Below are 55,125 nucleotides of genomic sequence, written 5' to 3' on the forward strand. Positions count from 1 at the left end.
GCGCGGCTGGCCAAGGCGCAGGCCGACGGCCGGCTCGGCGAGGAGCGGCACCGCCCGGGCGGCTGCCCCCCGGCTGAGCGTCGACCGGCGCGGGCACCGGCGTCGCGGCACCGGGTCGGCGCGGCGGCACGGCCCACGGCGCCGCGACCAGCCGCCGCGTCCGGCACCGCTGATGACGCCGCGCCAGCACTGGTTCAGGCCACGCCCAGCTGCCGCTCGGCCGCCTCGACCGTCTGCTCCAGCAGCGTGGCGATCGTCATCGGGCCGACCCCGCCGGGCACCGGGGTGATCAGCGAGGCCCGCTCGACGGCCGAGTCGAAGTCGACGTCGCCGACGTTGCCCGCGTTGTACCCGGCGTCGACCACCACGGCGCCGGGCTTGACGTCCTGCCCCCGGATCAGCCGCGGGCGGCCCACGGCGGCCACCACGATGTCCGCCTCCCGGACGGCCGCGGACAGGTCCTCGGTGCGCGAGTGGCAGTACGTCACCGTGGCGTCCCGGGCGAGCAGCAGCATGCCGGCCGGCTTGCCGAGGATCGCGCTGCGCCCGACGACCACGGCCCGCTTGCCGGCCGGGTCGACGCCGTAGGCGTCGAGCAACCGCATGATCCCGCCCGGTGTGCAGGACACGAAGCCCGGCAGGCCGAAGCTCATCGCCGCGAAGGAGGCGAAGGTGACGCCGTCGACGTCCTTCTCCGGCGCGATCGCCTCGAACGCGGCCCGCTCGTCGACGTGGTCGCCGACCGGGTGCTGGAGCAGGATGCCGTGCACCCCGGGGTCGGCGGACAGGGCCGCGAGCGTGCCGACGAGGTCCTCGGTGGCCGTGGCGGCGGGCAGCGCCACGTGCCGGGAGGCGATGTTGGCGGTGCGGCAGCGGTTCTGCTTCATCCGGACGTACGTGACGGACGCGGGGTCCTCGCCCACCAGCACCGTCGCCAGGCAGGGGGTGACGCCGGTGCGGTCGGTGAGACGGGCGGCGCGCCGCGCGGTGTCCTCGACGACGCGCCGGGCGAGCGCGGTGCCGTCCATGAGCCGGGCCTGAGACATGGTCCACTCCTGGGTCGATCGACGGATCGCCCAGGCGCGCGGCATCTACTCTGCGTGGACCGCTCCCCGGTGGTACTCCACCTCAGCGCCAGTCACGGCCCCGGATCAGCGTAACCGAAGCGCGCCGGCCCTTCGCCCCCAACGCCGTTATTGCTCGTCCCACGCCTGGATCAGGGTCTGCTCGGTGATCTTGCCGTCACGCAGCCTGATCATCGACTCCGACAGGACCCGGATCCCGTCCGCGTACTCGCAGGACTCGCTGAAGGCCGCGCGGTCGCCCTGGACGACGCAGTCCTCCAGCTTGTGCGTCATGTCCCGGCTGTAGACGTCGTCGAGCATGGCGCTGATCTCGTCGCGGCCGTGCAGCACCCGTGGGTGGCTGGGCTGCGCGTTGTGGTCCACGACGCGCAGTTCGGCGTCGTCGGCGTAGAGCGACAGGAGGGTGTTCGGATTGCCTTCTATGCCCCGGCGCAGCGTCTCGGCGTCGAAGGCGGGACTGGCCGCAGTACCCATCGTGACCTCCTTCGAAGGGCCGCGGCCCACGGGGGACCCGGACCGCGGAGGGCCTCTCCTACGAGATTCCTCCGTCCGGTCGGCCCCGGCAAGCGGGCGGCGACTGCGCCTGACGGGTGAGGGCGCTGGGCCGACCGTGTCCGGCGGGGGGCGGCGCGCGTTGCTGGAGGCATGATCTCAACACGTCGTATCGTCGCCGCCGTTGGTCTCGCGGCAGCCGTCACCGGTCTCGCCGCCCCGTCGGCGGCCGCGGCCGGGGCGGACAGCCGCGGCGCCGGCGGGTTCAGCCCGATGGCCACGCTCGACTCGCTGACCGTGAGCGACATCCCCGAGGAGCACAAGGAGGAGTTCCCGCGGCCGTCCGCCCAGCTGACCCAGCTGAAGCGGCTGAACGACCTCAACCAGCTCAACCAGGTCACCGGCCTCGTCGCCCCGGTCACCGGACTGCTCCCCGCCGTCCACTGAGCCCGCTCGCCGCCGGCCGGGCCCGCCGGACCCGTCAGCCGGCCGCGGCCAGGAACTGGGTGGCCGCCAGCTCCGCGTACAGCGGGTCGGCGGTCACGAGTTCGCGGTGGGTGCCCACCGCGCGGACCTTGCCCGCGTCCATCACCACGATCCGGTCGGCCATCGTCACGGTGGACAGCCGGTGCGCGACGACCAGCACGGTGGTGGCCCGGGCCACGTCGGCGACGGTGTCCCGCAGCGCCGCCTCGTTGACCGCGTCCAGCTGCGAGGTGGCCTCGTCGAGCAGCAGCAGTCTCGGGCGGCGCAGCAGCGCGCGGGCGATGGCCACCCGCTGGCGCTCCCCGCCCGACAGCTTGGTGCCGCGATGCCCCACCAGCGTGTCGAGCCCCTGCGGCAGCCGCGCGACCAGTCCGTCCAGCCGGGTCGTCTTCAGCACCCGCGCCAGCGCGTCGTCGCCCGCCTCCGGATTGCCCAGCAGCAGGTTGTCGCGCAGCGAGCCGGACAGCACCGGCGCGTCCTGCTCGACGTAGCCGATGGCCGAGCGCAGCAGCGGCAGTTCCCACTCGGTGAGCTCCCGGCCGTCCAGCGTGATCACGCCCGACTCGGGGTCGTAGAACCGCTCGATGAGCGAGAAGACGGTCGTCTTGCCCGCGCCGGACGGGCCGACGAACGCCGTCATGCCCTGCGCGGGCACCTCGAAGGTCACGCCGTGGTGGACGTACGGCAGGTCCTCGGCGTAGCGGAAGCGGACGTCCTCGAAGGCGAGCGCCGCGGGGCGGGCGTCGGCCGCCGGCAACGAGGCGGCGGACCCGGCGGGTTCGGCGGGCAGCCGCAGCGCCTCCTGGATCCGGGTCAGGGCCGCGGCCCCCGTCTGGTACTGCGTCACGGCACCGACGACCTGCTGGATCGGTGCCATGAGGTAGAAGACGTACAGCAGGAAGGCGACCAGGGTGCCGACGTCGACGGCGCCGGTCGCGACCCGCGCGCCGCCCACCGCGAGCACCGTGATGAAGGCGATCTGCATCGCCAGCCCGGCCGTGTTGCCCGCGGCCGCCGACCACTTGGCGGCGCGCACGCTCTGCCGCCACGACTCCTCCGCCGCGGCGTGCAGGGTCCGCTCCTCGCGGTGCTCCGCGCCGGACGCCTTCACCGTGCGCAGCGCGCCCAGCACCCGCTCCAGCGAGGCGCCCATCACACCGACCGCGTCCTGCGCCCGCCGGCTGGCCTTGTTGATGCGCGGCACGATGAAACCGAGGACGGTGCCCGCGCCGAGCACCACGGCGAGCGTGACGCCGAGCAGCACCGGATCGACCAGGCCCATCATCACCACGGTCGCGACCAGCGTGAGCCCGCCGGTGCCGAGCCCGACCAGGGAGTCGGTGGTGACCTCGCGCAGCAGGGTGGTGTCCGAGGTGATCCGGGCCATCAGGTCGCCGGGCTCGCTGCGGTCCACCGCGGATATCCGCAGGCGCAGCAGGTACGACGACAGGGTGCGCCGCGCGCCGAGCACCACCGACTCCGCGGTGCGCCGCAGCACGTACGCGCCCAGCGCGCCCAGCGCGGCGTTCGCCACGACCAGGGCCGACATCGCGAGCAACGCGCCCGTGATGGACCGGTCCCGGGCCAGGTCGTCGATCAACTCCCGTGCCACCAGCGGCAGCAGCAGCCCGGTGGCCCCGGTGACCAGCGAGAGCACCGCCCCGGCGAACAGGGCCCAGCGATGGGGGCGTACGTAGCCCAGGAGCATGCGCCACGGGGGCTGGGCGGTCTCCGTCTGTGCGTTGCTCACGCTGCTCCTTCACGAGTCCGGCGGATGGTCAGAGACTACGGGGGAGCACTGACAGCGGGCCCCGGGGTTCCGCCACGGGCCCGGTCCGGCCCGTGCGCGGCCGGGGCCGGTGACCCGGACGACCGGGGCGGGGCGGCGCGGACCTCGTCGTGCGGCGTGCCGCGGGCGCGGCCCCCGCTCGGGGCGGAACACCGGTTTCCGTACGGATGGCGGGCGTCCGAGCCCGTTCGGGAGGGAGCGGATGGCGGGCGTCCGAGCCCGTTCGGGAGGGAGCGGATGGCGGGGCGTCCGAACCCGTCCGCGACGGAGCGGAAGGCGGGCGTCCCAACCCGTCCGGGACGGAAAGGCGGCCGCGCCCACCTCGGACGGCCCCGTGCGCCGTCCCCTTACCGATCAGTCACGCTAGGGTCGGGGGCGGGACGGACACCGGCAGACGGAAGGGTTCAGCACAATGGCGCAGGAAGTACGCGGCGTGATCGCACCGGGGCGCGACGAGCCGGTGCGGGTCGAGACGATCGTCGTGCCGGACCCCGGGCCGGGGGAGGCCGTGGTGCGGGTGCAGGCGTGCGGGGTCTGCCACACCGACCTGCATTACAAGCAGGGCGGCATCAACGACGAGTTCCCCTTCCTGCTCGGCCACGAGGCCGCCGGGGTGGTCGAGACCGTCGGCGACGGCGTCACCGAGGTGGCCCCCGGTGACTTCGTGATCCTCAACTGGCGTGCCGTGTGCGGCCGGTGCCGGGCCTGTCTGCGCGGCCGCCCCTGGTACTGCTTCGACACCCACAACGCCGGGCAGAAGATGACCCTCGCCGGCACCGGCCAGGAGCTGTCCCCGGCGCTGGGCATCGGCGCGTTCGCGGAGAAGACGCTGGTCGCGGCCGGTCAGTGCACCAAGGTGGACCCGGCCGTCTCCCCGGCGGTCGCCGGACTGCTGGGCTGCGGGGTGATGGCCGGCATCGGGGCCGCGATCAACACGGGCGGCGTGGGCCGCGGCGACACCGTCGCCGTGTTCGGCTGCGGCGGCGTCGGTGACGCGGCCGTCGCCGGGTCGAAGCTGGCCGGGGCGGCGCGGATCATCGCGGTCGACATCGACGACCGCAAGCTGGAGACCGCCCGCACGATGGGCGCCACTCACACCGTCAACTCGGCCACGACCGATCCGGTCGCGGCGATCCGCGAACTGACCGGCGGGTTCGGCGCCGACGTCGTCATCGACGCGGTCGGCCGCCCGGCGACCTACGAGCAGGCCTTCTACGCCCGGGACCTGGCCGGCACGGTCGTCCTGGTCGGCGTGCCCACCCCGGAGATGAAGCTCGAACTGCCGCTGCTCGACGTCTTCGGGCGCGGCGGCGCGCTGAAGTCCTCGTGGTACGGCGACTGCCTGCCGTCCCGTGACTTCCCCATGCTGATCGACCTGCACCTGCAGGGGCGGCTGGACCTGGACGCGTTCGTGACCGAGACGATCGAGCTCACCGAGGTGGAGAAGGCGTTCGAGCGGATGCACCGCGGCGACGTGCTGCGTTCGGTGGTGGTGCTGTGATGACCGCCCGCATCGAACGCCTCGTCACCTCCGGCCGGTTCACCCTCGACGGCGGCACCTGGGACGTCGACAACAACGTGTGGCTGGTCGGCGACGACCACGAGGTCGTCGTCATCGACGCCGCCCACGACGCCGACGCGATCATGGCGGCGGTCGGGGACCGCCGGCTGACGGCCATCGTGTGCACGCACGCCCACAACGACCACATCAACGCCGCGCCCGCGCTCGCCGAGCGCACCGGAGCCGTCATCTGGCTGCACCACGACGACCTGCCGCTGTGGAAGCAGACCCACCCGGACCTCGACCCCGGCGCCGGGCTGCTGGACGGCCAGGTCATCGAGGTGGCCGGCGCCGACCTGCGGGTGCTGCACACACCGGGCCACGCCCCCGGCGCGGTCTGCCTGTACGACCCGGGACTCGGCGTGGTCTTCACCGGCGACACCCTCTTCCAGGGCGGTCCCGGCGCGACCGGCCGCTCCTTCTCGCACTTCCCGACGATCATCGACTCCATCCGCGACCGGCTGCTCACCCTCCCGCCGGGGACCAAGGTCCTCACCGGTCACGGCGACCCGACGACCATCGGGGCGGAGGCCCCGCACCTCCAGGAGTGGATCGCGCGAGGCTACTGAGGCCCGGGGCCACTGAAGCCCGTGGGCCGCTGAAACTGGATGCGAACCCCAGTACGATCACTGGGTATGACCTCGAACTCGCTCGTCACCCTGCACGACGTGCCCGTGCTGTACTGCGCCCCCGAGGGGCCGCTGCTCGACGGTGAGGGCGCGGCGCTCGATCTGATCGGCGACGCGCTCGGGCAGGGCGCCGAACTCGTCGCCGTGCCCGTCGAGCGGGTCGCCGATGCCTTCTTCCGGCTGCGCTCGGGCGTCGCCGGCGCCGTGACGCAGAAGTTCGTGAACTACCGGCTGCGCCTCGCGATCGTCGGGGACGTCTCGCACCACGTCGAGAAGAGCACCGCGCTGCGCGACCTCCTGCGTGAGGCGGACCGCGGCGGCTCCCTGTGGTTCGTGCCGGACCGGGACGGACTGGAGGCCAGGCTGGCGCCCGGCCGGTGAGCCGCCCGAACGGCGGAGCGGCCGGCCGGGAAAGGTGACAGAGGATGTCCGGCTTTCGCGGAAGGCTCCTTCCCGGAAGCAGCCACACGGGAGGTCGGACATGTCACAGCCGCTCAAGGGCAAGGTCGCGCTGGTCGCCGGGGCGACGCGCGGAGCGGGCCGCGGGATCGCCGTGGAACTCGGCGCGGCCGGCGCCACCGTCTACGTCACCGGCCGCAGCACCCGCGCCCGCCGCTCCGAGTACGACCGTCCCGAGACGATCGAGGACACCGCCGACCTGGTCGGCGAGGCCGGCGGCCACGGCATCGCCGTACCCACCGATCACCTCGACCCGGCGCAGGTGCGCGCCCTGGTCGACCGCGTCGCCGACGAACAGGGCCGCCTCGACGTGCTGGTCAACGACATCTGGGGCGGCGAGAAGCTGTTCGAGTGGGACACGCCCGTCTGGGAGCACGACCTCGACAACGGCCTGCGGCTGCTGCGCCTCGCGATCGAGACCCACGCCGTCACCAGCCACCACGCCCTGCCCCTGCTGCTGCGCCGCCCCGGCGGCCTGGTCGTGGAGATGACCGACGGCACGGCCGACTACAACCGCGACACCTACCGGGTGAACTTCCTCTACGACCTCGCCAAGGCCGCCGTCCTGCGCATGGCCTTCTCCCTGGGCCACGAACTGGGCCCGCGCGGCGCCACCGCCGTGGCCCTGACGCCCGGCTGGCTGCGCTCGGAGATGATGCTCGAACACTACGGCGTGCGCGAGGACAACTGGCGGGACGCCCTCGGGCAGGTCCCGCACTTCGCCATCTCGGAGACCCCGCGCTACGTCGGCCGCGCCGTCGCGGCCCTCGCCGCCGACCCCGCGGTCCCCCGTTTCAACGGCCGGTCCCTCTCCAGCGGCGGCCTCGCCCGGGAGTACGGCTTCACCGACCTCGACGGCAGCCGGCCCGACGCCTGGCGCTACCTCGTGGAGGTCCAGGATGCGGGCAGGCCGGCCGGCACGACCGGCTACCGGTGACCCTGCGCAGAGTGAATGTCACCGTTCCGTCGCGATCGCACCGCTGCCACAACCGAGCGGCCCCCGCGCCTGTCTAGCTGGCAGAGACCGCGCGGCAGACGCGCATTCCCTGCGAGAGACGAGGCAGTCCATGGGGGAGACACGCAGACGGGCGACCGTCGTCCTGGGAACCGCCGCCCTGGTGGCGCCGCTCACGCTCGCGCTGGGCGCCGGCCCGGCGCAGGCGGCGAGCTGCACCACGCAGACCGGGCCGTACCAGAAGCAGGTGGAGAAGTTTCTGGGCCGCCCGGTCGACGGCCGGCAGTCCGCCACCGACTGCAAGGCGATCCAGGCGTTCCAGACCAAGCACGGCATCACGCCGGCCATCGGGTACGCGGGCCCCGTCACCTGGGGCGTGATGGACCTGATGAACAAGCAGAAGGCCGTTGGCAAGAACCCGAACAAGGCCGGCGCGTGCCCGGTCGACAAGGGCCGTATCGCCTGTGTGAACCTCACGCTCCAGCTGAGCTGGATCCAGGACGGCAAGAAGCTCGTCCACGGCCCCGTCCCGGTCCGCACCGGCAAGAACGGCTACGAGACCCGCACCGGCCTGAAGAAGGTCTACTGGCGCAACATCGACCACGTGTCGACCCTCTACAACGTGCCGATGCCCTACTCCCAGTTCTTCGACGGCGGCCAGGCCTTCCACTCCGTCGGCGTCAGCATGTGGAACCCGCCGGGCTCGCACGGCTGCGTCAACATGACCAGGACCGACGCCAAGAAGTACTGGTCGCTGCTGAAGACCGGCGACGACGTCTACGTCTACGGGCGCAAGCCGGGCACCTGACGGGACCGGCCCGCGGGGAGCGGTCAGCCCTCCGGCGCGTCGTCGAGGTCCGGGATCCCCGTCGTATCCCGCCCTGCCGCGCGGACTCGTGCGCGACGATGCCCGGCAGGGTGCGGCGGGCCGCCACCCAGGCGTTCACGGACGGCGGCGAGCGGGTGACCACCACCGTCCCGAAGTCGTCCGCCGCAATGTGGTGGCTGCCCCCGTGGCCGTTGGGGAGGCGGGCGTCGGGTACGGCAACGGCGGACAGTCCGCGGGCCGCGGGAAGAGGGCCGCGGGACGCCCCCGGCCCCCGTCCGGCGGTGGACCGCCGGACGGGGGCGGGCGCCGGGCGCGGCGGACACCCGAACCGCGCGGCCGGTTCGGCGACGAGGACGTGATCAGGGACACGGACCGATATGCCCGATTGATTCCCGATGGCTCACATCGCCTTCACGTCCGGCGCCGTATGCTTCACGGCATGTCCACCAGTGTTGAAACCGCAACCGAGCGATCGGCCGCGGAGGTCAACGAGGAGATCCGGGCGCTGTGGCGCCGGGCGGGCGGGACACTGAGCACCGAGCAGCGCGAGCGGTACCAGCGCCTCGTCATGGAGTGGGCCGCCGCGACGCCGCATCCGGCGCGGGCCGCCTGACCCGCACACGGCGGGCCCGGTGCCTTCGGCCCCCGGACCTCTCCGTCAACCCCACGTGGCCGAGTAGCGGCGCTGGTAGGCCTTGCGGTCCTGTTCCGTACGGATCCACCGCGTGGCCGCCAGCGCCGTCAGACTGCCTCCGACGACCAGGAGCCCGGGCCCGACGATCCGCGGGTCCGTCAGCCGGGCCAGCAGCCGCCTGCCCGCCTCACCCGGGACCGGGACCGGCGCACCCGGCGCCGCGTCCGGGGGTGCGACCGCGTTCTGGGTGCCCGAGGACGCCGGCGGGACGCCCTGCCCGGTCTGCGGGGCCGACGTGATCAGCTGGACGCCGAGCGCGGACAGCGCCCGCGGCAGCGGCTGGAAGAAGGTCGTCCCGCCCGTGCGGCAGTCGCCGCTGCCGCCCGAGGTCACGCCCAGCGCGATGCCCTCGGAGAACAGCGGACCGCCGCTGTCCCCGGGTTCGGCGCACACGTTCGTCTCGATGAGACCGGAGACCGTGCCCTCCGGGTAGTTCACCGTGGCGTCGAGCGCGGTCACCTCCCCGTCCCGCAGCCCGCTGCTGCTGCCGCTGCGGAACACCCGCTGCCCTACGGCCGCCTCACCGACCCCCGTGATCCGCACCCCCTGCCCGTCACCGATGGCCACCACGTCCGCCCCGTCGCCCGCCCGGCCCGTGGCGTACCGCACCAGCGAGTAGTCGTCGCCGGGGAAGCTGCCGGCCACCGTCCGGCCCACCGGCCGGCCGCCCCGGCCGTCCGCGAACCAGACCGAGCCGTCCGGCCCGCAGTGCCCGGCGGTGAGGATGTAGTCGGCCGTCCCGTCCGTGACGTTGAACCCCGCCGAGCACCGCCCGGCCGTGGAGAGGATGGGCAGGGCGCCGTTGACGCGGGTGGTGAAGGTGCCCTCGGTGCGCTCCGTGCGGACGAAACCGCCGATGCCGTCCGCGAGGTCGGTCAGCTCGGACCAGTCGGCGGCGGAGACGGTGCTGTCCCCGCGGACCACCACCTCGTTCGACCGGTAGTCCACCACCCACGCCGTGCCCGGCACCCGCGGTGCCGCGCGCAGCTGCCGCGTGGCGGAGCCGAGTTCGCGCAGGCTGTGCCGCACCAGCTTCGCCGTCGCGCCCGCCGCGCGGACCTCGGTGGCCGCCTCGGCGTCGGTGACCGCGACGACCGGCCGCCCGTCGTCGTCGATCCAGCTGCCCGCCGTCCGCGCGGCGCCGAGCCGTCCGACCAGGCCCGCGCCGGTGTCCTCGGCGAGCAGGCGCGGAGCGGCGGCGGGGGGTTCGCTCGCGACCGCCTGGGTGACCATGGCCGCCCCGAGGACGATCCCGCCGACCGACGCCAGCCGGGTCACTCGCCGGGCGATCCGTCGTCGTGCGTGCCTCATGCCTGGCTCCCGAACCCCGAACACGCGGCGCGACCGCACGCGGCGGCCGCGGGGCGCCCGGGTCGTCGAGCACCCCCCGTTCATACGTGCCGGGGCCCGGCGGCGTTCATCCCCGGGGGCCGGCTCAGTTCTTGCGGGCCACCCCGCCGAACATGGCGACCTCCTCCGGCTCCGCGTCGCCGGCCTCCTCGGACCGCCAGCGCGAGCACGACACGACACCCGGCTGGAGCAGTTCCAGCCCGTCGAAGAAGCGGCTCACGGCCTCGGGGGTGCGCTGGGTCAGCTTGGGAGTGCCGTGCTCGTTCCAGAACTTCACCGCCTCGTCCACGTCCGGCATCGCCGGCGAGGTGATGGTGTGCGACAGCACCAGGTGGCTGCCCGGCGGGAGGGCGTCCATCAGCCGGCGCACCACGCCGTACGGGTCCTCGTCGTCGTCGAGGAAGATGACGACGCCCAGCAGGATCAGCGCCACGGGCTGCGTGAAGTCCAGGCTCTTCGCGGCGTGTTCGAGGATCGCGTCGACATTGCGCAGGTCCTCGTCCAGGTAGTCGGTGCGGCCCTCCGGCGTGCTGGTCAGCAGCGCGCGGGCGTGCGCGAGGACGAGCGGGTCGTTGTCGACGTACACGATCCGGGCCTCGGGGGCCAGCCGCTGGGCGACCTCGTGCGTGTTGTCGGCGGTGGGCAGGCCGGTGCCGATGTCCAGGAACTGGCGGATGCCGGCGTCGGCGACCAGGTGCCGCACGGCGCGGCCCAGGAACAGGCGGTCGGCGCGGGCGTACTCGCCGATGCCAGGGTGCAGCTGGCGGATCTGGTCGCCGGCCGCCCGGTCGACCTCGTAGTTGTCCTTGCCGCCGAGCCAGTAGTTCCAGATCCGGGCCGTGTGCGGCTGGGACGTGTTGATGCGCTCGCGCAGCGCCTGGGCCACGCCGTCCGCGGCTGGCGGGTTCTCGGTCACGGGATCAGCTCCTGGGGGTGCCTGGTGCCGGGGCGTGAAGAGGCCCCGGCGGTGTCAAGACGCAATCTAGACCGACGAGATGATCTTTGCCGGGCCTTGGGTGTTTTCGGTGTGCGGCCCGTGGCCGTCCCCGGTGCCCGGCCGGTGCGCGGCCGCCTATCGTGTGCCCATGACCAGGAGAACGCACGGCACGGCCGGGGAACCGAACCCGTTGCGCGCACTGGACCTCGACCGGCTGCGGCGCCGTACCAGCATGAAGTGGCGCACCTATCCCGACGACGTGCTGCCGCTGTGGGTGGCGGAGATGGACGTGCCGCTCGCCGAGCCCGTCGTCCGCGCGCTCACCGACGCGCTCGCGCTCGGCGACACCGGCTATCCGGCGGGGACCGCCTATGCCGAGGCGCTGGCCGCCTTCGCCGAGAAGCGGTGGGGCTGGACCGGAGTCGACGTGGGCCGCACCGCGATCGTGCCCGACGTGATGCTCGGCGTGGTCGAGATGCTCCGGCTGGTGACCGGTCCGGGGGACGCGGTGGTGGTCAACCCGCCCGTGTATCCACCGTTCTTCCCGTTCGTCGCGCACCTGGACCGCCGGGTGCTCGGCGCCCCGCTGGGCGCGGCGGGGCGGATCGACCTCGCGGTCCTGGAGGAGTCCTTCCAGCAGGCCGTGGCGGGCGGGCGCCGGGCGGCGTACCTGCTGTGCAGCCCGCACAACCCGACCGGAACCGTGCACACCGCCGAGGAGCTGACGGCGGTCGCCCGCCTCGCCGGGGAGTACGGCGTGCGCGTCGTCGCCGACGAGATCCACGCCCCGCTGGTCGTCGGCGACACGGAGTTCGTGCCGTATCTCAGCGTGCCGGGCGGGGAGGACGGCCTGTCGCTGATGTCGGCCTCCAAGGCCTGGAACCTGGCCGGCCTCAAGGCGGCCCTCGCCGTCGCGGGTCCCGGATCCGCCGCCGACCTGGCCCTGCTGCCGGAGGAGGTCGGCCACGGCCCCAGCCACCTCGGCGCCGTCGCCCACACCGCCGCCCTGCGCGACGGGACCGCCTGGCTGGACGCCCTGCTGGCCGGCCTGGACGACAACCGGCGCCTGCTCGCCCGGCTGCTGGCCGAGCAGCTGCCCGGCGTCCGCTACCGCCCCGGCGACGCCACCTACCTGGCCTGGCTGGACTGCCGCGCGCTGGGCCTCGGCGACGACCCGGCCGACGTCTTCCTGCACCGGGGCCGGGTGGCCCTGAACCGCGGCCTGCCCTTCGGGACCGGCGGCGCGGGGCACGTACGGCTGAACCTGGCCACGTCACCCGAGATCCTCACGGACGGCGTGCGGCGGATGGCCGCCGCGCTGCGGTGAGCCGCCTGCCTACACTTCCCGGCATGGACGCCACCTCGCCGGACCGGCTCGGAGCCGGCAAGTACCTGCTGATCACGAGTTACCGCAAGGACGGCACCCCGGTGCCGACGCCCGTCTGGGTGGTCGCCGACGGGGACGCGCTCGGTGTCTGGACGGCCGCCGACTCCTGGAAGGTCAAGCGCATCCGGCGCCGTCCCGACGTCCTCGTCGGCCCCTGCGACGTGCGCGGCAGGCCGACCGGCGCGCAGGTCCCGGCCACCGCCGAGATCGCCGACGCGGCGACCACGGCACGCTACCGGCGCCTCGTCGCCCGCAAGTACGGCATCACGGGCCGCCTCACCCTGCTCGGCAGCCGGCTGCGGCGCGGCCTGGACGGCACGGTCGGGATCCGGGTGACCCCCGCCGGCTGACGGCGTGGCCCGCCGGGCCGCACCGCTCAGGTCCAGGCGCGGTACGGCTCGTCGAGCAGCTGGAACACCGGCTCGCCGCGCACCGGGTCCTTGGCCGTGGACAGCCGCACCCGGTCGCCGCTGTGGATGCCGATCGGCGGGCCCATCACCCGGCCCCGCACCACGAACCCCTCGGCCATCTCGATCAGGGACACATTGCGCGCGGCGGGCGTGTTGCGGTGCACGACCGTCGTGTGGCGAACGGTGCCGGTGCCCTCGCTGCGCTCCGTGCGCAGGTCGCTGCCCTGGCAGACCGGGCACAGCAGCCGGTGGTACATGGCGGTGCCGCACCAGGTGCAGCGCTGGTAGAGCAGGGCCTCCGGCTCGGCGGGCCGATGGTCCAGGACGCCCGCGGCGGAGCCGGCTGCCCGCTGAGCGACGCTTCCTGAGTAGTGGTACACGCTGGTCAACTCCCTGCACTCGGCCGGAAACCCGCGTGCGCGACACCGGCGCACGCCTGTGCGCGGCTCACCGTGACCGTGCCACCGTGCACGGCCTCAGCGTATGGCACTCAGTGCCGCCAGTAAAGGTACTCCGTACCGCCGGATTCCCGCGGTTCAGTCACGGCCCAGGGTGGTCTCGATCTCCTGCACCACCCGCCACAGCGGGGCGCCGCGCCGGGAGACGACGACCACCACGTCCTCCGGCCGCTCGTCCACCGGGGGGCGGGGCCCGCCGTCGAACGCGGCCCGCACCAGGTCCAGGGCGTGGTCCACCGTCGCGGTCGGCTCGCCCGTGCCGTCCGAGCGCAGCCACGAGCGCAGCGCGTTGTTGTGCGCCGCGACCACGGCGGCCGCGATCACATCGGCCCGCAGGACGCCGTCGCGCCGGCCCGCGAAACGCCCGCGCAGGTACCCGGCGAGGGCGCGCTCGTAGCGCCACACCACCGACAGTTCGTACGCCCGCAGTCCCGGGACCTTCTTGGTGAGCCGGTAGCGCTGCACGGAGAAGCCCGGGTTCTCGGCGTACATCAGCAGCACCAGCCGGGCCGCGTCACAGACCCGCCCGACCGGCTCGTCGTCCCCGTCGCCGGCCGCGAGGAAGGCCGTCATGTCGGCCAGGCACCGCTCGTGGTCGGGGAAGACCACGTCCTCCTTGGACGGGAAGTAGCGGAAGAACGACCGCCGTCCGACCCCCGCGAGGGCCACGATGTCGTCCACGGTGGTCTCTTCGTAGCCCCGTTCCAGGAACAGCCGGAAGGCCGCCGCGACCAGGGCCTCCCGCATGGGCGGTTTCGCGCTCATGCACGGAACGTAACACCTGCGCAGGCCCGATGGCACTCAGTGCTCTGCCCGGAGGGAACTCGGTTCCCTGAGCGGCACAGGGCAGGCCCCATGACGCGGCCGTCCGCGGCTACGCCTCGCCGTCACCCGCCTCGCCGGAGCCCTCGGGCTCCGACAGCCGGGCCACCGCCGTGGCCACCTGGCGCTGCACCGCGTCGGGCAGCGGTTCGCCGCGCACGGCGGTGACCAGGTCCTGGGCGAGGCGGTGGAGCTTGGTGTTGGTGTTCTGCGACACCGCCACCAGAACGTGCCACGCGTCCTGCGGACTCAGTCCGAACGTGGCCATCAGCACCCCGCGGGCCAGGTCGATGGTGGGCCTGGTCTGCATGGCCCGGCGCAGCTGTACGACCTCCACGCCCAGTTCCGGGTCGGCACCGCCGGTCTCGGGGGTGAACAGCGACAGGGTGTCCGTGAGGGTGAGGAGCCGCTCGGTCGCCGGACTGGGGGCCTGGATCGTCACCGTCTTCTCCTCCGTCAGTGCCTCTTCCCGGACGGCGAGCAGGACGTTCAGCACCGAGCAGTCGCAGAAGGTCACGGCCCGCAAGTCGAGGTCGACGCCGTCCGTGGCGGATCTGAGCGCCTGGCGCAGGACGGTGCGCAGGTCGTCGGCGGCCTGCAGATCCACCTCCCCGCCCACGCTCACGACCGGACGCGCGCCGTCGGGCCGCGTGGCGATCGACAGCGACCGCGGCCGTACGGCCGCGGGGGTTGCGGGCTGCGTGGAGTACGCAGGCTCCGGCATGGCCGACACTCCTTCGAAACACCTGCCTGCCGTCTGCACCAGAGTCGTCCTCGCGGCGGGATACGTCAAGGGATACATGAAATGTAGTTCGCGTTTTTGAATGCGGGAAACCCGGGTCCTATGATGGGGGCCATGGGTGGAGTTCCTGAACCGCACACCGGATGGACCTTCCTCACCAATCACGCCCGGGTGCTGGCCGCCATCGCCGATGACCACAACGCCCGCGTACGCGACATCGCGGCGCACTGCCGGCTCACCGAGCGAGCCGTGCAGAAGATCATCGTCGACCTGGAGCAGGCCGGCTATCTCTCCCACCGGCGTGAGGGGCGGGGCAACACGTATCGCATCGAACCGGCGAAGGTGCTGCGGCACCCGGCCGAGGCGGGGCTGACCGTGGCCTCGCTGCTGGCCGTGCTCGCCCGCGACGAGGCGCACCGCGGCCGGGAGACCGCGGAGGCCGGGGCGGCGGCCGGTGAGGCCTGAGACCGGCGTCCGCTGCCGCCGTCGTCCGTCACCCGGTCGCCGCTGACGCGGGATCCGTCGCGTCGTCCGGCACGCGGATGTCCACCACGCAGACGTCGTCCCGCCGTTCCTCCTCCAGCAGGGCCGCGAGCAGCGGCCCCAGTGAGCCGGGTTCGTCGGTGTGGTCGGTGAGCAGGGCCCGGGAGAGCCGTTCCAGGCCGCGGTCGATGCCCTCCGAGGGCCGCTCCACCAGCCCGTCCGTGTAGAGCAGCAGCCGGTCGCCGGGCTCCAGCCGGCACTCCACTTCCTCGAAGACCGGTGTGGTGCTGGCCCCGAGCAGCATCCCGCCGGGCCGGCCGAGCCGCCGCACCTCGCCGGCGCGCAGCAGCAGCGGCGGGAGATGGCCGGCCTGGGCCCACACCAGGCGCCGCTCGTCCGGCCGGTAGTGGGCCAGCACCATGGTCGCCGTGCCGTGCGGGCCGTGGGAGTGCAGCAGCAGCGTGTTGAGCCGGCTGAGGGCGCCGGTGAGCGAGGAGCCCGTGAGGACCATGCCCTTGGCGGAGAACCGCAGCTGGGCCATGGTGGCCACGGCGTCCATGCCGTGACCGGCCACGTCGCCGACCACGAACAGGGCGGTGCCGTCGGGCAGTTCGATGGCGCTGTACCAGTCGCCGCCGACGTGGATCCCGGACTGCGCGGGCAGGTACGCCACCTCCACCCGCAGCCCGGCCAGCCGCAGCGGCTTGTCCGGCAGCGGCAGCAGCGCGTGCTGGAGCCGGGCGGCCAGCGCCCGTTCGTTCCGGAGCGCCCCGCGCTCGGTGAGGACGGCCCGTTCGCTCTCCACCAGGGCGAGCTCGGCGCTGCGCTGGGCCGTGAGGTCCTGCACGACTCCGTGCACCTCGACCGGCCTGCCGTGCAGGTCGGCCACCGCCTCCGCGACGACCCGCAGATGGCGCACCCCGCGCGCGGTGCGGATCCGGAACGGCACGTCGGCCGGCCGCCCCTCGTGCACGAGCGCCTCGACGGCGCGGGTCAGCAGCGGCGCGTCCTCCGGCACGGTGAGGCCGGGCAGCCCGGACAGCCGCACCGGGCCGTGCGCGGGGTCGCGGTCCAGGACGGTGAAGACCTGCGCGGACCAGGTGACGTCGTGGGTGAGCAGGTTCCAGCTGGCCCAGCCGAGGTTGCCCAGCCGCTGCACCTCCGCCAGCCGCTGCTCCTGCCGTTCCGCGGGGTCGTGCCGGACCCAGCTGATGACGAGTCCGTCGCCCAGCCGGGCCACCCGCACCGAGTACGTGGACAGTTCGGTGACCCCGGCCCCCACGTCCTGCTGCGCGAACGGCTCGCCCTCATAGGGCTTCCCGGCGTTCATCACGTCCAGGCACCGCTGCCACAGCGACTCGTCCGCGACCGGCGGCCAGCACTCCAGGATCCGCAGCCCCAGCAGCCGGCGGCCGGTCCGGCCGACGACGTCGGTCGCCTCCGCGGTGGCCGCGTCGATGCGGTAGTCCTCGATCTCCCCGGACGGGGCGCGCACCGGGGTGAGCAGCATCGCCGCGCCGGGCAGCGTGTCGAACACGGCCTGTACGGCGTCGGCGGAGCCGTCGGTGGCGGGCTCCGGCCGGGCGTCGAAGGCGCGCAGCCGGCCCGCGCACAACCGCACCACGGCCCGCAGGTACTCACGGGTGCGCGGCGTGAAGGGGCCGGGGCGGGTCCGCAGGACGCCGATGGAGACCTCGGCGGTGCCGTCGGTCACCACCGGCAGCCACGCGCGCGACCGCCAGCGCTCGGGGGGATCGCCGATGAGCAGGAACCGCTTCCGGTCCGCCGCGAGGTCCTCCAGCCAGCACGCCGTGCGGGTGCGCAGCGACTCCAGCGCGGCGATGCCGCTCAGCGGCGGCACCTGGCGCCACTGGGCGGCCAGGATGGAGCCGACGCCCGCGTGCCCGATCAGTTCCAGGCCGTCGGCCGGGAGCCGGGCGAAGATCAGGACGGCGTCGGCGTCGGCGGTCTCCGCGAGGTGCGCCAGCAGGCAGCCGGCCAGTTCGTGCGGGGTGTGGACGGCGGCGAGCGCCTTGCCCAGCCGCCCCAGGGCGGCGGACGCCTCGTCGGCCGGCTCCCGCGCGGGAGCCGGTACGGCCGCCGGGGCGCTCCGGCCGGGCGCCGGGCCGGCCTCGCCCGGGGAGCCGCCGCCGAGGGTGAGCCGGCACTCCTCGATCAGCGTGCGGTCGCCGGCCCTGGCCCGGCTCAGCAGTTCCTCGTGCGCCGCGTCCGCGGAGCAGCCGGTGAGCGCCATGACCACGCCCTTGGCCCGCTCCAGCACGGCGGAGGCCGCCGCCGGCTCCCGCAGCCGGTCCAGCCCGCCGGATCGCCCGGCCGCGGCTCCGGCCGGTGTGACCGTGCCGGACCCGGTGCCGTTCTCCGCGGGGATCGCGGGGTCGCTCGTCACCCGTCGAGCATCGCACAGGGACCCCCCTGCGGGCGCAAGGTCACCGGGAGCCGATACACCCGAAAGTGCAAGCCGGGGCGCGCCCCGGCCCCGAAGCGGTATAACCCGTCGTGGGCGGCCCGTACGGCTTCCGACTGTGCGTCGCGGGCGGGCCCGTGCGGCTTCCGGCACCCCCGTCACGGCCGGCCCGCACCACTGCCGTCAGCGCCCCGCGCCGTGCTCCGCGAGCGCGTCGGCCACCGCGCGTACGCTGCGCGCGATGTGCTGGAGTTGCAGCACCTCGGCGGCGTACAGCTTGATCGTGTGCTCGATGACCGACTCCGGCATGCCGAGCCGCGGCAGGTCGGCGCGGGCGGTCTGCAGGGCGGTGCGGACGATCCGGATCTCCTGCTGGACCTGGAGCTGCGCGTGCCGGGCGAGCAGCACGGGGTGGCGGATGAACGCCGGGTAGCCGGCGTACCGGGCCGGTACCAGCTCGCGCAGCCACTTGGCCGCCGACCGCTCCCAGTCGTAGCTGCCGGGGGTCTTGACCTGGCACGGCCAGTCCGGGCGGGTGCGCGTGGACGTCAGAGGCATGATCATCGCTTCCGGTGTGCTGCGGTGCGGCGTGGTGCCGCGGTGGCGGGTCCGCGGATGTGGGGCGGCCCCGGCCTAGGGGATGACCGGGACCGCCCCTACCGAACACCGGATCGCCGACGTGGGTAGGGGACATCGGCGTCGGGTGTCCGTGCGGGCGCCCCGGAGAGCAGGCCGGGTACCGAGCGGACGGCCGGCTCTCCTCGGGCGGGTGCGGATCCGCGAGCAGTATTTATATATGCCGATGGCTTTGCAAGACGTATGAAAACATTCATGTGCGCTTTGAAAATGAAAGGTCCTTGCGTAAAGGTCGCCGGGTCAGGAGCGGGGGATCAGCCCCGGAGGAAGAACTGATGCTGGTCGGAGACCTGCTCGTAGGCCTCCAGCCGGGCCTGGGTGCGTTCCGGATCGGCGTCGGTCATGGCCTGGAGCAGCGCGGCCGCCACCAGGCCGGGCGCGGCGTAGGAGTCGAAGACCAGCCGCGAGCCGGTGCCGGTGGCGAAGGTGACGTCGGCCTCGTCGGCGACCGGACCGAGCGCCAGGTCGGTGATGAGGGCCACCCGCAGGCCGGCGCCGCGCGCCAGCCGGACCGCGGCGAGGGTCTCCTGGGCGTGCCGGGGCAGCGAGAACGCCAGCACCCACGTGCCGCCCGCCTCACGGGACTGCAGCAGCGCGTCGTAGGCGACGCTGCCGCCCAGCGTCACCAGCCGGACGTCGGGGTGGATGCGGCGCGCGGCGTACGCGAAGTACTCGGCGAGCGAGGCGGAGATCCGCAGGCCCAGCACGGTCAGCGGGGCGGACGCCGACAGCTGCCGGCCGGTCTCGATGAGCCGGTCGGGATCGGCGAAGTCCCGGCGCAGGTTCTCCAGGTTATCGATCTCGGCGTCCACCGCCGACTGCAACTCGTTGCCGCGGTCCTCCTCCGCGGCCGCGGGGCCGCCGGCCAGCGCGCCGAGGGCGATGGCCTGAAGCCGTTCCCGTAGCGCGGGGTAACCGGTGAAGCCGACCGCGCCGGCGAAACGCGTCACCGACGGCTGGCTGACCCCGACCCGGTCGGCCAGGTCGGTGATCGACAGGAACGCCGCCTCGGTGATGTGTTCGATCAGGTACTGGGCGATGCGCCGCTGCCCCGGTGACAGCCGGGGCTGGTCGAAAAGCGCCCTGAGCTGGGAAGTCGGGGCGGCCTCCGCCTCCGGCACGGTCTTCCCCGAGGTGATCGCGGATGCCTGTGCGCGTGCCTGCTGCGGCGATGGCACCGGTGCGCCTCCTTTGCTTCCCACGGAGCTTCAACATAGCTCACGCAGTGTGGCCGCCCGGGGCGACCGGAGGGCTCGGGGAGACGGGGGAGCGCAGATCCGAGGGCGGGGCGGTGCGGAGGCGGGTGGCGGTGCGGGAACGGGTCGACGGCTTCGTCACCGCGGGGGCGCGCGGCCGGGAGGGGGGCGCTACGCCGCCGCCTCCCCATTCCCGCCGGCCTTCGCGTCCCGCCCGCGCGGCTGACGGTCCGCACCGAGGCCCGCACGACCCTGATCGGCGACGCGGCGGGCGACGCCCACGGCGGACCGGAGCCGACGCTGGAACCGTGCGGCGGACCGGCGCCCGGGGGGTGTCCCGCCCGCTCCACGAGACGCCCCTCGGGGGCTGTCCTAGTCGACGGTCACCACCAGGTCCGCGCGGTCCCGTGTCGCCGCCACCAGTTCGGCGTTGCGCTGGTCCGTCCCCAGCACCCACGCCCTGGCCTCCTCGTGGCCCTTGCCGAACTCCTCGTGCCGGGCCACGAGGCGGCGGACCCGCTCCGGCTCGGGCAGCTCGCAGAACCACACCTCGTCCAGCCGCGGCCGGACGCGCGCCCACGCGCCCGTGTCGAGCAGCAGGTAGTTGCCCTCCGTCACGACCAGCCGGGCGTCCGGCGGGACCGGGATCGCACCCGCGAGCGGCTGCTCCAGGACGCGCTCGAAGCCCGGCGCGTACACCACGTCGTCGCCGTCCTCGCGCAGCCGGCGCAGCAGGGCCGCGTACCCGGCCGCGTCGAAGGTGTCCGGCGCGCCCTTGCGCTCGCGCCGGCCCAGCCGGTCCAGTTCCGCGTCGGCGAGGTGGAAACCGTCCATCGGGACATGCGCCACCCATGGCCGGCCGGTGCCGTTGAGCTCCCGGACCAGGCGCTCGGCGAGGGTCGTCTTGCCCGAGCCGGGGCTTCCGGCGACACCGAGGACGGCCCGGCGGCCGTCCACCGGGAGGGCGCGGGCGCGGGCGAGGAGATCGTCGAAGGTCACCGGCACACCGCAGAGTGTGTCATCCGGGGACGGGCGCCGGAGGACGGGCGCCGGGGGACGGGCGCCCGAAACCGGGCTTCGGAGGTCGGGCGCCGGGGCCGGGTGTCGGGGGCCGGGGCAGGGCGTCGGCCCACGGGCGGTGGGGGCGGGCCGCGCGGCGACGGCCTTACGACAGGTGGCTGCGCGACGGGCCGGCCGACGTCGGTACCGGCCGGGGGGTGGCGGGAAACAGCCGGTGTGGCCTCCGCCACTCACTGGACCCGGCCGGGCGGGGAACCGGACCTGTATGACGGAGCTCGGTCTGCCCGAAGAAATCCTGGCCTGCCTGTTCGACCTCGACGGGGTCGTCACCAAGACAGCCGTGGTCCACGCCGCCGCCTGGAAGGAGACCTTCGACGCCGTCCTGCGCGAGCGCGAGGGCGACGCGTTCCGGCCGTTCGACGCCGTCGCCGACTACGACGAGTACGTCGACGGCCGGCCGCGCGCGGACGGTGTGCGCACCTTCCTCGCCTCCCGCGGCATCCGGCTGCCCGAGGGCACTCCGGAGGACCCGCCCGACGCCCCCACCGTGCACGGCGTCGGCAACCGCAAGAACGACCTCCTGCTGGAGAGGATCCGCACCGGAGGTGTCGAGGCCTACGACGGCACCCTGCGCTACCTCGGGGCGGTCCGCGCCCGGGGCCTGCGCACCGCGATCGTCTCCTCCAGCGCCAACTGCCGTGACGTCCTGCGCGCGATCGGCGCCGAGGACCTGTTCGACGTGCGCGTCGACGGCGTGGTGGCGGCCGAGCGCGGGCTGCCCGGCAAGCCGAAGCCGGACACCTTCCTTGCCGCCGCCCGCGACCTCGGCGTCGAGGCACGCCGGGCGGCCGTGTTCGAGGACGCGCTGGCCGGCATGGACGCGGGACGCGCGGGCGGCTTCGGGTACGTCGTCGGCGTCGACCGCACCGGACAGGCCGAGGCCCTGTACGCGCACGGCGCGGACCGGGTCGTCCGGGACCTCGCCGAACTGGGGGACACGGAGTGATCGCACAGGGGGCGTACGCCGTCGAGCCGTGGACCGTGCGGGAGACCGACCTCAGGCTCGACGTGCTGGCACAGAGCGAGTCCGTGTTCGCGCTGTCCAACGGCCATGTCGGCTGGCGCGGCAACCTCGACGAGGGCGAGCCGCACGGCCTGCCCGGCTCGTACCTCAACGGCGTGCACGAGCTGCACCCGCTGCCGTACGCCGAGGCCGGTTACGGCTATCCGGAGTCCGGCCAGACGGTCATCAACGTCACCAACGGCAAGGTGGTGCGGCTGCTGGTCGACGACGAGCCGTTCGACCTGCGCTACGGGCGGCTCGTCGCGCACGAGCGGACCCTGGACCTGCGCCGCGGTGTCCTGGAGCGGGTCTGCGAGTGGACCTCGCCGGCCGGTTCGACGGTGCGGGTGCGCTCGACCCGGCTGGTGTCGCTCACCCAGCGGGCGATCGCGGCCGTAGCGTACGAGGTGGAGCCCGTCGACAGCCGCACGCGGGTGGTGATCCAGTCGGAGCTGGTGGCCAACGAGAGCCTGCCCGAGCCCAACGGCGACCCGCGGGCCGCGCGGGCACTGAAGTCGCCGCTGGAGCCCGAGGAGGACTTCGCCGACGGGTCCCGGCTGCGGCTCGTGCACCGCACCCGGCGCAGCGGTCTGCGCGTCGCCGTGGCCGCCGACCACGTGGTGAACGGTCCCGGCCGCACCACCACGAGCAGCGAGAGCAACGTGGACGTGTCCCGCCTCACCGTCACCTCCGTGCTGGACCCCGGTGAGCGGCTGCGGGTGGAGAAACTGGTCGCGCACGGCTGGTCCGGCGCCCGCTCCCGGCCCGCGATGAGCGACCAGGTCGAGGCGGCGCTCGCGGCGGCCGCCCACAGCGGCTGGCAGGGGCTGCTCGACGAACAGCGGGCCTACCTGGACGACTTCTGGGCGCGGGCCGACGTGGAGGTGGACGGCGACGAGGAGATCCAGCAGGCGGTCCGCTTCGCCCTCTTCCACGTGCTCCAGGCCGGCGCCCGCGCGGAGGGGCGGGCGATCCCGGCCAAGGGCCTGACCGGCTCCGGCTACGACGGCCACGCCTTCTGGGACACCGAGACGTTCGTGCTGCCCCTGCTGACCTACACCTCGCCCGACGCGGTCGCCGAGGCGCTGGGCTGGCGGCAGGACACCCTGCCCGCGGCCCGGGAACGCGCCGCCCAACTGGGGCTGCGCGGCGCCGCGTTCCCGTGGCGGACGATCGACGGTTCGGAGGGCTCGGCGTACTGGCCCGCCGGAACCGCCGCCTTCCACGTCAACGCCGATATAGCCGACGCCGTGATCCGGTACGTGGCGGCGACCGGCGACCGCGACTTCGAGCGGGACACCGGCGTGGAACTGCTGGTGGAGACCGCCCGGCTGTGGCGCTCGCTCGGCCACCACGACCACCACGGCGCCTTCCACGTCGACGGTGTCACCGGCCCCGACGAGTACAGCGCGATCGCCGACGACAACACGTACACCAACCTCATGGCGCGGGCGAACCTGCTGGCCGCCGCCGAGGCCGTCGAGCGCCACCCCGAACAGGCCGCGCGCCTGGACGTGGACGACGAGGAGAGCGCCGCCTGGCGGGCCGCGGCCGGTGCCATGACCGTCCCGTACAACGACGACCTCGGGGTGCACGAGCAGCACGCGGGCTTCACCCGCTACCAGCGCTGGGACTTCGCGGCCACCGGCCCGGACCGGTTCCCGCTGATGCTGCACTTCCCCTACTTCGACCTGTACCGCAAGCAGGTCGTCAAGCAGGCGGACCTGGTGCTCGCGATGTACACCTGCGGCAGCCACTTCGACGACGAGCAGCTCGCCCGCAACTTCGCCTACTACGAGCCGCTGACGGTCCGGGACTCCTCGCTGTCCGCCTGCGTCCAGGCCGTCGTCGCCGCCCAGGCCGGCCACCTCGGCCTCGCCTACGACTACACCGTCGAGGCGGCCCTGATGGACCTGGCCGACCTGGAGCAGAACACCCGCGACGGCCTGCACATCGCGTCGCTGGCCGGGACGTGGACGGCGCTGGTCGCCGGTTTCGGCGGAATGCGCCGCGACGGCGACACGCTGCGCTTCGCGCCCCGCCTGCCCGAGCAGTTCAGCCGGCTCGCCTTCACCATTCAGCTCCGCGGCCGCCGGCTGCGCGTGGAGATCACCCCGGACAAGGCCACGTACACCCTGCTCAACGGAGCGCCCATGACCATCGGTCACCACGGCGAACCCCTGGAGGTCGGTCCCGACAGCCCCGCCGTGCGCACCGTCCCTCCGGCACCCGTCCGCCCGGCCCCCGAGCAGCCCCCGCACCGCGCCCCCAACGCCCGCTGAGCAGTCGCCCGAGCGGCCGCGCTGCCCGCCCAGCGCCCGGCCGCACCGGGCGCTGCGCATGCCGCACCCATGGGTTGGTTCGTGCGTTTTTCCTGATATGGGTGGAGCCGGGCCCTGGCCGACAGCGTGCGCGTCACCCGTCGTGCCGCGCCATGCCGCACACAGCCGGCCGGCCCGCTTCCTGATGCGCTGCGGACCGACGGCGGCCCGCTCCGGGACCGCGCTCGCCGTCACGGCCACGGCGGGCGCGGTCGTGCACGGCGCGCTGACCGCGGTACGCGCCCTGGCGTGCCCCGGTGTGCTGCGGCTGCCGGACCTCCCCGGCGGCGCGAGGTGCTCTGACCCGGCGGGGACCCGGCACGGCCGGCGCCCCCGTCCGGGGCCGCGGCCTGCGGGAAGCGTGATTGGAGCGCGTGCGACGGGAAACGCGAAGAGGGACCGACGCCGAGATCACATCGGCGCTGTGCGACGAGGAGGCAGCCATGGGCAGCGAAGGGACGCGCCCCGAACCGGTGGCGGACGACGCGATGGCCGACGACGCCTACCAGCCCACCGGGAGCAACGAGGAGCAGGAGGACGCCGCGCCCCTGGACCTGCAGGACGCCGTCGACGAGCGCACGTACGACGACATGCTGGACGAGGGTTACTCGCCGCCGGAGAAGCCCCTCGGCGCCACCAGGTACGGCACCACGGCCGCCGAGCAGCACGAGGGCGAGACCCTCGACCAGCGGCTCGCCCAGGAGCAGCCCGACGTGACCGGGGCCGCCGGGGACGGTGTCGGCGACCTGCCCGGCGGCGAGGGCGAGCCGGTCGACCCGGAGGCGGGCACCGAGCGCGCCGGACGCCTGGTGGCGCCGGACGAGGGGGCGCACCCGGACACCACCAAGGAGGCCGTCGCCGAGGACAAGGGCGTCGACGCGGGAGCCGCGGGCGCCGAGGAGGCGGCCGTGCACATCGTGGACGAGGACCGGCTCTGAGCGACCGGCTCCGAACGGGCGTCTCCGAGCTTGTGCTGCAGCTATCCTCCGGGCGCGCCGGATGGTTTTGAGGGTCTGGGGGCGTTCGACGGTCCTGCCGACGTCGTAGCGGGGTGCCCGGTGCTTGTTCTTGGCACCGGGTGGCCGTCCAGGGCCGGCTCCTCGGGGTGGGGGAACACGGGCCGGGCAGGCGAGCCGAGCGCTGATGTCCCTGAACCCCCGGCGGATCCGGGGCGCGGCCTGAGAAGTGGGGTACGGGTTCCCACCTGGTCCGGGCGTTCGTCCCGGCGTCGGAGTGAGTGTCCGACAGTGGCCGAGCATCCCGTCCCTTCGACGGGTGCTCGACCGTCAGCCGCGTCGACGTGCCGCCGACCAGGGGTGGTTCGCCGCCGTGGTCGAGCCATGGGGAGCGGTGGGTGAGCCGGGGGTGGACCCGGTCCCATGCCTGGGTCTCGGCCTTGCCGTAGTCGGTGGTGCCGGTGACGCGCGGCCGGGTGGGCGGGCCGCGACAACGCCGCCGCCCGGGGCGACGGCGTTGTCGGCCACGTTACTGGCGCCTGCCCGCCCTCCGGCTCGGCGGGCGGGGCGGGATCAGTGGGCGCCGGGCTCGGCCGCGATGCGCTCCAGGACGGCGTCGAGGTCGGCGCGGGGCCACCAGGCGCCCTCGCGCATCACCCCGGCGATCTTGTGCAGGGCGGCGTGGTCCGCGACGGGGTCCTCGTCCAGGAGCACCAGGTCGGCGGGCAGTCCGGCGGCGACCCGGCCGGACTCGCCCTCCCGGCCCAGGAAGCGGGCCGGTTCGGTGGTCGTCATCCGCAGAATGGTCAGCGGGTCCAGGCCCGCCTCGGCGAGGTAGTCGAACTCGTCGTGCAGGGCGAAACCGGGAACGATGCCGGCGGCTCCGCACGCGTCGGTGCCCGCGATCATCGGCACCCCCGCGTCGGCGAAGGTCTTGGTCATCCGCAGCTGGGCGTCCCAGTGGCCGCGCAAGGCGTTGCGGGTGACGTCGGGAAGCTCGGCGAACTTCGCGGCCGCCCCGTCCCAGGCGTGCAGCTCCTCGGGAGCCATGTAGCGGCGCCGGGGGTCCTCGGTGTGCTCGGGGGAATCGCCGAACTGCTGGGTGTGGACGCGGATCAGGGTCGGGCACTGCCAGGTGTCGTGCTCGACGAAGAGGGCCGCCAGCTCCTCGGCCTTGCCCTGGTCGTAGGAGCCGTCGGCCAGTTCGTAGGCGTGCGCCTCGGCCTCGGAGGTGCCCGTGGCGGGATTCAGCGCCAGCTGCTTGATCATCTTCGCCTGTGCCCGAAGGGCGCCGGGGGTCTGGGTGACGGGCAGCGGCGGCAGTTCCCGCGTGGCCTTCATGGCCCGCACCTCGTCCTCCTGCGTGGAGGCCGCGGCGAACACGGTGACGCCGGGGCCGAGGTGCTCGATCGACCACACGCCGCCGCGCGCCGCCTCCCGCGGGTCGAGGTCGTGGGCGAGGTGGCCGCCGAGCCGGATGCCGATCCGGTTGGCCTCCTCCAGGGCGGCCATGAAGGTCTCGCGGGTGGTGACGCCGGCCTTGACGAAGTCGGCGCCGTCCGCGTGCTGCTCGCGCACCGCCGCCACCACGGCCTCGACCGTGCTCGCGTTCAGCGGCGTCAGCAGTTCCCCGGCGGTCGCCAGGAGGGCCGGGGCCCCGGTCGGCGCGGGCAGGGTGCCCTCACGGCGGGCGGCCAGCAGCGCCCGGCTGCCGGACATCTGGCGGAACCCGGCGATGCCTTTGGCGAGCATCAGCGCGTAGGTGCCGTCGATGTCGTCGGGGATCTCGGGCGCATGGGTGTGCATGTCCATGAAGGCGGGCACCAGGAAGCGGCCCCGTCCCTCGACGACGTGCGCACCGTCGACCGGCGCGCCGGTCGCCGTCACCGACGTGATCCGGCCCCCCTCGACCACCACGTCCTGGCCCGGAGTGCGGCTCCCGTCCAGCGGGTCGACCACGGTGACGTTCCGCACCACCACGTGACCGGTGACCGAGGATGGCTGGACGTACCTGCTCATGGAAGCTCCTGGAAAAGATCTCGCGGTGTACCGCCCCCCTGAGCGCCGCGCGGCGTACTTCCAGCTTGTGTCGTGCAGAGCGCCAGATCAAGCGGCATCCGCCGACAGTGATGTTTGGTCAGGCCGAAGGATCGGACGTGGGGAAGGCCGCGAACCTCACCCACCTGGAGTGCTTTCTCCCGTGGCCGGGGAGCTTCACCTCGGTCGAGCGGCCGGGCGCCTCCCTCGCCGTCCCGCTTCCGCCGGCGGGGCCGTCACAGTGCTGGAGCACGGCGTCGGCGGAGCGCTCTGCACCCGCACCAGTCGGCTCGTGCAGCTCACCGATCGCGGACGCTGGTTCCTGGGCGAGGTCGAGGAACCGTACCGCCGGCTCGCCCAGACGTGCCGCACGGCGCTCGAGCGGGCGGCAACGAAGGCCGGGCCCGGGCCACGACACGGCCGGGACCCGGACAGCTCCCGTCTACTAGGCTGCGGCGGGGACGTTCTCGGTCACGGCATCCGGGTCGCTGACTTCGTCGGACGTGAACACGATCATGATCACCGCACCCAGAACGGCGAAGGCGGCGAACGCGGCGAAGCTGACCAAGGCGGGCCGTCCGATGAGGAAGCCCCCGATCAGCGGACCAAGGATCCCAGCGATACGGCCGACACCGCTCACCACCCCCACTGCGCCCGCCCGCAGAGCGGAGGGGAAGCACATCGCTGTGAATCCGTAGATCACGGGCTGGACACCTATCCCGGCGCCGGCGATGAAGAGAAGCACGTACAGCGCCGGAAGCGGAAGGTGGACGGACAGCGCCAGGATGGCGCCGGCGGTGAGCAGCAGCCCGAACGCGGCGGCCCTTCGGGCACCGATGCGGTCCGCTGTCCAGGCGCCGCCATAAGCTCCCGCCAGGCCGCCGAAGGTGTAGACGAGCATGAACAGCAGGGCCGAGTCCAGGGAGTAGCCGCTCGTCCGCATGATCACCGGCAGCCAGGTCAGGAGCCCGAGGGAGAGAATCTGACAACAGGCCGTGATGAGCGTGAGCACGATCAGCAGACGCCACCTCCCCTGACTGACCAGTTGTGCGAGCTGGGGTGGGGTCTTGGCCTTCGTCGGGCCGGCATCCAGCGGCCCGGGCGCCCACGTGCCGAGCTTCATGGCCGCGACCGGGAGGATGGTGACCAGCGGGACGAGGCCGCCCAGCAGGAAGACGCCTCTCCACCCCCAGTCGTCCAGGAACGCCAAGGCGCTCAGGGTGGCGAAGATGCCCCCGATACCCAGCCCCGAAAGGGCCACTCCGTTCAGGAAGTGCCGGCGGCCTGGCGGGGCGGTGGACACCGTCAGTGCCACTGCCGTAGGCACGACTCCGCCCAGGCCCAGGCCTGCGACGAACCGGGCGATTCCCAGCGTGGTGGGGGTGGGGGCGACGGCACTCACGATCATGGCGACGGAGAACCAGGCGATGCAGGCCATGAACATGCGGCGTACGCCGATACGGTCGGCCAGAACTCCGGCTGTGACGGCTCCGAAGCACATGCCGAGCACCGTTGCGCTGGCTATCGCGCCCACCTGGGACGGGTTCAGCGCCCAGTCCGAGTACTGCAGGAGATCGGGTGCGGCGGCACCGTAGATGCCCAGGTCGTACCCGTCAGCAGCGATCGCGGCGCACGCCAGGGCGGCGACCCCGACGTAGCTGGGAAAGGCTTTCTTGAAGGTCACGAACATTCCTCACAGAGGTTGATTGCGCAGAAGTGGGCCGACGGTGCGCGCCGGCGCTGTGCCGCGAAGCGGACGCGGTTCGAGCACGGGCAGGGCATCGGCGGGTTTCGCCGAGACAGCCGGCTCGTGCAGAACGCCGTTCTTTGAGCGCCGCAGCGCCGTGGGTCAACGATCGACGTGAGTCATGACGGCCCGACCGGCCCGGCGGACGCGTCGGTGTCGCCGCGGATGCCTGCACGCACCGGGTGCGTAGCCCCGGGCCGGCAACACCGGGCAGATCTTTCGTTCGCTCCCATGCGGGGTGGCCATGGGGCGTAATGATCTTCGTCGTTCAACCGGCTGCGGCCGGGCGGGGCACTTCCCTTCCCGCACACGCTCGTGGCGCCGCGCCAGTGCCTTCCCGTGCCACATAGGACGGCTTATTTCGAGCCAATTAAATGGACGCCGCCGCCTGGCCACTACGGGCTGTGCAACCAACCCATCCGCTCCACACTGCGCCCGGAGCGCAAGTACGCCGTCCGAGCAGACTCAGGGCTCGGCCCGCGACGACAAGCGTGCCCGTGGCACGCAGACGGTTCCCATCTCGCAGGCCAGCACCTTCGTCGTCACGGGCAGTGATGATCGGTGCGCGTGTGAGACCTTGTCTCCGGTCTCCGAAGCCCGTCCCCCGCAGCGCTGGAACGGGATGAAGCCATGTACCTCGGCGGCGCCGACCCTCACGAGCCCCTGCTCAGCCAGGCGGCTCTGGCCGACCTGACCGGCTTCCCCTCGATCCTGATCCATGTGGGCATCGACAAGGGGCCCGCTCGGCTCCACCTTGAGGTCCGAGCCTCGGGCCTTGCCGGCCCTCCTCGGTGACGCGGTGGCCACCCAGGACACCGTCACCCAGACACAACCGACGAGGCGGTTCCTGAAACCCGGGATGCCGCCGCAGTCAGGCATCAACGGGGAAACACGCGGGCACTTCCAGCTCGGCCCAGATCGTTTTGCCCAACTGACCGTATCTGCTTCCCCAGCGCTTACTCAGCTGCGCAACGAGGAACAGACCGCGGCCTCCCTCGTCGCCGGGAGCGGCGCGCCGCAGCCGGGGCTGGGTGTTGCTCGGGTCGGTGACCTCACAGAACAGGAACATGTCGTGGATGAGCCGTAGCCCGACGGGACCGCCCGCGTATCGAACCGCGTTGGTCACCAGCTCACTGACGATCAACTCGACCGCGAAGTCGAGAGGCTCCAGACCCCACTCGGCGAGCTTGGCGGAAGAGGCGGCTCTGGCCTCGGCGACCGCAGCGGGGTCGGCTGGAAACTCCCACTCCGCGACGGCGTGGGGACGCAGCGGCCGGGCGCGGGCGAGGAGCAGAGCGGTGTCGTCAGCCGCGTGATGCTGCGCCGGCTCACTGGTCAGGGCGCGGGTTGCCTCCGCCAGAGGGCTGGCAGACCGGTGAAGTCCGTCGATGTGCAGGGCGAGCCGGTCAACCGCGGTGTCGATGTCGTTGGCATTCCGGGCGAGCAGACCATCGGTATACAGGGCGAGCCAGCTGTCCGGAGCCAGTCGAAACGTGGTCGTCTCGAAGGGCAGGCCGCCGACGCCGAGCGGCGGGCCGGGGTGTACCGCAATGGGGCAGGCGGTACTGCCGGACTCGGCCATGATGGGTGGCGGGTGCCCGGCACTGGCGACGGTGCACTGCTGTGTGACCGGGTCGTACAGGGCGACCAGGCAGGTGGCACCCACTACATCTCGCTCTGCCGGGTGCGCCTCAGCCGCGAGTCGGCCTACCAGTTCGTCCAGCCGAGTGAGGAGCTCATCGGGGGGTAGTTCGAGGTCGGCCAGGGTCTGCACGGCAGTGCGCAGCCGCCCCATTGTGGCGGCTGCGTGCAACCCGTGGCCGATCACATCGCCGACGACCATGGCTACCCGGAGAGAGGGAAGCGGGATCACGTCGAACCAGTCGCCGCCGATCTCCGCGCCCCCTGCCGCAGGCAGGTACCGGCCTACGGCCTCGACTGCCGGGGTTTGCGTGGTGGCGGCCGGCAGAAGCCGTTGCTGGAGGGCGACGGCCGCGTTGTGTTCGCGGGTGTATCGGCGCGCGTTGTCGATGCTGAGCGCGGCGTGCGCGGCGATCTCCGTCAGCAGATCCGCGTCCTGCTCGTCAAAGGGCTGTTCACGGTCCGTGCGCCATGCGCCGATGACTCCAAGGATCAGACCGCGCGCGAACAGGGGGGCGACAGCCAGACAGCGTCCGTCCTCAGGGATGAGCAGCTTTCTCAGCTCCTCCGATCCAAGCGTCTGCTCCACCGTGTCCCGGTCGGAGACGACTGTGCGCCCTTCCTGGAGGCTGCGAAGCCTGGGCAGGTCCGGCATGGCCGGGAACGCCTCCCCGGGGCTCAGCAGCCCCGCGGGCCAGCCGTGGGATCCCTTTACTCCCATACGGCGCAGATACGGATCACCTCCGCCGATTGTTTTGTGGGGCTCATTCCCGGCCAGAACGGCTTCGGCGAGGTCGACGGCGACAAGACCTGCGAAGTCGGGCACCAGCACATCAGCAATGTCCTGGGCGGTTCGGCTGACGTCCAGGGAAGACCCGATGCTGATCGCAGCCTGATGCCGCAACCTTAGCCGCTGGTCCGCACGCCACCGCGTCGTAGCGTCCGTGAGCAGGACGGTGACCCCGGTCGGCTGTCCGCGGCGGTCCGTAGTGCGCACGGCCGCTACCGAGAACGAGTACTCCTGTCCGGGTTCATGCAGGACACGTATGCGCTGAGCGGGATCCACCAGCGGTGTGCCCGTCTCGAGTACCCCGCGAAGCTCTGCCTCGGCCTTGGCGGCATCGGAACCTACCACCACGTCGGCCAACCGGCTGCCGGACGGCAGAGGCACCAAGCCCGCCTCGGTGAAGTTGCTGCGCACTACGGAAAGGCGGGTGTCGCGCAGAACGACCCCGATTCGCTTCTGCGTAAGCAGCGCGCGCATCAGTGCTGCCCCCCGCTCGGACTCCTCCGCGCGATCGGCGGGCACGGCGAGCAGCAACCGGTACGCGGTGGGCCCAAGGGGCAGCACACGGCAGCGGACGGCTACACCGTGTCCGCGGGCATGGCGCAGCAACGCTGTCGCTCCGTGATCAGGAAGACCGTCGCTGCGACGGTGCGCGTCCGCGAACAGCGAGGTCACGGGCCGGCCGCAGACGGCATCAGCGGGAGTCTCGAGCAGATCGGCGGCGGTGCTGGACCACTGTTGCACGGTCCCCCGCTGATCGATCAGGGCGGCCACCACGCCGGTGAGGAAGTCGGCGAACATGCGCTCGTCGGCGTTGTCGTGTGCACTGCGACTATTCACACTGACCCTCATCAGCCGGTCGACACTCCAAGCACTCTCATTATGCGCAGATGTACTCTTTCACGACGTGATGGAATATTTATTCCATCTGCTCCAAAGGGCAGTGCTCCGGGAATGATCGCTTTGCTGTGCCGGCGCATTGCGCCGGCACGAAGACAGCCTTTTGGCTGCGCAACGCCCGGTGTTATACGCGACGCGACTGCACGAACGCCGCCCGAGCCGCACTCGCCGAGACCCACCGCGTCTACGACGATCTCGCATCACAGGTGGACGGCGTAGGAGATGCCCGTGGGGAAGAGGTCTACGCCGAGCTGGACCCAATGCCGTGCAGTCAGGGTGCTGGGCTGTTTTTCAAGCAGCCTGATGTGGCGACGAAGCTCCTGCTGAACCGTGTCGACCCAAATCACTGTTCAGCGAGGGCTTTCGCTCCCGGTCATTCAGTCGGGCACCGGCCACGTCCCGGGCCCCCGTCGAACGGGGCAGCGTGCGCGAGCGCCCGCGGGCCACCGGTGCCGGGCCCGCGGGCGCTCACCGGCGCCGGGTCACGGCAGCAGCTTGTCCAGCGCGGCGTCGCCCTCCTGTGCCAGCTTGCGCCGCGCCCACTCCAGGTTCTTCGGCGTGAGGTCCTTGCCGGAAGCGAGCACCACGTCCTCCGGCGACACGTCCGTGCCGGTACGGGTGTGGAGCAGGGCGTCCGGGGTGACGCGGTCCGCGTGCTGCCGGGACGCGTCGGGCTCTGGCGTCGACATGATCTGCTCCTCCGGTCCGGTGATCCGCTGCGGACCCGTCGCGGTCAACGGGTCCACTTACACCATTCAACGCCTCGGCACGCCCTGCATCCGGAAGCCGGAACCCCGGCGTCAGCGCCGCGGTGCCCCGGGTACCAGAACCAGCATCGTGACGTCGTCGTGGATGCTCCGGGTGTGCCGCAGCAGGTCCTGCCACACGCGGTCGGGCAACGCGGTGGCGGGACCGTCCCCGTTCAGCAGCGCCAGGCGCTCGGCCACCGGGTAGAAGGCGCCGGCCGGGTCACGGGCCTCGAAGACGCCGTCCGAGGCCAGGAAGAGCCGGTCGCCCGGCTCCAGCGGCACGGTCAGCGCCCGGTGCGGGGCGGCGTCGGCGAGGCCCAGCCCCAGCGGCGTGCACGCCTCGACCCCGAGGTCCGTGGCCCGGCCCGCGCGCAGCAGCACCGGCGGCGGATGCCCGCAGGCCACCACCCGGGCGGACCGCACGTCGCGGGCGAACTCCAGCAGCACGGCGGTGGCGAACAGTTCGGCGCGCCGGGCCTGCGCCGAGTCCACCGTCAGCCGGCGGTCCAGCCGGCCGGCCACCGACTCCAGGTCCGGATCGTCCAGCACCGCCTCCCGGAAGGCGCCGAGCAGCGAGGCCACGGTGCCGACGGCCGCCAGCCCGTGCCCCTGCACGTCGCCCAGCACCGCCCGCACCCCGTACGGGCCGTCGCGCACGTCGAAGAAGTCACCGCCGACCAGCGTCCCGCGCTGCGCGGCCCGGTACAGGCCGGAGCAGCGCACCGGCCCGACCACCTCGGGCAGCGGCGGCAGCAGGGCGCGCTGCGCGGCCTCCGCGATGGCGCGTTCCAGGTCCAGCTGGGCGTCGCGGTGGCTGCGGACGAAGGACACGAAGACGCTCAGCACGGCCACGAAGCCGATCGTCCACAGGTCGGTGTCGCCGGGCCGGTTGATCTGGAGCGCCGGCACGTGCAGCAGGACGATCGCCGCCCCGCCCAGCAGCGCCGTCGCCAGCGGCCCGTACGACAGGACGGCCAGCGGCGGGATGGCGCCCAGCAGGAAGCCGATGTCGAGGGGTTGGTGGCTGACCGCCGTGGCCACGGCCACGCCCGCGATCAGGGCGACCGGCAGCACCCGCACCCAGCGCGGCGGCGGCGCGCCCCGCAGCCAGCCCCGCAGGTCACGCTGCCGGAGCGGTGACGGGACGTGCGCCGTACCCACACCCCCACGCTGCTACGCCGGGCGGCGCGTCGCACGTCGGGCGCCGGTGCCGGCGGCACCGGTGGCCGTGAACGGGCGCGGGAGTCGGCCTGATTCTGGTTTGACAATCGCATCTCGGCGCATTCGGAAGGGGAACGCAGTTGCGACCGAGGTGTGGAGGAAATGTGGGCATCATCGCCTGGATCCTGATCGGGCTTCTGGCCGGCGCCATCGCCAAGCTGCTGCTGCCGGGCAAGGACCCGGGCGGGATCATCATCACGATGCTGATCGGTGTCGCCGGTGGTCTGCTCGGCGGCTGGCTGGGGAAGGTCATCTTCGGCGTCGACTCGATCGACGGGTTCTTCGACCTGTCGACGTGGGTCGCCGCGATCGTCGGCTCGCTGATCCTGCTCGTGCTGTACCGGGCCGTCACCGGTGGCCGGCGTTCGCACCGGCACGCCTGAGGCGCGGCCTCCCGAGCAGGGCGGGCCGCGGCCCGGGAGCCCCTGGGCGCGGGGGCACGGAACGGACATCCGTTCCGTGCCCCCGCACCGCTGTGCCGGGCCCGGCCCGGCGCCCCGGCGGCTCAGCCGACGGGCCGGTCCAGCACCTCCTGCACCGCCGCCAGGATCTCGGTGACCCGCAGCCCGAACGCCGCGTCACACGCGTGCGGGCGGCCGGTGCGGGCGGCTGTGAGCAGCGCGTCGGCCGCCCGGGAGAACGCGGGCAGCGCGCCCTCGGAACTCGCCGGGAGGGACGTCACCCCGCTCGCGCCACGCAGTTCGACCGCGGCGCCCGCCGCCGCGGGCGGGGCCGTCAGGCTCAGCGTCAGGGTGCTGGCGGCGCCGGTGACATGGTCGAGGACGGCGTGCACGGTGTCCTGCGGACCGTGCGCCGCGGCGGACACGCCGGTGACGTCCCCGAGCACCGGCAGCAGCACGGACAGCGCGTGCGGGCCAACGTCCCACAGGGCGCCCTTCTCCCGCCGCCACGGTGAGGCGGCGAACGGGCTGTCGCCGCCGGTGAACACCGCGCCCAGCCACTCGGCGCGCCCGACGAACCAGCCGTCGTCACCCGCCCGTTCGCTGATCCACGCCTGCGGCTCGCGCTGGAACCGGGTGGTGAAGAAGACGACCGAGGCGACCCCGGCCCGGCGCGCCGCGTCGGCCACGGCCCGTCCCTCGGCGACCGTCGGGGCGAGCGGCTTGTCGAGCAGCAGATGGCACTCCGCCCGCGCGGCGCGCACCGCGTACTGCGCCTGTACCGCCGGGGGCAGCGCGACCGCCACCGCGTCCACCTCGGCGAGCAGGGCGTCCACGTCGTCGTAGGCGCGCGTGCCGTGCCGGCTCGCGAGTTCCTCCGCGGCGGCCGGGCGGCGCCCCCACACGCCCACGAAGTCGAGTCCGTCGTGCCCGTCGAGGGCGGGGGCGTGCACCATCTGCGCCCAGGGGCCGGTGCCGAGCAGTCCGATACGCATGCGTCGCCTCTCCCGTGGTGCGGAACCTCGCGCCGACCGGCGCCGAGGCGCCGGTCGAGGTGAGCGTGCCACACGAACGGGGGGTGGGGTACCGCGTGCTGACGTGAGCGACGGGTGCGGAAGCGCCGGGAGGTCGCACCGGGGCGGAAGCGGCGCGCCCATTCAGCACTCCCGGCACTGAATCCGTTCTCGATCCGCTATTGGACCTCCGGCCGTGCGGGCAGCACTCTGGTGCGGTCCGGGGTCCCGCCGGGAACCCGGACCCCCTCGGTACCGTGCGACAGCCGAAAGAGGTCACGAACCCATGCACACTCGCCGCATCGGTGACGTAGAGGTCAGCGCGATCGGCCTGGGCGCGATGCCCATGTCGATCGAGGGGCGGCCCGACGAGGCGCGCTCCCTGGCCACCGTGCACGCCGCTCTGGACGCGGGCGTCACGCTGATCGACATGGCCGACGCCTATCACCAGCACGCCGACGAGGTGGGCCACAACGAGGCCCTGGTCGCCAAGGCCCTCGCGTCCCACGACCGGGGCGGCGACGTCCTGGTCGCCACCAAGGGCGGTCACCTGCGCCCCGGTGACGGCAGCTGGACCCTGGACGGCAGCCCGGCGCACCTCAAGGCGGCCTGCGAGGCCTCGCTGCGCCGGCTCGGCGTGGAGGCGATCGGCCTCTACCAGTTCCACCGCCCCGACCCCCGGGTGCCGTACGAGGAGTCCGTCGGCGCGCTCCGCGAACTGCTGGACGAGGGCAAGATCCGCATGGCCGGCGTCTCCAACGCGAACCCGGAGCAGATCCGGCTGGCCGACGACATCCTCGGCGGCCGCCTGGTCTCCGTGCAGAACCAGTTCTCCCCGGCGTTCCGCTCCAGCGAGCCGGAGCTGCGCCTGTGCGACGAGCTCGGTATCGCCTTCCTGCCCTGGAGCCCCCTCGGCGGTATCTCCCGGGCCGGCGCGCTGGGTTCCGCGCACGCCCCGTTCGCCCGGATCGCGCAGGCCCGCGGGGTGAGCCCGCAGCGGGTCTGCCTGGCCTGGATGCTCGCCAAGTCGCCGGTCGTCGTCCCCATCCCGGGCGCCAGCCGCCCGGAGACCGTCCGCGACTCCGCCGCCGCCGCGGACCTCGTCCTGACCCCCGGGGAACTGGCCGAGCTGGACGCCGGCTGAGCCGGCGGGCGCGGGCGTCCCCGACGGCCCCCCACGCCCGCCGCCACCGTTTCGCGCACGGGCTGGCACGGTCCGTGAGCGCGTCCCTGGTGCCGCGGCGGGCGACGTTCGCCCCGTCGCGACGCCCGGCACGCACTCCCGCCGCACCGGACGCAAGCCCGAGTACGTCCCGTACGAGGGCTTCCGGCCGGCACGCCGAGAGCAGGCACCGGACGCCGCTCCTTCACGGGCGACCGTTGCCTGCCGCGGCACTAGGATGTACTCCCGCTCAGGCCAGTCGAGTTGGCGCTCGGCGTGAAACAGGGGGTTCGATGCACACCGACAAGCCGCTGTCCAAGGAGATCCACGCCACCGTCCCGACGGCCGCCCGGATGTACGACCACTACCTCGGCGGCAAGGACAACTACGCCGCGGACCGCGCGGCCTGCGACGAGCTGGACAAGGTCGTCCCCAGCACCCGGCGGCTGGCCGTCAACAACCGACGTTTCCTGCAGCGCGTCGTGCGGATCCTCGCGGCCGAGCACGGCGTCCGCCAGTTCCTCGACCACGGCTCCGGCCTGCCCACCCAGGACAACGTCCACCAGGTCGCCCAGCGCCACGACCCCACCGCGCACGTCGTCTACGTCGACAACGACCCGATGGTGCTGGTGCACGGCCGCGCGCTGCTGGAGCAGGACGAGCGCACCTGTGTGATCCACGCCGACATGCGGGACACGGACGCGATCCTCTCGCACCCCGACACACAGCGCCTGATCGACTTGTCCCAGCCGGTCGCGGTGCTGTTCAACTCGGTCTTCCACTGCATACCGGACAGCGACACCGACGGCCCGCAGGCCGTGGTGCGGCGGGTGCGCGAGCGGCTCGCCCCGGGCAGCTTCCTGCTGATGTGCCAGCTGGTCAGCGAGGACCCCGAGGTCCGTGCCTTCGTCACCGACTTCATGGACCAGGCGACGCAGGGGCAGTGGGGCAGGGTCCGCCAGGAGAAGGACGTCACCGCCCTCTTCGACGGCCTGGAGATCCTCGAACCGGGCCTGGTGGAGGTCTCCACCTGGCGCCCGGACACCGACGTGGCGCCCCGCCAGCTCACCCACGAGTGGATCGAGTTCGGCGGCGTGGGCCGGATCCCCCCGGCGTAGTCACTCCTGCGGGTAGCGCTGCTCCATCGTCCGCCGGAGCAGCGCCAGCGACTCGCGCGGCGTCAGCGCCTCGTCCGCGAGCCGGTCCAGGACGACCCGGTACTCCTCCGTCTCGTCCCGGTCCTCCAGGAAGTTGGCGCTCCTGATGTGCTCCAGGTAGACGACGTCCGGCAGGTCGAGGCCGTCGAAGCGGAGATAGGTGATCGGGATGGACGGAGCCGAAGCGTTGGTCACGTCCAGCGGTACGACCTGCACGCTGACGTGCGGCCGCCGGGCCATCTCGATCAGGTGAGCGAGCTGCGCCCGCATCACCGCCCGGCTGCCGAGCACCCGCAGCAGCACGGACTCGTCGATCACGGCCCACAGCCGGGGCGCGTCCGGACGCAGCAGCAACTCGGTCCGCCGGGCGCGCAGTTCCACCCGGCGCCGTACCTCGTGCGGCGGCGCGACGGGCAGCCCGCGCTCGACCACCGCCCGGGCGTAGTCTGGGGTCTGGAGCAGCCCGGGCACGTACTGGATCTCGAAGGTACGGATCGAGGCGGCCGCCTCCTGGAGGCCCACCAGCCGCTCGAACCACTCGGGCATCAGCCGCTTGTCGTACCGCTGCCACCAGCCGGGCTCCCCGGCCCGCCGCAGCAGCTGGAGCAGCATCGACGCCTCGTACTCGTCGGCGCCGTACAGCGTCAGCAGCGCCCGCACGTCGGCCTCGGCGGGCGGCCTGCGGCCCTTGCCCGATTCGATGCGCGACAGCTTGGCCGGGCTGAACCCCAAGGCGCGCGCGGCCTGGTCCTGGGCGTACCCGGCGTCCTCGCGGAAGCCCGCCAACTGCACACCGACCAGCATCTTCAACAGAGTCGGAGCCGGTTCCGCCCGGTCGAGATAGGGTCGGAGGCGGGAGACGCGCGGTGACTGGGCGGACATCCTGGCTCCCTGGGACTGACTCCCTGCGGACTGACTCCCTGCGGACCGGCAGAAGTATCCATCAAATTAGCGCACTTCGCCGATCCGCAGCAGGCGGAGCTCAGACCAGGTGGTCGAACTCGCCGTCCCTGGCGCCCGCCAGGAACGCCGCCATCTCGGCCGCCGTGTACACGAGCGCCGGCCCGTCGGGGTCGCGGGAGTTGCGCATCGCGATGCCGCCGTCCCCCAGCGCGGCCACCTCCACGCAGTTGCCCTCGGCGTTGCTGTGCCGGCTCTTGATCCAGCGGGTGTCCAGCGAACTGGCCCGCACTCCGTTCGGCGTCATTGGCATCGCGTCCTCCCTCGGTTCACGGTGCTCGATCCTCATCGATTCTGCGCAATTTCTCGTGCAATTGCACGCGAGCGCCGACAGCGTGGATACTAGCCGTGGCGTCAATGCCCGTGCTCGCGACCAACTGTGACGCTGCATCAGCAAGAGGAGCAGGTCGCCATGCCTGCCCCCCGTCCGACATGACCGCCGTGGAAAGGGCCCGACGCCATGCGCACCGCTTCGACGGGACAGCCGAGCCACGAGCGCACCGACCGCGCGGCGCGGCCGGGCGGCGGAGCGACGCCGCTGCGGGCGCTGGGCGAGGTGCCGTGGCGGGACCTCCGGGACTCCACCGGATCCGCGGCCGCGATCCCGCTGCTGCTCACCACCATCGCCTGGGGCGGTCCCGAGGCCGCGAGCGGCGCGCTGGACGAACTGCGCAACCGCGTCTGCCAGTACGGCTTCGTGGTGGAGCAGGCCACGGCCGCGACCGTGCCGTTCCTGTGGGAGCTCGCGCAGCTGCCCCGGGTGACGTGCCGGGCCCGGATCCTCCAGCTGCTCAAGAGCATCGCCGACGCCCGTCAGTGGGAGCACACCGCCTCGGCCTACCCCAAGCTGCTCAACCACCGGGAGAACCCCGTGGCCTGGGAGCGCGCCGCCCGCCGCGCCGTCCACGCCCGCAAGGGCGCGCTGCGGCAGCTGATGGCCGAGGAGGACGCGGAGGTCGCCCGGGCGTCCACGGCGCTCGCCCGGGCCCTCGGCGCGTAGCCTCCCCTCCGGATGTCATCCGCTCCTGGCATATCCCTGGCCGAAGAAGGGGAGTAAGCGCTTCCACGCGCTGCACCCACCCCCCGCCCACTCGGCCAACGGAGAGGACCACCGCGGATGGCGTCGTCGCTGGAGCGACCGCTCGACCACCGTTACCGGGGCGAACACCCGATACGCACCCTCGCCTACCTGTTCCGCGCCGACCGCCGCCGCCTGGCCGCGGCCGTCGTCGTCTTCACGGTCAAGCACAGTCCGATCTGGCTGCTGCCCCTGATCACCGCGTCCATCATCGACACCGTCGTCCAGCACGGGCCGATCGGCCGGCTCTGGACCAGCACCGCGATCATCCTGTTCATCCTGGTGGTCAACTACCCCCTGCACCTGCTCTACGTCCGCCTCCTCTACGGCAGCGTCCGCCGCATGGGCACCACCCTGCGCTCCGCCCTGTGCACCCGTATGCAGCAGCTGTCGATCGGCTACCACTCCCGGGTCAGCGCGGGCGTGCTGCAGGCCAAGGTGGTGCGGGACGTGGAGACCGTCGAGCAGATGGTGCAGCAGACCGCCGAGAACGGTCTCGGCGCGACCACCGTCCTCGTCGGCGGACTGGTCATCATCGCCGTCCGCACCCCGGAGTTCCTGCCGGTCTTCCTCGTCGTCGTGCCCGCCGCCGCCCTCCTCGTCGCCCGGCTGCGGGCCCGGCTGCGCACCCACAACGAGCACTTCCGGCACGAGGTCGAGACCCTGTCGTCCCGGGTCACCGAGATGACCCGGCTCATCCCGGTGACCCGCGCGCACGGCCTGGAGGGCAAGGCCCTGCGCCGCATGGACGGCACCCTGCACCGCCTGCTCACCTCCGGCATGCGCCTTGACCTCGTCAACGGCCGGTTCGGCTCGCTCGCCTGGGTGGTCCTGAACGTGGTCGGGGTGCTCGTCCTGACCGGCGCCGCGCTGGTGTCGTACTACGACGTCTGGGGCGTCACCCCCGGCGACGTCGTCATGCTCAGCGCCTTCCTGACGACCCTGACCAACTCGGTCACCACCCTGGCCGGCCTCGCCCCGGTCGTCACCAAGGGACTCGAATCGGTCCGCTCGGTCGGCGAGGTGCTCCAGGCGCCCGAACTGGAGGACAACGAGGGCAAGGCCGAGCTGACCGAACTGCGCGGGCACGTCACCTTCCAGAACGTGTGCCACGCCTACGACGACGGCGGCCGGGCGGCGGTGCGCGACTTCACGCTCTCGGTCCGCCCCGGCGAGACCGTCGCCCTGGTCGGCGCCTCGGGCGCCGGCAAGTCCACCGTGCTCAACCTCGTCATCGGCTTCATCCGCCCCACCGCGGGCCGGCTGCTGCTCGACGGCACCGACATGGCCGCCCTCGACCTGCGCACCTACCGGCGGTTCGTGTCGGTGGTGCCGCAGGAGTCGATCCTGTTCGACGGCACGGTCCGCGACAACGTCGCCTACGGCATGGACGAAGCCGACGAGGCGACGGTCCGCGCGGCGCTGCGGGACGCCAACGCGCTGGAGTTCGTCGACGCCCTGCCGCAGGGCCTGGACACCCTGGTCGGTGAGCGCGGAGCGCGGCTGTCCGGCGGTCAGCGGCAGCGGCTGGCCATCGCCCGCGCGCTGATCCGCGACCCGAAGGTGCTGGTCCTGGACGAGGCGACCTCCGCGCTGGACACCCGCTCCGAGGCCCTGGTGCAGCAGGCGCTGGCCCGGCTGCTGCGGGGCCGCACCACGTTCGTGGTGGCGCACCGGCTGTCCACCGTGCGGGGCGCGGACCGGATCGTGGTCATGGCGGACGGCCGGATCCAGGAGGTCGGCGGCCACGAGGAGCTGCTGCGCCGGGGCGGCGCCTACGCGGCGCTGCACAGCGGTCAAGTGGCCTGACATGTGAACGGCGGACGACCGGGGATGCTCGTCGGGCAACGGTATTGCGTCGATTGGGTGCCACGGGCCCGAAGAGGTGAATGGTCCGGCTCGGTCCGGGCATACGGAGCGCAAAAGTCGAGAGAGGGGCGCCCCGTGCTTGTTCCGGACCCGAAGGTCGTCAGGAAGCTGCTGACCAGGTACGCATCGCTGCGCATCGCTCAGGCGGAGAGTGAGACGTCGACGACTGCTCGGGAGTTGGATGACGTCAGTTACACGCTGTGCGTGATGATGGGCACGACCAGCATTCATGACGCGATCGCCAAGGCGGACGCCCTGCTGATGGACGGACGCGCCGCCGACCCGGACGGGGAGAGCGGACTGTCGCTGGCCGTCTGAGGCGCCGGACGGCCCAGGGCCGTCACGGCACCGACGCCGTGGTGCCGTCGACCCGCCGCCGCTCGGCGGCGGCGGGTCTCGCCAGCCACTCGGCGATGGTCCGGGCGATCGGCTGGCCGGTGTCGGCCTCGACGAAGCCGAACTGCCCGGACTGGTTGCACTCCAGGAACCACCACGTGCCGTCCGCGTCCTCGGCGAAGTCGAAGGCACCGTAGGCCAGTTCCGCCTCCCGCAGATAGGCCCGCACGCCCTCCGCGACCCGCGGCGGCACCTCGGTGCCGCGCCAGGGTGAGGGGTCCGCGGTGAAGCGGACGTCCACCTCGTCGGGGTCGGCGTCGGACGCGGCCGCCTTGCGGGCGGCGAGCAGCCCCTCGCCGACCGCGGTGAGCCGGATGTCGGCCCGCTTGGCGATGCGCCGCTGGAGCAGCGTCGGCCCGAAGGCCACCGCGGCGAAGTCCGCGTCCGGCGGCACCCGGCTGGTCGGCACCGCCCTCGGCGGCTCCTGCGGGTGGGCGCCCGAGACGGGTTTGACCACCAGGTCCGGGAACCGCCGCGCGAAGTCCCGGGCGGCCTGCGGGAACATCGTGATCAGGGTGGCCGGGACGGGCAGCCCGCAGCGCTGGGCCAGGCGCAGCTGCCAGGGTTTGTGCCGGGCCCGGCGGGCGGCGTCCGGATGGTTCATCCAGCGCGCGCCGGAGCCGCGCAGCATGCCGTACAGCGCCTGCGAGGACTCCTCGGTCAGCCACGCGGACGGCTCGGCCACCCGGGCGGCCGGGGTGCCCGGCCGGCGGACCCACACGGACCGCAGTCCGTCCATGCTCACCAGCCGGCCCGCGGAGCACAGGTGCCCGCGGAACGCGCCGTGCGCGTACTCGCCCGAGAGGGCGACCCCGCCGACCAGGTCGGCGGGGTCGAGGCGGACCACCGGGACCCCGGACGCGTTCAGCCGGACCACCACCATGTCCGCCGTGACGTCCTCGTCGTTGGTCAGGATCAGTACGGTCATCGTCGACGGTCCGGGGTCAGTCGTCGAAGTGGGTCTTGGAGCCCGCGGTCGAGGTCGTCGTCGCCAGCTCCCTGAGCAGGGCGAGGTCCGTGGCGGCGATCCGCCCGTCGAACAGCACGTTCACCTGCAGGCCGGGGTCGTACGCGTACGGCGTGGCGACGTCCAACTCCGCCGCCGGACGTGCGTAGTTGAGCGCGAACGGTTGCATCGTCTCTTCCTCTCGGTGCTGCCCCGGCCAGGCCGTCGGCCCGCCGTGTGCGGTGGCATCGTCCGTTCGGTGTCCCGGACTTCCAAGGACTTATACGAATCGAACGGGTGGTTGGTTTCCTTACGCTCCGTGATCACGGGGCGAGGTGGTCGCTCTGAACCTGAGACGGCCGACGGGGTCGGTCGGTTGACCGGTCGTGGGGGCGGGAGCCGCGCACGCGGAGCGGCGGTGGGGCGCGTCAGGGCGGTCGTGGGGGCGCGCGGCGCGGGCGGCGGCCGCGGGCCGTGGTGCGGAGTGCGGTGGTCCGTCCGGAAACGTCAGGCGGTTCGGCCGGGCCGGCCGGCCTCGGCCGGGGTGCGGTGCGCCCGTGCGGCGAGGGGGGCGCGCAGGGTGCGCAGGGCGAGCAGGAGGACGCCGACGTCGTCCAGGTACACCGGATCGGGTACCAGGTCGGCCGGCAGGACGAAGTACAGGACGGCGCCCCAGAACACCCAGCGTGGTCCGGTCGGCAGCCCGGCCCGCCGCAGTCCGCGCCGGGCCCGGATCAGCCGTCCCAGCAGCCCCACGGCCGCGGCGAGCACGAGCGCCGCGAGCACGGCGACGACGGCGAGCACTGCTGTGGTGGAATCCACGGGCCCTCCTCAATCCGGTGCACCGCTCCGCGCGTGCCCTTGTTGGATTCCCTGATACGGCCCATGTATCGCCTCCGTTGGGGCGTTTGTGCCCCTCGGCACAGCCGGCCCGGTACGGCTGTGCCTGGGCGGACACCGGTGAACGGACTGCCGGTGAACGCGGACTGCCGGTGAACGGACCGCCGGCGAACGACCGCCGGAGCACGCGACGGGCGCGGTGTCCCCCGGTCCGCGCCGGTCAGCCGGCCGGGCCGCCGTCCCCCTGCTCTCCGCCCGCCGGGCGCCGGGCCTTCCCGCCGCCGGTGAGGCGTTCCAGGGTGCGGGTCAGCTGCTGGAGCGGGGACGCGGCGGGCGGGTCCTGCGGCTGTTCGCGCGCGGGCGGCGCGGGCAGCGCGGGAACCGACTCGCGGTAGATCGCGAGGGCCTCGTGGGCGCGCTCGGCGGCCTCCCGGTACAGGTCCCGGGACCTGGTCATGGCCTCCAGCGCCTCGGCGTACATCTTCACCAGCGCCCGCTCGCGCGCCAGTTCCTCCTCCAGGGTCAGCAGGTGCCAGTCCTCCCGCAGCGCGGTCAGCACCTCCTGCGCCCCGTCCGGCAGCGGCCGCGGCGAGGCGGCGAACCGGCTCAGCGCCTCGATCAGCTCGGCCGGTGCCGAGCCGTCCAGGAAGACACTGCGCACGGCGAAGGCGTCGGCGTCGAAGTCCTCCGGGGCCGGCGCGCCGGGCAGCACCACGGCACCGCCGCGCGGCACCTGCACCCCGCAGTCCCGCAGCGCCCAGTTCACGGCCCGCAACTGGTGCGGCGCGGCCCGGTGCTCCACCACCCGGTGCCGCAGCCCCGGCGGCAGCAGCCGGGCGAGCGGCAGACGGCCGCGCGCGTCGGGCGTCATGGCCTCGTGGACGACGAAGTGGATCGCCCACCCGGCGCGTGCCGCGTCCTTGAGGAGGCGGCGCATCTCCTTGTCGTCCGGGGGGAGCGGGTTGACGTCCCTCAGGCGCAGCAGCGCGCCCGTCTCCGCCTCGTGGTCCCAGGCCGCGTCGGGATCGTCCGGCCAGAACATCTCCGCCGGCGACGGCCAGCGCGGATCCCACGGGGCCTCGGCCTCCGCCGCCAGCACCCACTCCCGCCCTCCGGCCGGGCCGTGCGCCAGCGACAGCCTGGCCCGCACGGTCACCCCGTCGCCGGTCTCCCAGCGCGCCTCGACCACCCGCTCCGGCACGGCCTCGATCTCGGGCAGCTCCAGCCAGTCGCGGACCACCCCGCTCTCCTTGAGCTGCTGCGCGTGCCGCCGCAGGACGTCTTCCGCGGCGGGACCGGTATGGCGGCCGCGGGCCAGCCACACGGTGGGGGGAGTGATCGGGCGGACGGAGGTGGAGGTCGACATGAGTCCATCTGTGAACGGGGGCGACGAGCGACTGCCAGTATCGTCGCCGCGGACGGTCCGGGATCACCGGGGGGCACCCGGCGACGTGTCCGCCCGCGGTCGGGTGCGAGGCCGGCGATGGTGGGCAGGAGGACATCGGCCGACCCTAACGGCGGAAAGGACCGACCCGTGAACGTGGACCTCGGCGGGCGTACCGCGCTGGTGACAGGCTCTTCCCAGGGCATCGGAGCGGCGATCGCGGTGGGCCTGGCCCGCGCGGGCGCCCGCGTCGGCGTCAACGGACGTGACGCGGAACGCCTCGAAAGGAGCGTGGAGAAACTGCGGTCGGAGGTGCCGGACGGCGTGTTCGTGCCCGTCGCCGCCGATGTGGGCACCGAGGAGGGTGCCGCCCGTGCCGTGGAGGCCCTGCCCGACGCCGACATCCTGGTCAACAACCTCGGCATCTTCGGACCCGCCCCCGCGCTGGACATCACCGACGACGAGTGGCGCCGCTACTTCGAGATCAACGTCCTGTCGGCGGTCCGGCTGATCCGCGCGTACCTCCCCCGGATGACCGGCCGGGGGTGGGGCCGGGTGCTCAACATCGCGAGCGACTCCGCCGTCGTCATCCCGGCCGAGATGATCCACTACGGCATGTCGAAGACCGCGCTGCTGGCGGTGAGCCGCGGGTTCGCCAAGGAGGCGGCCGCCAGCGGGGTCACCGTCAACTCCGTCATCGCCGGTCCCACCCACACCGAGGGCGTCGAGGAGTTCGTCCACCGGCTGGTCGGCCGCGACCTGCCCTGGGACGAGGCCCAGCGGGTCTTCATGCGGGAGCACCGCCCGCAGTCGCTGCTCCAGCGCCTGATCGAACCGGAGGAGATCGCTCACCTCGTCGTCTACCTGAGCTCCCCGCTGGCGTCCGCCACGACGGGCGCGGCCGTACGGGTCGACGGGGGGTACGTGGACTCGATCCTGCCGTAGTGCCCGGCGGACGGAGGCTCGTCCGCCGGACGTGCGGGAGGGGCCCGGCGGACGGTCGCCGGGCCCCTCGCCGTCAGGTGCGCCGCACGCTCACGCGCCGCTCTCCCGGAGCATGTCCTCGCGCTCGACGATCTTCACGCGCTCGCGGCCCTGCGGCTGGCCCAGGGCCTTCTCGGCGGCGTCCAGCCGGTACCAGCCCTCCCACGTGGTGAAGCGGACGTTCCGCTCGGCGAGGAAGGCGTCGACGGCCTCGGGGCCCGGCGCCGACGGGGTGTGCAGCCGGCTGTGGGCGAAGTCGTCCAGCAGGTTGGCCACCGTCTCGTTCGCGTCGCCCTTGGTGTGGCCGATCAGACCGACCGGGCCGCGCCGGATCCAGCCGGTGACGTACACCGACTGGAGGTGGCTGCCGCTCTCCTCGATGACCCGGCCGCCCTCGTCCGGGACCGTGCCCGAGTCGATGTCCCAGGGCAGCTTGGGCAGCTTGTCGGAGAGGTAGCCGACGGCGCGGTAGACCGCCGTGACGTCCCAGTCGGTGAAGGCGCCGGTGCCCTTGACGTTGCCGGTGCCGTCCAGCTCGGTGCGCTCGGTGCGCAGGCCGACGACCTTGCCGTCCTCGCCCAGGATCTCGGTCGGGGACTCGAAGAAGTGCAGGAACAGCTTGTGCGGCCGGTCGCCGACGTCGCGGATCGCCCAGTTCTCCAGCGTCTTGGCGACCATGTCGGCCTGCTTGTTGCCGCGCCGGGTCTCGATGGAGCCCTCGTCGTAGTCGATGTCCTCGGGGTCGACGATGACCTCGATGGTGGGGGAGTGGTCCAGCTCGCGCAGCTCCATCGGGCTGAACTTCGCCTGCGCCGGGCCGCGCCGGCCGAAGACGTGGATCTCCTTGGCCCGGTTGGCCCTGAGCCCGTCGTGGACGTTCGGCGGGATCTCCGTGGGGAGCAGCTCGTCCGCGGTCTTGGCCAGGACGCGCGCCACGTCGAGCGCCACGTTGCCGACGCCGAGGACGGCGACCTTCTCCGCCTCCAGCGGCCAGGTGCGCGGCACGTCCGGGTGGCCGTCGTACCAGGAGACGAAGTCGGCGGCGCCGTAGGAGCCGTCGAGGTCGATGCCCGGGATCGGCAGCGCGCGGTCGGCGGTCGCGCCGGTGGAGAAGATCACCGCGTCGTAGAACGAGCGGAGGTCGTCCAGGCTGATGTCGGTGGGGTAGTCGACGTTGCCGAACAGCCGGATCTGCGGCTTGTCGAGGACCTGGTGGAGGGCCGTGATGATGCCCTTGATCCGGGGGTGGTCGGGGGCGACGCCGTAGCGGATCAGTCCGAACGGCGCCGGCATCCGCTCGAAGAGGTCGATGGACACGCCGGGTTCGGCGGCCACGTCGGACTTGAGCAGGGCGTCGGCGGCGTAGATCCCGGCCGGACCGGCTCCGACGATGGCTACCCGCAGCGGGCGCGGCATGATCAGGTTCCCTTCGAGCGGTGACATGCGACTCGACGGGAAGCCTAAGCTAAGGCAATCCTAACCTGGTACGCGGGTCCGGTCTATGAGCTCATAAGCGCGCCTTATGGGATGCACCAGCCGGTGCGAAGGGGCTCCGAGTACGGTACAGGCCGCGGTGCTCTCCTTCTGTCTGCGGTGCTCTCCTTCTGTCTGAGGTCCGGCACGACACCCGCGGCGGCCTGCCGCCCCTCGACCTGCTGCCGACGTTTCCGGAGATCCGCCGCGCGGGCCCGCTGTCCGCCGCGGCCCGGCGGCCCGGCCTCCCGGAGCGGGAGGACCCGGTCGCTCCGGGCCTCGATGGCGCCGGACCGCGGCAGGCCGAAGGCCTGCGTGCGGTCCTTGCGCAGCTCCGCCCGGTACCCGCTCCGGGCGGAGCGCCCCGCCCGCCCACAGATTCCGCCCGGCCGGGGCCGTCGACGGGTGTCCGTCAGCCCGGGGCCGTCAGGGCGGCCAGCCCGTGGCGCAGGCACGCGGTCAGGCCGGCGGCGATGCTCCCGTCGGGGTCCAGACGGGGATTGAAGACGGTGACGTCCAGGCCGACGGCCCGCGGGTCGGCCAGGGCCGTGCTCAGCACGTCCTCCAGCTCCAGCCAGGTCAGTCCGCCGGGCTGGCGGTAGTCGACCGCCGGCATCACGGCGTCGTCCAGGACGTCGACGTCGAGGTGCACCCAGTAGCCGCCGGGGACCCGGGCCAGCCGCTCGACCGCGTGGCGTGCGGCCGCGGCGGCCCCGGCGGCGCGCACCCCGGCGAGGTCCCGCGCGTACAGCCCGGGCGGCAGCGGCTCCATCCCCAGCTGGGCGGACTCCGCGGCGTCCCGGTGGCCGAGGACGGCCACGTCCTCGTCGCGCACCAGGGGCCCGCGGCCTTCTAGGTCGGTGAGCAGGCGGGGGCCGCGGCCCGTGACCAGGGCCAGTTCCATCGAGGCCGCCTCACCCGCCGGTTCCGCCGCCGGCTGGTAGAAGTCGGTGTGGCCGTCCTAGAACAGCAGGCCGTACCGGCCGCCCCGCCTCAGGGCGAGCAGGTTGCCGAGCAGGATGCTGCAGTCGCCGCCGAGCACGACGGGGAAGCGGCCGGTGCCCAGGACACCGCCGAGCGCGTCGGCGAGCCGGACGGAGTACTGCGCGATGCCGGTGCCGTTGAGGACGCCGGTGCCGGGGTCGCGCCGCGGGTCGTAGGCGGGCGGTGCCACCCGGCCCGCCCGGACCGCGCCCGGGACGTCCAGCAGCCCGGCGGCGAACAGCGCCGCCGGCAGGTCCTCCACGCCGGTCGGACGCAGCCCCAGGACGGACGGCGCCTCGATGATCGCCAGTTCCCGCACGTCGCCGTCCCTTCACCGGTGGCCGCCCACCGGTTCATCGTCGCGCACGGAGGCGGACACCGCCCGGCGCGGCCGGTCAGCCGGCCGGGTCCCCGTCCCGCCGGCAGTGCAGGAACAGGTGCGGTTCGGGGACCGCCTCCGGGTGCGCCGGGGTGAAGACCGCACGGTCCTGCCGGAGCACCGTGAGTCCCGCCCGGCCCGCCAGCGCGGCGAACTCCTCCGCACCGAAGCTGGTCACCCGTACCGGCTGCCCCATGAAGACGGCCTCGACGTCCTCCACGTCCAGCGGCACCGTGGCGAGCACCAGGTACCCGCCGGGCCGCACGGCCCGCGCCAGCCGCCCTACCAGGGCGGACTGCTCCGGGCGGGCCATCTGGAGCAGGGAGAAGTAGACGCACACCGCGTCGAACGAGCCGTCGGCGAGCGGCAGGGTGCGGATGTCGGCGCACCGGAACGCGGCGCCCGGCACCTGCCGGGCCGCGAGGTCCGCCATCACGGGCGAGACGTCCACGCCGAGGACGTCGTGGCCCGCCCCGGCGAGCGTCTGCGCGGTGGGGCGCCCGGTCCCGCTGCCCACGTCCAGCACCCGGCTGCCGGGTGCCAGCCGGCCGAGCAGCCACTCCAGCGACGCGCGGTGCGCCTCGGACCCGGCGAACGCCGTCTCGTACGCCGTCCCGATCGCGTCGAACACGGCTGCGGCGGGCGGCCGGTGATCTTCCTCGGTCACGGTGCTCCCCTTCGTCGTGGTCGTGCCGGGCATGATCGCACCCGGCGGCCGGGGCCACAACGGCGGGCACGGGACGCCCCGGCGGGGGAGCGCCGACGGACCGGGCGCGGGGGACCTCGGCCGGGCGGGGCGTCCGGGCCCGCCGCGGCCGGGCGGGAGCGGGCGGCAGCGGGCTCGGAGCGGGAACGCGGGGGCGGAGCCCGGTCGCCGGTTGCGGCGGGGCGTCACGGGAGGGTGCGGGCGTGACCACCTTGCTGATCGTCCACCACACGCCCTCGCCCCACTGCCAGGCCATGCTGGAGGCGGTGATCTCCGGTGCCACCACGCCGGAGATCGAGAACGTCCGGGTCGAGCGGCGCGCCGCGCTGTCCGCCACGGCGTCCGACGTACTGGCCGCCGACGGCTACCTGCTGGGCACCCCGGCGAACCTCGGCTACATGTCCGGCGCCCTCAAGCACTTCTTCGACCAGGTCTACTACCCGTGCCTGGACCAGACGCGCGGCCGCCCCTTCGGCTACTACGTGCACGGCGGCAACGACGTCACCGGCGCGGTGCGCGGCATCGAGGCGGTCACGACCGGCCTGGGCTGGCGGCGCGCGGCCGAGGCGGTCACCGTGACCGGTGAGCCGGACCGGGCCGGCATCGAGCGGTGCTGGGAACTGGGCGCGGCGGTCGCGGCCGGGCTGACGGAGGGGTAGCGGCCGGGGCCGCCGCCGTCCGCCCGGCCCCGGCCGGCGGCCCGGTCATTCCGCCGCCCGGCTCGCCCCGGCCGTCGGACCCGGTGCCGGATACCGGTCCGCCACCTGGACCATCAGCAGCAGGAGCAGGGCCGCCAGCGAGGCCAGTGACGCGCACGCCGCCGTCAGGCCGGCGCTCCACGGCGGGGCCACCGTGAGTTGCATGGCCCGCGACAGTCCCGGCGAGCCGACCCGGCTCTCCAGCAGCCCGGCGCCCGCCAGCCCGGCGGGCAGCAGCATGCCCGCCAGCAACGCCGGGACGCTGGTCCGCAGCGCCAGCACGACGGCGAGCGTCAGGCACACCCCCGACATGCCGAGCGTCAGCCCGACGGCGCTGAGCGGCGCGCCGTCCCGGCGCAGCGGGAAGTACGCCGCGCCGCACACGACGAGCGCGGCGGCGGCGAGCCAGCTCGGCCAGAACACCGGCTTCCTGGGCTCCGCCGGCCGGCGCGCACGCCGTACCCGCAGCGACCGCCGGGCGCGCGGACGCGCCGCCTCGCAGTCCGGCGCCGGGGCCTTCGCCCGGTCCGGCCCGGCGGCGGCCGGGGCGGGCGGCCGCGCGGCCACCTCGCTCCGCCGCTCCTGGGCCAGCCGTCCGATCAGTTCCACGAGTTCCTCTATGGGCCGCCCGGTGGCGGCCGCGCGGACCGCCTCCTGGCCGCAGTGCGGTTGCAGCGCGGCCTGGTGCAGCAGCGCCATCAGCCGGGACACGTCCTCGACGCACCGCCGCTCGACCGCCATGCGGATCGTCTCGTCGGCGCTGTCCGCCTCGCGCGGCGGCCGGGTCAGTTCGACGACCAGACGGGCCACGTCCTCTACGGAACGGTCCACCGCGACCGCCCGCAGCACGGCGACGACGGTCTGGGCGTACTCGGGCGACTGCTCCATCAGCGTGACCAGCCGGACGATCTCCTCCAGCGGCCGGTCGCTGACGGCGGCGTGGACGAGCTCGCCGACCGGGTCCAGCGCCTCCGGGAAAGGTGCCGCCGGGCCGGTCCCGGCGCCGCCGGGTGCCGCGGGGGGCTGCGGGGCCGTGTCGTCCAGCGGGCCCGCGGGCGTGTCGGTGCCGGGCAGCGCGCCGACGGCGTGGACCGCGTCGGCGGCCGGCGCGATGCCGGCCGGTGGTCCGCCGGCGGGGGCGGCCACCCGCGGCGGTTCGCCCACGGGGAAGATGTCGGACGGCGGTCCGCCGAGCGGGACCGTGTCGGACGGCGGTCCGCCGAGCGGGACCGCCACGGACGACGGTCCTTCGGCGGCGATGACGGGCGGCGGCCCACCGGCGGGCGCGGCGACGGCCGGCGGTCCGCCGGCCGCGGCGGACTCGCCGGCGCATATGGCGGACGGGTTCGACTGCTGTGGTGATGAGCGCGTGGTCATCCTGGGCTCCAAGGGAGTCGTGCGGCCGCTCCTGCGCTGCCGAAACGCGACACGCTGTGTCCGTGACCATTACTAGGACCGGCCCCGCCGCCTCGCCACCCGGGTGACGCGGCCGTGTGACGTCCCGGCCGACGCCCTGCGCCGCCCTGTCCGTCCGCCGGCGTGTGGCCGAAGCCACGCGATGGATGCGGCCCGGGCCATGTCGTCCCGGCGGGGTCGCGGGCTACCGTTTTGGCCCTGACCCCTTCCCCTCGTACGAGGCGCGGACGGCTCCCGCGCCAGGACCCGGACGGCCCGGCAGTGCTCGCAGACCTCTCCCCGCTCATCGCGGCGACCGCCCAGTGGCTCACGCGCGCGTACCCGGCGTCCGGCGGCGCCCTGGCCTCCGCGCTGTGCGAGGCGCAGGCGCGGCAGGCCGTGACGGTCGCGGCGTGGCTGCGGTATCCGACGTCGATGGACGCCGCGCTGGTCGGGATGGCCGGCCCCGGAGGCTCCGGCCGGCTCGACTGGATCACCGGCGCGGACGCGGGCACCGAGGCCCACGACCCCGCTCACGCCTGGCGGACCTGGGTGGACGAGGTCGTGGCGAGCTGGGCCGCGTGCCTGCTCACCGACCCCGAGCTGGCCCGCCTGGCGGTCGCCGCGCTGGCCGAGGGCGCGCACACGACCGGCACGCCGGCGGAGTTCGGCCGCCTGGTCGCGCCCGGCAGCCACGACCGCGAGGCGGCGGCACTGCTGCGCCACCCGCAGCTCGTGGCCCCGATCGCCGAGCTGCACCAGGACGGCCTGCTGGACCGCCTGGGGCCGGGCCGGGCACTGATCGCCTGAGACGGCGACCGGCGGGCGAGGTCCCCCGCCGCGGCGGCCCGAGGGGACGGGGGCCCAGGGACGAGGCCGTGCGAGACGGCGACCGGCGGACGCGCACGCCGTGAGACCACGGGCGGGGGCGCTCGGAAGCCGATGCGTGGGCCTGCCCGCCCGGAAAGCTCAGCCCGTCCGAAGCCGCCCGCCCGGGGAGGCCGGCCCGGGGAAGTCAGTCAGCCCTGTCCGAGGCCCCGCGGGACATGCCCGTGGATGTCGGCCTCGCCGGGGCTGTCCTGGATGTCGGCCCGCCCGCGGCTGTGCGCGGGTGCAGGGACGCCGAACGGCCGAGGCCGCGGCCGGCGGACGCGAGGAGGCGTCCGCCGGCCGCGGCCTCGGTGGTCTCACCGGATGCCGGTCACCTCATGCGTGCTTCCCACGGCCCGACAACGCGTCCCGCACCCGGTCCACGAGCCCCGCGCCCGGGGCCAGCAGCTTGTTCAGCGGCGGTGTGTCCGGGGCCGACGGGTGCGGACGGGTCGGTGCCGTCTTCTTCGCCCGGCGGACCTTGTCGCCCAGCTCGTCCAGGGCCTCCGGTGGGCACGCGGCCCGCAGCGCGGGGAAGAGGTTCTCCTCCTCGTCGGCCACGTGCGAACGGATCTCGGTCATCAGCATGCCGATGAGGCGGTCGAACTCCGGGTCGTCCGCGTCGCAGCCCTCCAGGTCCTTCATGATCTGCTCGGCCTTGGCGTGGTCCTCGAGCTCCTCGTCGGCCAGGGCGTCGCCGTTCGGCACGTGTTCGCGTACCGCGGGGTAGAGGTAGGCCTCCTCGGCCACCGAGTGCCGGACCAGCTCCATCGTGACCTGGTCGGCGTGGAGCTTCCGGTCCTTGTCGCCGGGCGGCAGCGCCTCAATGCGACCGAAGAGCTCCTCGACCTCACGGTGATCGGTCACCAGCTCGTCGATGACGTTTCCACCATGTCCCATGATGCTTGCCTCCTGCGTGCGCACGGCGGGCTCCGGGCGGAGCCGCCACCGCGCCCGAGTGCCCTGCCCCGACGGACTCACACCGGCGTGACCGCACCTCACCCGCCCGGCCGCACCGCCGCTCCGGCCGCGGGCACCGGCGCGGACACACCACCGGAAGGGCTGGACCGGCGTACGGTCCAGCCCTCCGGAGGGACGCGCGGCGGTCAGACCTCGCCGCGCCAGGCGCCCGTCTCCGCGCCGCGCTCCTCGATGAACTCCTTGAACCGCTTCAAATCCCCGGTGACCTGCCGCTTCACCACACCCAGCTTGTCGCCGACGGTCTCCGTCAGGCCCTCGGGGTCGTACTCCATCTGGAGCATGACCTTGGTCGTGCCGTCGTCGATGCGGTGGAAGGTGACCACTCCGGCCTGCTCGGCCTCGCCGCCGACCGTCGTCCAGGCGACCCGCTCGTCGGGGATCTGCTCGGTGATCTGCGCGTCGAACTCCCGTCGCACGCCGCCGACCTTCGTCACCCAGTGCGTGAGCGTGTCGGTGCGCTGCTCGATCCGCTCGACACCGCCCATGAACGCGGGGAAGGACTCGAACTGCGTCCACTGGTTGTAGGCGGTGTGCACCGGGACGTCGACCTTGATGGATTCCTCTACCTTCGACATGCAGCTCCCTCGCTCGGTGTCCCTGCGGAACACGTCGTGTCATGGATAGGACGTCGAGTACCAGGCTGGGCGGCCGGTATGCCTGGTGATCCTCGACGGACGTGCCGGACCTGTCAGACGTGCCGGACGTGTGCTCAGGGCGCGCCGTCCTCGACCCGCCGCCGGTCCTGCTCGTCCCAGGCGCGGGTGTCCCGCGGCTCGGTGTACGGCTCGGCCTCGGGCGGATGGCCACCGGCGATGGCCCGCTGCCGTGCGGTCTCGGCGTCGAACTCCAGGCCGAGCAGGATGGCCAGGTTGGTCACCCACAGCCAGACGAGGAAGACGATGACGCCCGCCATGGTGCCGTACGTCTTGTTGTACGAGGCGAAGTTGGCGACGTAGAAGGCGAAGCCCGCGGAGGCTGCCATCCAGATCAGCAGCGCCAGGAAGCTGCCCGGCGTGATCCACCGCCAGCCCTTGACCTTGGCGTTCGGGCTGGCCCAGTACAGCAGCGCGATCATGAGCGTCACCAGCAGGACCAGGACCGGCCACTTGGCGATCGACCAGACCGTCACCACGGCGTCGCCCAGCCCCAGCGCGTTCCCGGCCCGGCTGGCCAGACCGCCGG

General features: G+C 73.5%; 53 protein-coding genes, 3 pseudogenes and 1 riboswitch (1 of these 57 only partly in view). Of the genes and pseudogenes, 22 read left to right on the forward strand and 34 right to left on the reverse strand.

All coding sequences use genetic code 11. The annotated features are described in order from the left end of the window. Positions 1-194: 194 nt before the first annotated feature. Both ACFF45_RS21200 and ACFF45_RS21205 read right to left on the reverse strand, forming a co-directional pair. Positions 195-1,046: a bifunctional 5,10-methylenetetrahydrofolate dehydrogenase/5,10-methenyltetrahydrofolate cyclohydrolase gene (locus ACFF45_RS21200; RefSeq protein ID WP_381347997.1), complete on the reverse strand. Its 852-nt coding sequence runs from the start codon at positions 1,044-1,046 to the stop codon at positions 195-197. 21 nt (positions 1,047-1,067) lie between these two features. Beyond that, positions 1,068-1,152, reverse strand: a riboswitch (ZMP/ZTP riboswitch). A 41-nt stretch (positions 1,153-1,193) separates the two neighbouring features. Continuing rightward, entirely contained in the window at positions 1,194-1,559 is a 366-nt protein-coding gene (locus ACFF45_RS21205; RefSeq protein WP_381347998.1) for a nuclear transport factor 2 family protein, read from the reverse strand. 171 nt (positions 1,560-1,730) lie between these two features. Here ACFF45_RS21205 and ACFF45_RS21210 point away from each other — a divergent pair, with 171 nt between their 5' ends. Next, positions 1,731-2,024 (forward strand): hypothetical protein, encoded by a 294-nt coding sequence (locus ACFF45_RS21210; RefSeq protein WP_381347999.1) that lies wholly within the window; start codon positions 1,731-1,733, stop codon positions 2,022-2,024. A gap of 34 nt (positions 2,025-2,058) precedes the next feature. On the opposite strand, the gene ACFF45_RS21215 is transcribed toward ACFF45_RS21210, so the two are convergent. Then, positions 2,059-3,771, reverse strand: a complete 1,713-nt coding sequence (locus ACFF45_RS21215; protein ID WP_381348050.1) for an ABC transporter ATP-binding protein — start codon at positions 3,769-3,771, stop codon at positions 2,059-2,061. Positions 3,772-4,264: 493 nt separating this feature from the next. On the opposite strand from ACFF45_RS21215, the gene ACFF45_RS21220 reads away from it, so the two are divergent. The 5 genes from ACFF45_RS21220 (at position 4,265) to ACFF45_RS21240 (ending at position 8,264) form a co-directional block, all read left to right on the forward strand. Next, a complete protein-coding gene (locus ACFF45_RS21220) occupies positions 4,265-5,353 on the forward strand; it encodes an S-(hydroxymethyl)mycothiol dehydrogenase (RefSeq protein ID WP_381348000.1) in 1,089 nt (362 codons plus the stop codon). After that, positions 5,353-5,982: an MBL fold metallo-hydrolase gene (locus tag ACFF45_RS21225; RefSeq protein ID WP_381348001.1), complete on the forward strand. Its 630-nt coding sequence runs from the start codon at positions 5,353-5,355 to the stop codon at positions 5,980-5,982. Before ACFF45_RS21220 ends, ACFF45_RS21225 begins: the two co-directional genes overlap by 1 nt. Before the next feature lie 66 nt (positions 5,983-6,048). Then, complete coding sequence (locus tag ACFF45_RS21230; protein WP_381348002.1) at positions 6,049-6,423, forward strand: DUF4180 domain-containing protein; 375 nt, start codon at positions 6,049-6,051, stop codon at positions 6,421-6,423. Positions 6,424-6,523: 100 nt separating this feature from the next. Then, the gene (locus tag ACFF45_RS21235) at positions 6,524-7,438 is read left to right on the forward strand and encodes an SDR family oxidoreductase (protein ID WP_381348003.1); all 915 of its coding nucleotides are present in this window, start codon (positions 6,524-6,526) and stop codon (positions 7,436-7,438) included. 130 nt (positions 7,439-7,568) lie between these two features. Next, positions 7,569-8,264: a L,D-transpeptidase gene (locus ACFF45_RS21240; protein ID WP_381348004.1), complete on the forward strand. Its 696-nt coding sequence runs from the start codon at positions 7,569-7,571 to the stop codon at positions 8,262-8,264. 23 nt (positions 8,265-8,287) lie between these two features. Here the strand turns inward: ACFF45_RS21240 and ACFF45_RS21245 are convergent. Then, positions 8,288-8,484: pseudogene (locus tag ACFF45_RS21245) on the reverse strand (gfo/Idh/MocA family oxidoreductase); the annotation flags it as partial. Between the two features lie 228 nt (positions 8,485-8,712). On the opposite strand from ACFF45_RS21245, the gene ACFF45_RS21250 reads away from it, so the two are divergent. Further along, positions 8,713-8,898, forward strand: coding sequence for a hypothetical protein (locus ACFF45_RS21250; RefSeq protein WP_381348005.1), 186 nt, complete (start codon positions 8,713-8,715; stop codon positions 8,896-8,898). A gap of 45 nt (positions 8,899-8,943) precedes the next feature. Here ACFF45_RS21250 and ACFF45_RS21255 read toward each other — a convergent pair whose 3' ends face one another. Both ACFF45_RS21255 and ACFF45_RS21260 read right to left on the reverse strand, forming a co-directional pair. After that, positions 8,944-10,290: a S1 family peptidase gene (locus ACFF45_RS21255; RefSeq protein ID WP_381348006.1), complete on the reverse strand. Its 1,347-nt coding sequence runs from the start codon at positions 10,288-10,290 to the stop codon at positions 8,944-8,946. Positions 10,291-10,414: 124 nt separating this feature from the next. Continuing rightward, positions 10,415-11,245 (reverse strand): SAM-dependent methyltransferase, encoded by an 831-nt coding sequence (locus ACFF45_RS21260; RefSeq protein ID WP_381348007.1) that lies wholly within the window; start codon positions 11,243-11,245, stop codon positions 10,415-10,417. 169 nt (positions 11,246-11,414) lie between these two features. Here ACFF45_RS21260 and ACFF45_RS21265 point away from each other — a divergent pair, with 169 nt between their 5' ends. Both ACFF45_RS21265 and ACFF45_RS21270 read left to right on the forward strand, forming a co-directional pair. After that, positions 11,415-12,593 (forward strand): MalY/PatB family protein, encoded by a 1,179-nt coding sequence (locus ACFF45_RS21265; protein WP_381348008.1) that lies wholly within the window; start codon positions 11,415-11,417, stop codon positions 12,591-12,593. A gap of 23 nt (positions 12,594-12,616) precedes the next feature. Then, entirely contained in the window at positions 12,617-13,003 is a 387-nt protein-coding gene (locus ACFF45_RS21270) for a PPOX class F420-dependent oxidoreductase (protein WP_381348009.1), read from the forward strand. Positions 13,004-13,029: 26 nt separating this feature from the next. Here the strand turns inward: ACFF45_RS21270 and ACFF45_RS21275 are convergent, their stop codons facing one another. The 3 genes from ACFF45_RS21275 to ACFF45_RS21285 all read right to left on the reverse strand — a co-directional run bounded on the left by ACFF45_RS21275 (position 13,030) and on the right by ACFF45_RS21285 (position 15,067). Then, entirely contained in the window at positions 13,030-13,443 is a 414-nt protein-coding gene (locus tag ACFF45_RS21275) for a Zn-ribbon domain-containing OB-fold protein (protein ID WP_381348051.1), read from the reverse strand. 156 nt (positions 13,444-13,599) lie between these two features. Next, positions 13,600-14,268: a TetR family transcriptional regulator gene (locus tag ACFF45_RS21280; RefSeq protein ID WP_381348052.1), complete on the reverse strand. Its 669-nt coding sequence runs from the start codon at positions 14,266-14,268 to the stop codon at positions 13,600-13,602. 127 nt (positions 14,269-14,395) lie between these two features. Then, positions 14,396-15,067 carry an ANTAR domain-containing protein gene (locus tag ACFF45_RS21285; protein WP_381348010.1) on the reverse strand — a complete coding sequence of 224 codons (672 nt, stop codon included), beginning with the start codon at positions 15,065-15,067 and terminating at the stop codon, positions 14,396-14,398. A gap of 132 nt (positions 15,068-15,199) precedes the next feature. On the opposite strand from ACFF45_RS21285, the gene ACFF45_RS21290 reads away from it, so the two are divergent. Beyond that, positions 15,200-15,550 (forward strand): MarR family transcriptional regulator, encoded by a 351-nt coding sequence (locus ACFF45_RS21290; RefSeq protein WP_381348011.1) that lies wholly within the window; start codon positions 15,200-15,202, stop codon positions 15,548-15,550. Positions 15,551-15,578: 28 nt separating this feature from the next. On the opposite strand, the gene ACFF45_RS21295 is transcribed toward ACFF45_RS21290, so the two are convergent. The 4 genes from ACFF45_RS21295 to ACFF45_RS21310 all read right to left on the reverse strand — a co-directional run bounded on the left by ACFF45_RS21295 (position 15,579) and on the right by ACFF45_RS21310 (position 20,830). Further along, entirely contained in the window at positions 15,579-17,975 is a 2,397-nt protein-coding gene (locus ACFF45_RS21295) for a SpoIIE family protein phosphatase (protein WP_381348012.1), read from the reverse strand. Between the two features lie 201 nt (positions 17,976-18,176). Continuing rightward, positions 18,177-18,557: a hypothetical protein gene (locus tag ACFF45_RS21300; RefSeq protein WP_381348013.1), complete on the reverse strand. Its 381-nt coding sequence runs from the start codon at positions 18,555-18,557 to the stop codon at positions 18,177-18,179. 326 nt (positions 18,558-18,883) lie between these two features. Next, positions 18,884-19,807, reverse strand: a complete 924-nt coding sequence (locus ACFF45_RS21305; protein ID WP_381348014.1) for a MurR/RpiR family transcriptional regulator — start codon at positions 19,805-19,807, stop codon at positions 18,884-18,886. A gap of 390 nt (positions 19,808-20,197) precedes the next feature. Continuing rightward, entirely contained in the window at positions 20,198-20,830 is a 633-nt protein-coding gene (locus tag ACFF45_RS21310) for a nucleoside/nucleotide kinase family protein (protein WP_381348015.1), read from the reverse strand. A 280-nt stretch (positions 20,831-21,110) separates the two neighbouring features. Between ACFF45_RS21310 and ACFF45_RS21315 the strand changes: the two genes are divergently transcribed. The 3 genes from ACFF45_RS21315 to ACFF45_RS21325 all read left to right on the forward strand — a co-directional run bounded on the left by ACFF45_RS21315 (position 21,111) and on the right by ACFF45_RS21325 (position 25,167). After that, positions 21,111-21,851 carry an HAD family hydrolase gene (locus ACFF45_RS21315; protein ID WP_381348016.1) on the forward strand — a complete coding sequence of 247 codons (741 nt, stop codon included), beginning with the start codon at positions 21,111-21,113 and terminating at the stop codon, positions 21,849-21,851. After that, a complete protein-coding gene (locus tag ACFF45_RS21320) occupies positions 21,848-24,190 on the forward strand; it encodes a glycoside hydrolase family 65 protein (RefSeq protein WP_381348017.1) in 2,343 nt (780 codons plus the stop codon). The genes ACFF45_RS21315 and ACFF45_RS21320 overlap by 4 nt, the downstream gene beginning before the upstream one ends. Positions 24,191-24,672: 482 nt before the next feature. Next, entirely contained in the window at positions 24,673-25,167 is a 495-nt protein-coding gene (locus tag ACFF45_RS21325; RefSeq protein WP_381348018.1) for a DUF5709 domain-containing protein, read from the forward strand. Positions 25,168-25,212: 45 nt separating this feature from the next. On the opposite strand, the pseudogene ACFF45_RS35665 reads toward ACFF45_RS21325, so the two are convergent. The 6 genes and pseudogenes from ACFF45_RS35665 to ACFF45_RS21350 all read right to left on the reverse strand — a co-directional run. Then, a pseudogene (locus tag ACFF45_RS35665) lies at positions 25,213-25,651 on the reverse strand (NF041680 family putative transposase); the annotation flags it as partial. Between the two features lie 107 nt (positions 25,652-25,758). Beyond that, positions 25,759-27,204 (reverse strand): amidohydrolase family protein, encoded by a 1,446-nt coding sequence (locus tag ACFF45_RS21330; protein ID WP_381348019.1) that lies wholly within the window; start codon positions 27,202-27,204, stop codon positions 25,759-25,761. 463 nt (positions 27,205-27,667) lie between these two features. Beyond that, positions 27,668-28,906 (reverse strand): MFS transporter, encoded by a 1,239-nt coding sequence (locus ACFF45_RS21335; RefSeq protein WP_381348020.1) that lies wholly within the window; start codon positions 28,904-28,906, stop codon positions 27,668-27,670. A 934-nt stretch (positions 28,907-29,840) separates the two neighbouring features. Next, positions 29,841-32,198, reverse strand: coding sequence for a SpoIIE family protein phosphatase (locus tag ACFF45_RS21340; protein WP_446697137.1), 2,358 nt, complete (start codon positions 32,196-32,198; stop codon positions 29,841-29,843). Between the two features lie 581 nt (positions 32,199-32,779). Further along, positions 32,780-32,986, reverse strand: coding sequence for a hypothetical protein (locus ACFF45_RS21345; RefSeq protein ID WP_381348022.1), 207 nt, complete (start codon positions 32,984-32,986; stop codon positions 32,780-32,782). A 111-nt stretch (positions 32,987-33,097) separates the two neighbouring features. Beyond that, complete coding sequence (locus ACFF45_RS21350) at positions 33,098-34,207, reverse strand: PP2C family protein-serine/threonine phosphatase (protein WP_381348023.1); 1,110 nt, start codon at positions 34,205-34,207, stop codon at positions 33,098-33,100. A 164-nt stretch (positions 34,208-34,371) separates the two neighbouring features. Here ACFF45_RS21350 and ACFF45_RS21355 point away from each other — a divergent pair, with 164 nt between their 5' ends. Beyond that, a complete protein-coding gene (locus tag ACFF45_RS21355; protein ID WP_381348024.1) occupies positions 34,372-34,650 on the forward strand; it encodes a GlsB/YeaQ/YmgE family stress response membrane protein in 279 nt (92 codons plus the stop codon). 122 nt (positions 34,651-34,772) lie between these two features. Here the strand turns inward: ACFF45_RS21355 and ACFF45_RS21360 are convergent, their stop codons facing one another. Further along, complete coding sequence (locus tag ACFF45_RS21360; RefSeq protein WP_381348025.1) at positions 34,773-35,663, reverse strand: Gfo/Idh/MocA family protein; 891 nt, start codon at positions 35,661-35,663, stop codon at positions 34,773-34,775. Positions 35,664-35,967: 304 nt separating this feature from the next. Between ACFF45_RS21360 and ACFF45_RS21365 the strand changes: the two genes are divergently transcribed. Both ACFF45_RS21365 and ACFF45_RS21370 read left to right on the forward strand, forming a co-directional pair. Continuing rightward, the gene (locus ACFF45_RS21365) at positions 35,968-36,825 is read left to right on the forward strand and encodes an aldo/keto reductase (RefSeq protein ID WP_381348026.1); all 858 of its coding nucleotides are present in this window, start codon (positions 35,968-35,970) and stop codon (positions 36,823-36,825) included. A gap of 311 nt (positions 36,826-37,136) precedes the next feature. Beyond that, on the forward strand, positions 37,137-37,961 hold the full coding sequence (locus tag ACFF45_RS21370) for an SAM-dependent methyltransferase (RefSeq protein ID WP_381348027.1): 825 nt from the start codon (positions 37,137-37,139) through the stop codon (positions 37,959-37,961). Here the strand turns inward: ACFF45_RS21370 and ACFF45_RS21375 are convergent, their stop codons facing one another. Together ACFF45_RS21375 and ACFF45_RS21380 are read right to left on the reverse strand one after the other, a co-directional pair. Then, the gene (locus ACFF45_RS21375) at positions 37,962-38,882 is read right to left on the reverse strand and encodes a helix-turn-helix domain-containing protein (RefSeq protein WP_381348028.1); all 921 of its coding nucleotides are present in this window, start codon (positions 38,880-38,882) and stop codon (positions 37,962-37,964) included. Between the two features lie 100 nt (positions 38,883-38,982). Further along, positions 38,983-39,213: a DUF397 domain-containing protein gene (locus ACFF45_RS21380; RefSeq protein WP_381348029.1), complete on the reverse strand. Its 231-nt coding sequence runs from the start codon at positions 39,211-39,213 to the stop codon at positions 38,983-38,985. A 207-nt stretch (positions 39,214-39,420) separates the two neighbouring features. Between ACFF45_RS21380 and ACFF45_RS21385 the strand changes: the two genes are divergently transcribed. The 3 genes from ACFF45_RS21385 to ACFF45_RS21395 all read left to right on the forward strand — a co-directional run bounded on the left by ACFF45_RS21385 (position 39,421) and on the right by ACFF45_RS21395 (position 42,225). Then, positions 39,421-39,960 carry a hypothetical protein gene (locus ACFF45_RS21385; protein WP_381348030.1) on the forward strand — a complete coding sequence of 180 codons (540 nt, stop codon included), beginning with the start codon at positions 39,421-39,423 and terminating at the stop codon, positions 39,958-39,960. 117 nt (positions 39,961-40,077) lie between these two features. Further along, a complete protein-coding gene (locus ACFF45_RS21390) occupies positions 40,078-41,847 on the forward strand; it encodes an ABC transporter ATP-binding protein (RefSeq protein WP_381348031.1) in 1,770 nt (589 codons plus the stop codon). A 135-nt stretch (positions 41,848-41,982) separates the two neighbouring features. Then, complete coding sequence (locus ACFF45_RS21395) at positions 41,983-42,225, forward strand: DUF5133 domain-containing protein (RefSeq protein ID WP_381348032.1); 243 nt, start codon at positions 41,983-41,985, stop codon at positions 42,223-42,225. Between the two features lie 22 nt (positions 42,226-42,247). Here ACFF45_RS21395 and tgmB read toward each other — a convergent pair whose 3' ends face one another. The 4 genes from tgmB to ACFF45_RS21415 all read right to left on the reverse strand — a co-directional run bounded on the left by tgmB (position 42,248) and on the right by ACFF45_RS21415 (position 45,455). Beyond that, positions 42,248-43,231, reverse strand: coding sequence for an ATP-grasp ribosomal peptide maturase (gene tgmB / locus ACFF45_RS21400; protein WP_381348033.1), 984 nt, complete (start codon positions 43,229-43,231; stop codon positions 42,248-42,250). A 16-nt stretch (positions 43,232-43,247) separates the two neighbouring features. After that, on the reverse strand, positions 43,248-43,439 hold the full coding sequence (gene tgmA, locus ACFF45_RS21405; protein WP_218512650.1) for a putative ATP-grasp-modified RiPP: 192 nt from the start codon (positions 43,437-43,439) through the stop codon (positions 43,248-43,250). Between the two features lie 317 nt (positions 43,440-43,756). Then, positions 43,757-44,071, reverse strand: coding sequence for a DUF1232 domain-containing protein (locus ACFF45_RS21410; protein WP_381348034.1), 315 nt, complete (start codon positions 44,069-44,071; stop codon positions 43,757-43,759). Between the two features lie 238 nt (positions 44,072-44,309). Next, entirely contained in the window at positions 44,310-45,455 is a 1,146-nt protein-coding gene (locus ACFF45_RS21415; RefSeq protein ID WP_381348035.1) for a hypothetical protein, read from the reverse strand. A 168-nt stretch (positions 45,456-45,623) separates the two neighbouring features. Between ACFF45_RS21415 and ACFF45_RS21420 the strand changes: the two genes are divergently transcribed. Beyond that, positions 45,624-46,418, forward strand: a complete 795-nt coding sequence (locus ACFF45_RS21420) for an SDR family NAD(P)-dependent oxidoreductase (protein ID WP_381348036.1) — start codon at positions 45,624-45,626, stop codon at positions 46,416-46,418. A gap of 90 nt (positions 46,419-46,508) precedes the next feature. On the opposite strand, the gene ACFF45_RS21425 is transcribed toward ACFF45_RS21420, so the two are convergent. The 4 genes and pseudogenes from ACFF45_RS21425 to ACFF45_RS21440 all read right to left on the reverse strand — a co-directional run bounded on the left by ACFF45_RS21425 (position 46,509) and on the right by ACFF45_RS21440 (position 49,993). After that, the gene (locus ACFF45_RS21425; protein ID WP_381348053.1) at positions 46,509-47,873 is read right to left on the reverse strand and encodes an FAD-dependent oxidoreductase; all 1,365 of its coding nucleotides are present in this window, start codon (positions 47,871-47,873) and stop codon (positions 46,509-46,511) included. A 469-nt stretch (positions 47,874-48,342) separates the two neighbouring features. Next, positions 48,343-48,879: pseudogene (locus ACFF45_RS21430) on the reverse strand (arginase family protein); the annotation flags it as partial. Between the two features lie 12 nt (positions 48,880-48,891). Beyond that, positions 48,892-49,233 carry an arginase family protein gene (locus tag ACFF45_RS21435; protein WP_381348037.1) on the reverse strand — a complete coding sequence of 114 codons (342 nt, stop codon included), beginning with the start codon at positions 49,231-49,233 and terminating at the stop codon, positions 48,892-48,894. A gap of 76 nt (positions 49,234-49,309) precedes the next feature. Further along, a complete protein-coding gene (locus ACFF45_RS21440) occupies positions 49,310-49,993 on the reverse strand; it encodes a class I SAM-dependent methyltransferase (RefSeq protein ID WP_381348038.1) in 684 nt (227 codons plus the stop codon). Positions 49,994-50,202: 209 nt separating this feature from the next. Here ACFF45_RS21440 and ACFF45_RS21445 point away from each other — a divergent pair, with 209 nt between their 5' ends. Next, positions 50,203-50,658 carry a flavodoxin family protein gene (locus ACFF45_RS21445; protein ID WP_381348039.1) on the forward strand — a complete coding sequence of 152 codons (456 nt, stop codon included), beginning with the start codon at positions 50,203-50,205 and terminating at the stop codon, positions 50,656-50,658. Between the two features lie 45 nt (positions 50,659-50,703). On the opposite strand, the gene ACFF45_RS21450 is transcribed toward ACFF45_RS21445, so the two are convergent. Continuing rightward, a complete protein-coding gene (locus tag ACFF45_RS21450) occupies positions 50,704-52,074 on the reverse strand; it encodes a hypothetical protein (RefSeq protein WP_381348040.1) in 1,371 nt (456 codons plus the stop codon). Between the two features lie 300 nt (positions 52,075-52,374). On the opposite strand from ACFF45_RS21450, the gene ACFF45_RS21455 reads away from it, so the two are divergent. Continuing rightward, a complete protein-coding gene (locus ACFF45_RS21455; RefSeq protein WP_381348041.1) occupies positions 52,375-52,902 on the forward strand; it encodes a hypothetical protein in 528 nt (175 codons plus the stop codon). Between the two features lie 396 nt (positions 52,903-53,298). Here ACFF45_RS21455 and ACFF45_RS21460 read toward each other — a convergent pair whose 3' ends face one another. From ACFF45_RS21460 to ACFF45_RS21470, 3 genes are all read right to left on the reverse strand, one after another. Further along, the gene (locus ACFF45_RS21460) at positions 53,299-53,862 is read right to left on the reverse strand and encodes a hemerythrin domain-containing protein (protein WP_381348042.1); all 564 of its coding nucleotides are present in this window, start codon (positions 53,860-53,862) and stop codon (positions 53,299-53,301) included. A gap of 206 nt (positions 53,863-54,068) precedes the next feature. Continuing rightward, positions 54,069-54,518 carry an SRPBCC family protein gene (locus ACFF45_RS21465; protein ID WP_381348043.1) on the reverse strand — a complete coding sequence of 150 codons (450 nt, stop codon included), beginning with the start codon at positions 54,516-54,518 and terminating at the stop codon, positions 54,069-54,071. A 134-nt stretch (positions 54,519-54,652) separates the two neighbouring features. Further along, positions 54,653-55,125: the 3' end of a YihY/virulence factor BrkB family protein gene (locus ACFF45_RS21470; protein WP_381348044.1), read on the reverse strand. It continues 589 nt past the right edge of the window; only the last 473 of its 1,062 coding nucleotides appear in the window; its start codon lies beyond the right edge, outside the window; it ends in the stop codon at positions 54,653-54,655.

Source organism: Streptomyces cinereospinus, assembly GCF_042430725.1.
Lineage (GTDB): Bacteria > Actinomycetota > Actinomycetes > Streptomycetales > Streptomycetaceae > Streptomyces > Streptomyces cinereospinus.

What these genes read in the sequence shown, in the direction of transcription:
- ACFF45_RS21200 (WP_381347997.1), bottom strand. Translation starts at nt 1,046, where the DNA reads ATGTCTCAGGCCCGGCTCATGGACGGCACCGCGCTCGCCCGGCGCGTC.
- ACFF45_RS21205 (WP_381347998.1), bottom strand. Translation starts at nt 1,559, where the DNA reads ATGGGTACTGCGGCCAGTCCCGCCTTCGACGCCGAGACGCTGCGCCGG.
- ACFF45_RS21210 (WP_381347999.1), top strand. Translation starts at nt 1,731, where the DNA reads ATGATCTCAACACGTCGTATCGTCGCCGCCGTTGGTCTCGCGGCAGCC.
- ACFF45_RS21215 (WP_381348050.1), bottom strand. Translation starts at nt 3,771, where the DNA reads ATGCTCCTGGGCTACGTACGCCCCCATCGCTGGGCCCTGTTCGCCGGG.
- ACFF45_RS21220 (WP_381348000.1), top strand. Translation starts at nt 4,265, where the DNA reads ATGGCGCAGGAAGTACGCGGCGTGATCGCACCGGGGCGCGACGAGCCG.
- ACFF45_RS21225 (WP_381348001.1), top strand. Translation starts at nt 5,353, where the DNA reads ATGACCGCCCGCATCGAACGCCTCGTCACCTCCGGCCGGTTCACCCTC.
- ACFF45_RS21230 (WP_381348002.1), top strand. Translation starts at nt 6,049, where the DNA reads ATGACCTCGAACTCGCTCGTCACCCTGCACGACGTGCCCGTGCTGTAC.
- ACFF45_RS21235 (WP_381348003.1), top strand. Translation starts at nt 6,524, where the DNA reads ATGTCACAGCCGCTCAAGGGCAAGGTCGCGCTGGTCGCCGGGGCGACG.
- ACFF45_RS21240 (WP_381348004.1), top strand. Translation starts at nt 7,569, where the DNA reads ATGGGGGAGACACGCAGACGGGCGACCGTCGTCCTGGGAACCGCCGCC.
- ACFF45_RS21250 (WP_381348005.1), top strand. Translation starts at nt 8,713, where the DNA reads ATGCTTCACGGCATGTCCACCAGTGTTGAAACCGCAACCGAGCGATCG.
- ACFF45_RS21255 (WP_381348006.1), bottom strand. Translation starts at nt 10,290, where the DNA reads ATGAGGCACGCACGACGACGGATCGCCCGGCGAGTGACCCGGCTGGCG.
- ACFF45_RS21265 (WP_381348008.1), top strand. Translation starts at nt 11,415, where the DNA reads ATGACCAGGAGAACGCACGGCACGGCCGGGGAACCGAACCCGTTGCGC.
- ACFF45_RS21270 (WP_381348009.1), top strand. Translation starts at nt 12,617, where the DNA reads ATGGACGCCACCTCGCCGGACCGGCTCGGAGCCGGCAAGTACCTGCTG.
- ACFF45_RS21280 (WP_381348052.1), bottom strand. Translation starts at nt 14,268, where the DNA reads ATGCGGGAGGCCCTGGTCGCGGCGGCCTTCCGGCTGTTCCTGGAACGG.
- ACFF45_RS21285 (WP_381348010.1), bottom strand. Translation starts at nt 15,067, where the DNA reads ATGCCGGAGCCTGCGTACTCCACGCAGCCCGCAACCCCCGCGGCCGTA.
- ACFF45_RS21290 (WP_381348011.1), top strand. Translation starts at nt 15,200, where the DNA reads ATGGGTGGAGTTCCTGAACCGCACACCGGATGGACCTTCCTCACCAAT.
- ACFF45_RS21300 (WP_381348013.1), bottom strand. Translation starts at nt 18,557, where the DNA reads ATGATCATGCCTCTGACGTCCACGCGCACCCGCCCGGACTGGCCGTGC.
- ACFF45_RS21315 (WP_381348016.1), top strand. Translation starts at nt 21,111, where the DNA reads ATGACGGAGCTCGGTCTGCCCGAAGAAATCCTGGCCTGCCTGTTCGAC.
- ACFF45_RS21325 (WP_381348018.1), top strand. Translation starts at nt 24,673, where the DNA reads ATGGGCAGCGAAGGGACGCGCCCCGAACCGGTGGCGGACGACGCGATG.
- ACFF45_RS21330 (WP_381348019.1), bottom strand. Translation starts at nt 27,204, where the DNA reads ATGAGCAGGTACGTCCAGCCATCCTCGGTCACCGGTCACGTGGTGGTG.
- ACFF45_RS21340 (WP_446697137.1), bottom strand. Translation starts at nt 32,198, where the DNA reads ATGTTCGCCGACTTCCTCACCGGCGTGGTGGCCGCCCTGATCGATCAG.
- ACFF45_RS21345 (WP_381348022.1), bottom strand. Translation starts at nt 32,986, where the DNA reads ATGTCGACGCCAGAGCCCGACGCGTCCCGGCAGCACGCGGACCGCGTC.
- ACFF45_RS21360 (WP_381348025.1), bottom strand. Translation starts at nt 35,663, where the DNA reads ATGCGTATCGGACTGCTCGGCACCGGCCCCTGGGCGCAGATGGTGCAC.
- ACFF45_RS21365 (WP_381348026.1), top strand. Translation starts at nt 35,968, where the DNA reads ATGCACACTCGCCGCATCGGTGACGTAGAGGTCAGCGCGATCGGCCTG.
- ACFF45_RS21370 (WP_381348027.1), top strand. Translation starts at nt 37,137, where the DNA reads ATGCACACCGACAAGCCGCTGTCCAAGGAGATCCACGCCACCGTCCCG.
- ACFF45_RS21375 (WP_381348028.1), bottom strand. Translation starts at nt 38,882, where the DNA reads ATGTCCGCCCAGTCACCGCGCGTCTCCCGCCTCCGACCCTATCTCGAC.
- ACFF45_RS21380 (WP_381348029.1), bottom strand. Translation starts at nt 39,213, where the DNA reads ATGCCAATGACGCCGAACGGAGTGCGGGCCAGTTCGCTGGACACCCGC.
- ACFF45_RS21385 (WP_381348030.1), top strand. Translation starts at nt 39,421, where the DNA reads ATGCGCACCGCTTCGACGGGACAGCCGAGCCACGAGCGCACCGACCGC.
- ACFF45_RS21390 (WP_381348031.1), top strand. Translation starts at nt 40,078, where the DNA reads ATGGCGTCGTCGCTGGAGCGACCGCTCGACCACCGTTACCGGGGCGAA.
- tgmB (WP_381348033.1), bottom strand. Translation starts at nt 43,231, where the DNA reads ATGACCGTACTGATCCTGACCAACGACGAGGACGTCACGGCGGACATG.
- tgmA (WP_218512650.1), bottom strand. Translation starts at nt 43,439, where the DNA reads ATGCAACCGTTCGCGCTCAACTACGCACGTCCGGCGGCGGAGTTGGAC.
- ACFF45_RS21415 (WP_381348035.1), bottom strand. Translation starts at nt 45,455, where the DNA reads ATGTCGACCTCCACCTCCGTCCGCCCGATCACTCCCCCCACCGTGTGG.
- ACFF45_RS21425 (WP_381348053.1), bottom strand. Translation starts at nt 47,873, where the DNA reads ATGCCGCGCCCGCTGCGGGTAGCCATCGTCGGAGCCGGTCCGGCCGGG.
- ACFF45_RS21440 (WP_381348038.1), bottom strand. Translation starts at nt 49,993, where the DNA reads ATGCCCGGCACGACCACGACGAAGGGGAGCACCGTGACCGAGGAAGAT.
- ACFF45_RS21450 (WP_381348040.1), bottom strand. Translation starts at nt 52,074, where the DNA reads ATGACCACGCGCTCATCACCACAGCAGTCGAACCCGTCCGCCATATGC.
- ACFF45_RS21460 (WP_381348042.1), bottom strand. Translation starts at nt 53,862, where the DNA reads ATGGGACATGGTGGAAACGTCATCGACGAGCTGGTGACCGATCACCGT.
- ACFF45_RS21465 (WP_381348043.1), bottom strand. Translation starts at nt 54,518, where the DNA reads ATGTCGAAGGTAGAGGAATCCATCAAGGTCGACGTCCCGGTGCACACC.